Consider the following 56,422-nt stretch of genomic DNA (forward strand, 5'->3'; position numbering starts at 1 on the left):
CTGCGGCCCGTGACGCGCATGACTTCCAGGACCGGGTCGCGGCCCTCGTCCTGGGCGGCGCGGTAGACCTCGGCGACATGGCGCCGGCCCTCGGTGCCGCGCGGCCAGGACGGGCGGGCGCGGCGGCCCGGCGGCTCCTCGGGCGCGGCGGGGCAGGCGGGGCGCTCGTGCTGCTCGGCGAGTACCCGGCAGGCGTCCTCCAGGGGGCCCTCGATCCAGTCGGTGAGGGAGGCCAGGTCGTCGAGGGAGAGGGGCGGCTGGGAGCGGACGTCCTCGATGGCGACCCGGTCGTCCGTCACGACGGCGAGGACGTCGATGTTCCTGCCGTCGCCGAACATCAGGCGGACCTGGAACCACGGCGGCAGGACGTCCCCGCCCGGCGCCTCCTCGTCCCACGCCGCTGCCCCGGCGGTGCCGTGTCCCTGGATCTCCCACCGCGGCCACACTGGGACGTAACTATTCGGTTGAAGTTGATCAAAAACATCAGGAAATGAACTGTCCAGCACATGCGAACGGTATCCGTATGATCACGCATGGTCAGTTCACGGCACGCCGACAGCCCCTCCCCCCTGACCGCTCCCGGTGCCATGCTGAGGAACATCAGCGCGCCAGCGGAAGGAGCCGCCCGTGCCGCACATCGCCGTGGTCGGATCGGGGCCGAGCGGGGTCTACACCGCCCAGAGCCTGGTCCGGCAAGGCAGCCTCCCGGACGTCCGCGTCGATGTGCTCGACCGGCTGCCGTGCCCGTACGGCCTGGTGCGTTACGGCGTCGCGCCCGACCACGAGAAGATCAAGTCGCTGCAGAACAACCTGCGGACGGTGCTGCAGGACGACGGCGTCCGATTCCTCGGTGGCGTCGAGATCGGCCCCGCGCTGCCGCCCGCGAAGCTGCTGGAGCTGTACCACGCGGTCGTGTACTGCGTGGGAGCCGCAGCCGACCGGCGGCTCGGGATTCTTGGCGAGGACCTGCCCGGCAGCTGGTCGGCGACCGACTTCGTGGCCTGGTACAGCGCGCATCCGGACGCCCGCGACGACGGATTCGTGCGCGGCGCGCGCACGGCCGTGACGATCGGCGTCGGCAACGTGGCGGTCGACGTGACGCGCATGCTGGCCCGCGGCGCCGCCGAGCTCGCCCCCACCGACATGCCGCAGGCCGCCCTGGGGACGCTGGGCGCCAGCGAGGTGCGGGACGTGTACATGGTGGGCCGGCGCGGCCCGTCGCAGGCCCGCTTCACCACCAAGGAGCTGCGCGAGCTCGCCACCCTCCCGGAGACCGAGATCGTCCTGGACGAGGCGGAGTTGGCGCTCGATCCCGGCTACCGCGAGCCCGCCGCGCTGCCCGCCGCGGTCCGCCGCAACGTGGAGGTGCTGCGCGGCTGGGCCGCCCTGCCGCGCCGGGGCGCCGCCCGCCGGATCCATCTGCGGTTCTTCCTGCGGCCCGTCGAGATCACCGGGGACCGGGGGCGCGTCGCGGGGGTGCGGTTCGAGCGGACCCGGCCGGACGGACGCGGGGGCGTGACCGGCACGGGCGAGTACGAGGACATCGGGGCGCAGCTGGTGCTCCGGTCGGTGGGGTATCGCGGAGTGCCGCTGGAGGGACTGCCGTTCGACGCCGAGCGGGGAACCGTGCCGCACACCGCGGGGCGGGTGCTGCGCGGCGGCCTCGTCTCGCCCGGCGAGTACGTCGCGGGCTGGATCAAGCGCGGGCCGACCGGAGTCATCGGCACGAACCGGCCGTGCGCCAAGGAGACGGTGACGTCCCTGGTCGAGGACGCCCCCGCGTTCGTACGCAAGGACCTCGCAGGGGATCCGCTGGCCGGGCTGGTCGCCGCCGGCGCCCGGCCCGTGGAGTGGGACGGGTGGCGGGCGATCGAGCTGGCCGAGGCCGCGCTGGGGCGGTCGCTGGGGCGCGGGTCCGTGAAGATCCCGGACTGGGCGGGGCTGTTGAGCGCGGCGCGGGGCGCGCCCGGGGCCTGACACATCCCGGCAACAACCGCGAAATCAACAAACCGTTTAAGCCGATTACGGTCTCGTGCTGCCGCCTCCTCCCCACCCTGTCCCCGTGACGTTCCCGGTCTTGGAGCACGTATGAAGCATCCCGTCGATCAGGTCCCGCCCGCCCGCCAGTTGGTGGCGTTCGGACTGCAGCACGTTCTCGCGATGTACGCCGGCGCGGTCGCCGTGCCGTTGATCGTGGGCGGCGCGATGAAGCTGCCGCCCGCCGATCTCGCGTATCTGATCACCGCCGACTTGCTGGTGTGCGGGATCGCGACGCTCATCCAGTGCGTGGGCGTGTGGCGGTTCGGCATCCGGCTGCCGATCGTGCAGGGCTGCACGTTCGCGGCCGTCTCTCCGATGGTGCTCATCGGTACGACGGGCGGCGGACTGCCCGCGATCTACGGGGCGGTGATCGTCGCGGGGCTCGCGATGATGCTGCTCGCACCGGTCTTCGGACGCCTGCTGACGTTCTTCCCGCCGGTCGTGACCGGCACGGTCATCCTGATCATCGGCCTCTCGCTGCTGCCGACCGCGGGCACGTGGGCGGCGGGCGGTTCCGGTGCGGAGGACTTCGGGGAGCCGAAGAACATCGCGCTCGCGGCGCTCGTCCTGGTGATCGTCCTCGGCGTGCAGCGGTTCGCGCCGCCCGCCCTCAGCCGGATCGCGGTGCTGATCGGCATCGTGGCCGGTACGGCGGTGGCGATACCCACCGGGTTCACGGACTTCGGCGCGGTCGGGGACGCGAACTGGGTGGGCATCAGCACACCGTTCCACTTCGGGGCGCCGGAGTTCCACGGCGCGGCCATCGTCTCGATGCTCATCGTGGCCCTGGTGACCATGACCGAGACCACCGGCGACTTCATCGCGGTCGGCGAGATGACGGAGCGCCCGGTGGACCGGCGCGCGCTCGCCGACGGCCTGCGCGCCGACGGCTTCTCGACCGTCCTCGGCGGCGTCTTCAACACCTTCCCGTACACGGCGTTCGCGCAGAACGTCGGCCTGGTCGGCATGACGAAGGTGCGCAGCCGCTGGGTCGTCGCGGTGGCGGGCGGCATCCTCGTGCTGCTCGGGCTGCTGCCGAAGCTGGGCGCGGTGATCGCCGCGATCCCCTCGCCGGTGCTCGGCGGCGCGGGTCTGGTGATGTTCGGAACGGTCGCGGCGAGCGGCCTGAGGACCCTGTCCAAGGTGGAGTTCGAGGGCACGAGCAATCTGACCGTGGTCGCCGTCTCCGTCGCGCTCGGCATCATCCCCGTGGGCGTACCGACGATCTACGACAAGTTCCCCGACTGGTTCCAGACGGTGATGCACAGCGGGATCAGCGCGGGCTGCCTCACCGCGATCGTGCTGAACCTGCTCTTCAACCACCTTCCAGGGAAGGCGACTTCAGCCGACGGCGCCGTCGATCCGGTCGGCCTGCCGGGCAGCCGCGTCGAGAACACTGTCGAGCAGCCCGGGGAACAGCGCGTCTAGATCGGCCCGGCGCAGCCCGTTCAGCTTGGCGGTCCCACGGTAGACCTGCTCGATCACCCCGCTCTCGCGCAGCACCCGGAAGTGGTGCGTGGACGTGGACTTGGTGACGGGCAGGTCGAAGTGCGAACAGGGCAGCCCCTGCGGCTCGGCCGCCTCGGAGGCCCCCATCTCGCGGACCAGCGCGAGACGCATCGGATCGGACAGGGCGTGCAGCACCGATTCGAGGCGGATCTCCTCGCGGGCGGGGTGAGCGAGCGTGCGGCTGCCGGTGGCCTGCGGTGCTGCGGTCGTCATGGCGGCTCCCCTTGAAGTGCGTCGTCCCGGCGTCATTGTACGAGACCTCTCGTAGTTTGACAGGCGCCGTACTACGATGCCTATCGTACGAGGCAAGCTTCTGAGCACGTACGAATGGAGTCCGCCGTGAGCGCGCTGTTCGAGCCCTACACCCTGCGGTCGCTGACCGTCCCGAACCGGGTCTGGATGCCGCCGATGTGCCAGTACAGCGCCGCCCCGGAGGGCCCGCTGACCGGTGCCCCCACGGACTGGCACTTCCAGCACTACGGCGCGCGGGCGGCCGGCGGCACGGGCCTGATCATCGTCGAGGCGACGGGTGTCAGCCCCGAGGGCCGCATCTCACCGTACGACCTCGGCATCTGGAACGACACACAGGTGGAGGCGCTGCGCCGGATCACGACGTTCCTGAAGTCGCAGGGGACGGTGCCGGGGATCCAGCTCGGGCACGCGGGCCGCAAGGCCTCCACCGACCGCCCCTGGAAGGGCGGCGCGCCGCTCGGCCCCGAGGACCACGGGTGGCAGGCGGTCGCGCCGAGCGCGGTCGCCTTCGACGAGAAGCACGCGGTGCCGACCGAGCTGACCGCCGACGGCATCGCCGAGATCGTCCGGCAGTTCGCGGACGCGGCGCGGCGGGCGCTCGACGCCGGGTTCGAGGTCGCCGAGATCCACGGTGCGCACGGCTATCTGATCGGCCAGTTCCTCTCCCCGCACAGCAACCGGCGCACGGACGAGTACGGGGGCTCCTACGAGAACCGCATCCGGTTCGCGCTGGAGGTCGTCGACGCCGTCCGTGCGGTGTGGCCCGAGGAACTCCCCCTCTTCTTCCGGATCTCCGCGACGGACTGGCTCGACGAGGGCGGCTGGACGGCGGACGACACCGTCCGGTTCACCGCCGAGCTCCAGGCGCACGGCGTCGACCTGATCGACGTGTCGACCGGCGGCAACGCGGCAGGCGTCCGCATCCCCGTCGGGCCCGGCTACCAGGTGCCGTTCGCGGCGCGTGTCCGGGGTGAGGCAGGGGTGCCGACCGCCGCCGTCGGCCTGATCACGGAACCGCAGCAGGCCGAGAAGATCCTCGCGGACGGCGAGGCCGACGCGGTGCTGCTCGGCCGCGAGCTGCTGCGCGACCCCTCGTTCGCCCGGCACGCGGCGCGCGAGCTGGGCGGGGACGTGCACGTCCCGGACCAGTACCACCGGTCCGTCTGAGCCGTCCGCCCCGCAGCCGCCCCGGCCACCGTGCCGGGGCGGCTGCGGGCGCAGGGCCGTAGGACCCGAAGGTCGGGACCATCGGCGGGCCGCGGCGTGGGGGCCGGGGCGTGCAATGGAAGGCGACAGGTACGCCGACCGTCCCTCCGGAGGCTTCGGGTGATCGAGGAGAAGCGGGGTTTCTGCACGCTCTGCAAGTCGCGCTGCGGTGCCGTGTTCACCGTCGAGGACGGCCGGATCACCGGGGTCAGGCCCGACCCCGGGCATCCGACCGGCGCGGCGATGTGCCCGAAGGGCCGGGCCGCGGCCGAGATCGCGCACAGCAGTCGGCGGCTGACGACCCCGCTGCGCCGCACCCGGCCCAAGGACGACCCCGACCCGGGCTGGGAGCCGGTCTCCTGGGACGAGGCGCTGGACGAGATTGCGCGCCGGATGCGGGAGATCGCCGCCGAGAGCGGGCCGGAGGCGGTCGCGTTCGGGGTGGCCACGCCCAGCGGCACGATGATCTCCGACGCGACCGAGTGGATCGAGCGGTTCGTCCGCCGTTTCGGCAGCCCGAACACCGTGTACAGCGCCGAGATCTGCAACTGGCACAAGGACTTCGCCCACGCCTTCACGTTCGGCTGTCCGCTGCCGCCGCCGGACTACGCGCACGCCGGCCTCGCCCTGCTGTGGGGCTTCAACCCGGCCAAGACCTGGCTCGCACAGTCGGCAGCCCTGTCGGCGGCCCAGGCGCGCGGGATGCGGCTCGCCGTCGTCGATCCCCGGCGCTCCACCAGCGCGCTGCGCGCCGACCACTGGCTGCGGGTGCGTCCGGGCACCGACGCGGCGCTCGCCCTGGGCCTCGCCCATCTGCTGATCCGGCAGGACGCCTACGACGAGGAGTTCGTGCGGTCCTGGACCAACGGTCCGCTGCTGGTGCGCTGCGACGACGGGCGGTTCCTGTGCGCCGGCGACCTGGTGGCCGGTGCCGAGGGGTTCGTCGTGTGGGACGAGCGGACGGGCACGCCGGAGGCCTGTGACACGGAGCGGGCCGCCGTCGCGCCCGAGCGGTTCGCGCTGCGCGGGCGGCGCCGGGTCCGGCTGCGCACCGGCGCGACCGTGGACTGCGTGCCCGCGTTCGAGCGGTACGCCGAGGCGTGTGCGCGGTGGCCGGTGGAACGGGTGGCGGCCGAGACCTGGATCCCCGAGGCGGACATCCGGTCGCTGGCCGCGGAGATCGCGGCGGCGGACTCGGTGACGTACTACGGGTGGACCGGGGTCGGGCAGAGCGCGAACGCCGCGCAGACCGAACGGGCCCTGGCCACCCTGTACGCGCTCACCGGGTCCTTCGACCGGCGGGGCGGCAACCGGATCGCACCCCCGCCGCCCTACCGTCCGGCCTCCGGCTTCGGCGACTTCGACCCGGCGCAGCGGGCCAAGGCCCTCGGTCTCGACCGTCACCCGCTGGGGCCGCCCGCTTTCGGGTACGTCAATGCGGGCGACCTGTGCCGGGCGATCGAGGAACAACAGCCCTATGCGGTGCGGGCGTTGATCGGGTTCGGGGCGAATCTCGTGGTGGCGCAGCCGGGTTCGGACCGGACGGCGCGTGCGCTGCGGGCGCTGGACTTCCAGGTGCACCTCGATCTGTTCGAGTCGCCGACGAGCGCCAGTGCGGACATCGTGCTGCCGGTGAACAGCGCGTACGAGCACGAGGCGCTGCGATGCGGTTTCGAGATCGGGCACCGGGCGCAGGAGCAGGTGCAGCTGCGGCCGCGGATCGTGGAGCCGCTGCCCGGGACCCGCTCCGACACCGAGGTCGTCTTCGCGCTGGCCGAACGGCTCGGCATGGGCGGAGAGTTCTTCGGCGGGGACGTGACAGCCGCCTGGGACTGGCAGCTGGAACCGCTCGGGCTGAGCGTCGAGCGGCTGCGGGCGACGCCGGGCGGCATCCGGGTGCCGCGGCCGGAGACGGAGCGGCGCCACGCCGTCACCGACGACGCGGGGCGGGTGACCGGCTTCGGCACACCGACGCGGCGCGTGGAGCTGTATTCACAGCGCCTTCTCGACCACGGCTACCCGCCCGTTCCCGAGCATCTTGAGCCGCAGGCGCCGGACGACGCGTTCCCCCTGGTGCTGACGTGCGCCAAGCACGGCCATTTCGTGCACAGCCAGCACCGTTCCGTGTCCTCGCTCAGGCGGCGCGCGCCCGATCCGTGCCTGGACCTGCATCCGGACACCGCCGCCGGGAGCGGCATCGCGCAGGGGCAGTGGGTGGAGGTGGCCACGCGGCGCGGCGCGATCCGGCTGCTGGCCCGCTTCGACGAGTCGCTGCACCCGGGCGTGGTGGTCGGCGAGTACGGCTGGTGGCAGGGCGCGCCCGACCTGGCACTGCCCGGCGCCGACCCGCTGGACCCGGGCGGCAGCAACTACAACCGGCTCGTCGACCACACGACGACCGACCCGCTCAGCGGCTCCGCGCCGCTGCGCGCGCTCGCCTGCCGGGTCCGGCCGATCGCCGCGGACCACACCTGGCGCGGCACCCGCGCCTTCACCGTCGTGGGGCGGGGCGACGAGGGCCGGGACGTGCGCACCCTGCGTCTGGCGCCCGTCGACGGCGGCCCGCTGCCCGATCACGCCCCGGGACAGCATGTGACCCTGCGCGCCGCCGGTCCGGGCGGCCCGGACGCCACCCGCGCCTACTCGCTGACCGGACCGGCGACCGACCCGGCCCGCACCGCGTACACCCTGGCCGTGCGCCGGGTGCCCGCAGGCGCGCTGTCCCCGTACGTGCACGAGGCCCTGGCCGTCGGTGACCGGGTCGAACTGACGGCGCCCGGCGGCTCGTTCCGCATCCCGGCCGACACCGACCGTCCCGTGGTGCTGATCGCCGGGGGCATCGGCATCACCCCGTTCCTCGGCTACCTGGAGACCCTGGCGGCGGCCGGCGGCACGGTCCCCGAGGTCGTCCTGCACTACGGCACCACCGACGGCGACGATCACCCGTTCCGCGACCGGTTGCGTGAACTGGAGCGTCTCATCGGGACGTTGACGGTCATCACGCACTACGCGGCGCCGGGGCCGGGCGACCGCCCCGGTCACGGCCACGACCGGCAGGGCTTCATCACGGCGGCCGACGTCGATGCCCGGCTCGTCGGGCGCCGGGCCCGGTTCTATCTGTGCGGTCCCGAGCCGATGCTGTCCGGGCTGACCGAGGGACTGCGGGCGCGGGGCGTGCTGGCCTTCGAGATCTTCAGCGAGCGGTTCCGGGTCGCCCGCCGCGCCGTGGACGTGCCGGAGGGGGCCCGGCGCACCGTCCGGTTCGCCCGCTCGGGGCGGGAGGCGACCTGGACCGCGTCGGACGGCACCCTGCTCGAACTGGCCGAGCGGGAAGGGGTGACCCTGCCGAGCGGCTGCCGGGTGGGGCAGTGCGAGAGCTGCGCCTGCCGGGTGCTGGAAGGGCAGGTCGCGCATCTGGTCGAGCCGGGCGACGACCTGCCCGACGGCACCGCCCTGAGCTGTCAGTCGGTGCCGGCCTCGGACGTCACCCTCGACGCGTGACATCGGCCCGGAGCCACCGCAGGGCCGGGACACCCGGTCGCGCAGGCCTCCGCGGTCCGCCGCTCTTCACAGCCGGGCGGTCCAGGCGTGCCCGTCGCCGTAGGTCGTGGTGAGCGCGTCCGCGAGCCACCGGCGCTGTCCCGGCGTCAGGACGGGCAGCGCCGCCGCGAGGTCCGCCTCGTCCTTGGGGCGGGCGTTCTTCGCCTTGTAGTAGAGCTGCACCTCGGGGGCGAGGAACGGGGTGCCGTCGGCGGCGACGCGGCCCAGCGTGTCGAGCGGCCGGCGCACGCGCGTGTCCCGCCGCGAGTACCACTCGGCGCCCTCGGACTCGTCGAGCATGAGCTGGATGCGCCAGGGGGCGCCGGGCCCCGGACGGCACCAGATGTCGTGCACGCCGGGCGGCAGCGTCTCCCCCGGCGCCCACGGCCGCAGTACTCCTGGCGGATCAGCGGCCCACAACTCCCATCCGGGCAGCGCGTGCTGGACCACGTGCTGGTCCCGGCGCAGCAGCAGGACGTCGATGTCGCCGTGGTCCCGCAGCCGTCGCCCGACGGCCAGTTCGATCGCGATGCCCCCGGCCACCCACCATCGGGCGCCGGCCCCCGCGAACCGCGCCACGACCTCGGCCGTGGGAGCCGGCTCCCACCGTCCGTACGGCGCACGGATGCGTCTCATCCGCCCATTCTCGCGGTGCGGCGAACCTGAGCCGAGCTACAGCAGGGCGGCCCTGAGGTCCGGGCCGTCCCCGGCCTCGTACGCGTCCTCGTCGAAGGGGTACAGCGGACGCTCCACCCGGTGGTGGCCCAGGCGCAGCAGGTCCTGGTCGACTCCGCCGGGGGTGAGCGCGAGCAGCCAGTCGGCGGCCATGTCGTACAGCTCCGGCTCCAGGTAGCCGATCTTGACGACGACGAGGTCGTACGTGCGCGGGTCGATGCCGAGGCCGCCGTCGGCGGGGCCCGTGAAGTCGGCGAGCGTGTGGAACGGCTTGCGGCGCTCGACGAGGATCACGGTGAGGCCGCCGACGCGGACGGCCGCCATGTCGACACCGCGGTCGTAGGCGCCGCCCTCGGCGCGGTCCTTCTGGTCGGCGGCGCGCTGCAACGCCTCGACGGTGCCGGTGAGTTCGTACGGTCCGCCGTGGTGGGTGTCGACCTTGCCGCCGACGGAGAGGGTCACCTCGGCGCCGACACCGGCCGCGAAGCAGGCGGCGACCGCGGCCGGGTCGGTGATGCCCGGGTGGACGGCGGTGACCTCGCCGGTGCGGATCGCGTCGTGCGCCAGCAGCTTCTCCAGCATGTACGCGAGGTCGCCCGCGCCGCCCGCCGTGGGGTTGTCGCCGGAGTCACTGATGAGGAAGGGCCTCTTGGTGGAGGCGACGGCCTGGTCGATGCATTCCTCGGCGCTGCCGGTCGGGCCGACGAACACGAAGTCCTTGCGGGCGTCCCAGTAGCGGCGGGCCAGCGACTCGGCCTCGCGGGCGGCGAGTTCGGCGTCCTCGCCGGTGACGACGATGGCGGCCTTGCAGCGCGGCTCGTCGGCCCAGGCGTAGCCGACCCACATCGCGGCGTCGAGGATGCCGTCCTTCTTCTCGATGTCGGCGAGCGAGGCGTAGAGGGACCTGGCGGGTTCCAGGCGGGTGCTGGTCTTCTCGCCGGGCAGCAGGACCGGGACCTGGACCCAGGCGCGGTGCGGCCGGACTCCGTCCCGCAGGCAGCGCACCAGATTGCGGGCGGCGCGCTCGCGGGTGTCCCAGGCGTCCTCGTGCGGGGCGAGCCGGTGGGCGGTGAGCAGGTCGACCGGCTCCGCGAACCGGCGGGAGACGTTCCCGTGCAGGTCCATCGCGGTGGAGATCATAGGGCGGCTCCCGTCGGGGGTGCCGATGTGGTCGAGCGCGGCGCGGACCGCCTCGGTCAGGTCGCCCTCGGCGTCGGTGAGGCCGATGACGCTCATCGCGCCGTGGATGTCGTACACGAGTCCGTCGAGGGGGCCCGACTCCCTTATGCGGGTGACCAGCTCGTTCTTCAGGGTCAGGTACGACTCGGCTTCCACCGGGCCGCCGGGCAGCGATGTCGCGTGCAGCAGCGGCACCCACTCGACGCGTTCGGCGAGGTCGCTGTCGGGCCGGGTCCACGTGTAGCGGTCGAGGAGGTCCTGGCCGCGGGTCTGCCGGAAGTCGTCGGTGGTGGAGCGGTGCGGGCAGAACGTGGACGACTCGATGCCGATGCCGCCGATGCCGATGCGCAGGCGGCGGCCGTGGACCGGGGTGGTGCGGGTCATGCGGGGGCGCTCTCTTCCTGGGGTGCGGGGATGGCGTTCGAGAGGTTCTGGTGCAGCGCGGTCAGGCCCGCGCCGAGCAGACCGGCGTCGGGGCCCGCCGTCGTGGTGGTGATCTCCAGGTCCGCGGTGGCGAGCGGCAGGCACCGCTCGTAGAGGACACCGCGGACGGCGGCGACGAGCGGTTCGGCGGTGGCGAGGACACCGCCGAGGGCGACGGCCTGCGGGTTGAAGAAGTTCACGACGACCGACAGGACGGTGCCGATGTGGCGTCCCGCGGTGCGTACGAGGGTGGTGGCGACGGGGTCGCCGTCGGCGACGAGCCGCAGGAGTTCGTTCGTGTCCGCCACCTCGACGCCCTGCGCGGCGAGTTCGCGGATGAGGGCGGCGCCGCTGGCGACGGTCTCCAGGCAGCCGATGTTGCCGCAGCTGCACGGCCGGTCGCCCGCCGCCTCGACGCGTACGTGGCTGACGTCGCCGGCGCTGCCGGTGGCGCCGTCGTGCGGGCGGCCCGCGACGATGACACCGCTGCCGATGCCGCGGCCGGCCTTGACGACGACCATGTGGTCGAGATCGGGCCGGGTCGTGCGGTGCTCGCCGACGGCCATCATCGTGGCGTCGTTGGCGACGGTGACGGGCATGCCGAGCCGCTCGGCGAGGACCTCGCGCAGCGGGTAGCGGTGCCAGCCCGGCATCCGCGAGGGGCTCAGGACGCGGCCGTCGGCGGGTGCGACCGGGCCGGGAAAGGCCACGCCGAGGGCCCGCACCGTGCGTCCCGCCTCCCGCTGCGCGGCGGCGAGCCGGGTCACCTGCTCGCACAGCCAGTCGACGGCGGACTCGGGCCCCGCGGTGATGTCGTGCGGCAGGTCGAGGGCGTCGTGGACGGTGCCGCCGAGGTCGACGGCGCCGAGCCTGGCGTGGTGGCTGCCGAGGTCCGCGGCGAGCGCGACGCCGCCCTGCGCCGTCACCCGCAGCAGCCGTGGCCGTCGTCCGCCGCGCGAGGCGCCCTCGCCGGACTCGGTGAGCACACCGGCCGCGACCAGTTCCTGCACGCGCAGCGACACCGTGGAGGGGGCGAGGCCCAGTTCCCGTACGAGATCGGCCCGGGAGGAGGCGGCTCCGGAGGAGACGAGCCGGAGTATGTGCTGCGCCGAACCCGGCTCGCCGTCGTGCGATGTGTCGGCCATGCCGCCCCCTGGTCCACGTACTGTGCGCGTTCGGTCAGTTGATTCGACCGGTTCGTTCGATGACGAGCCGAACATTAACCAGAGTCGAACCAAGTTGACCAGGGCTCCCCGGACTTTGAACTACTTTCCGAATGAACCTATTGACTTGATTCGAACGGCCGCCTTAGCGTTCGGGCGCCGCCCTGTCGATCCGTGGCACGGGGCAGGCTCCTGTCCCCCTTGGAGGCCCTTCGGCATGCGTTCCCTCAGGTCAACGGCGTCCGCCGCGCTCGCCCTCGCGGCGACGCTGGTGGCGCTCACCGGCTGCACGCACGAGGGCGGCCGGATCGCGATGGGCCCGACCGGCGGCACTCCCGTCGAGGGCGGCACGGCCACGATGGCGCTGCCGCCCGCGGCCACCCCGAACTGGATCTTCCCGATCGGCGCGCCGGGTTACGGGGCCTCGTACAACTACGCCATCCAGACGCTGCTGTTCATGCCGGTGTACGACGCGGTGCAGGAGAAGGGCGAACTGACCACGCACGGGCCGAGCACGCTCGGTCTGGAGCCGAAGTACAGCGACGGCAACCGGACGGTCACCGTGCCGCTGCGCCAGGGCGTGACGTGGTCCGACGGGAAGCCGGTGACCGCCCGCGACCTGGAGTTCTGGTTCAACCTCGTCAAGGCGAACAAGGCCGACTGGGGCAGCTACTCGGTCGGCACGATGCCCGACAACGTGAAGAGGTTCGAGGTCGTCGACGCCCACACGGTGCGGCTGCACCTCGACCGCGCGTACAACCCGGACTGGTTCACGGCCAACCAGCTCACCCTCATGCGGGCCCTGCCGCAGCACGCCTGGGACGCCACGCAGGACGGCGGCGAGGTCGGTGACCAGGACCGGACGACGAAGGGCGCCAAGGCGGTCTTCGCCCGGCTCACCCGGCACGCGAAGAGTCTGGGCTCGTACGGCTCCGACCCGTTGTGGAGGACGGTCAACGGCCCGTGGAAGCTGGCGGGTTGGCGGGACAGCGGACAGGTGACCATCGTCCCGAACGAGAAGTACACCGGCCCGCAGTCCGAGCGGCCCCACCTCGACCGAGTGGTGTTCAAGCCGTTCACCACGGCCGACTCCGAGTACAACGTGCTGCGTTCGGGCGGTGTCGACTACGGCTACATCCCGCCGTCGGTGATGGCGCAGAAGGAGAAGTTCCAGGACAAGGGGTACCGCGTCGACCCGTGGGAGGGCTGGGCGGCCACCTACATCGTCTACAACTTCAACTCCACCCATGCCGGACCGCAGATGAGCCAGCTCTACATCCGTCAGGCGATGCAGCACCTCGTCGACCAGGACGCGATGAGCAAGGTCATCTGGCAGGGCAGCGCGACCGCGACGCTGGGCCCCGTACCGGTCACACCGAAGAGCCAGTACCTGTCACCGGCGATGGAACGGAACGCGTATCCGTTCTCCGTCGCGAAGGCCAGGTCCCTCTTGTCGGAGCATGGCTGGCGGACCGTCGACGGCACCGCGCGCTGCGTCCGGCCCGGCACCGGTGATGACGAGTGCGGCCCGGGTATCGGGCGGAACGACCCGCTGGAGCTGACCCTCCTGTCCCAGTCCGGCTCGACCGAGACGACGAACATGATGCAGGAGCTCAAGTCGTCGCTCAGCAGGGCCGGCATCGACCTGACCGTGCGCCAGCAGCCGCTGAACTCCGTGCTCGGCAACTCCGTCCCGTGCAAGAAGAAGGACCCCGGCTGCGACTGGGACATGTCGTTCTTCGGCACCGCCGGCAGCTGGTACTACCCGCTCAACCCGAGCGGCGAGCAGCTCTTCTCGACCGGCGCGTCCGCCAACTTCGGCAACTACAGCGACAAGAAGGCCGACCGGCTCATCCGCGCCGTGCAGTACGCGCCCGACATGAAGGCCGTCCACGAGTACGGCGAGTACCTCTCCGCGCAGCTCCCGGTGATGTGGATGCCGAACCCGGCCTACCAGGTCTCGGTGATCCGCAACGACCTGCGGGGCATCGAGCAGAACCCGACGGTCACCTTCGCGCCGCAGCACTGGTACTACGTCAAGAACGCCAAGAAGGAGTCCACGAAGTGACCGGCTTTCTGGTCAAGCGCTTCCTTCAGGCGCTCGTCGTCCTGTTCCTCGTCTCGATCATCGTCTTCACGCTGCTGCACCTGCTGCCGGGCGGCCCCGCCCGCGCCATCCTCGGCCCCAAGGGCACACCGCAGCAGATCGAGCACTTCAACCACCAGCAGGGATACGACCGTTCGCTGCCGACCCAGTACCTGATGTACCTGAAGCGGCTGGTCACCGGCGACCTCGGCGACTCGTACAAGCTGAACTCGCCGGTCTTCGAGCTGCTGAAGCAGCGGCTGCCGAAGACCCTGCTGCTCACTGTCCTGTCGACGGTGCTCGCCGTGGTCATCGCCGTCCCGCTCGGCCTGCTGCAGGCGGTGCGGCGCGGCAAGGCCTCGGACTACGCCCTCACCGGACTGGCGTTCCTGCTGTACGCGACCCCGGTGTTCTTCCTCGGCCTCATCATGATCATCCTGTTCGCGCAGGTCCTGCCGATCTTCCCGGCGGAGGCCCCGCAGGGCGAGACGATCGGTCAACTCCTCGGCGACTTCACGGGGTTGATCCTGCCGGTGGTGACGATGGCGTTCGGCATCGTGGCCATGTTCAGCCGCTACATGCGCTCGGCGGTCCTGGACAACCTCACCGAGGAGTACGTGCGCACGGCCATGGCGAAGGGCCAGTCGAACCGCCGGATCATGGTCAAGCACGTGCTGCGCAACGCCCTGATCCCGCTGGCCACCCTGCTCGGCCTGTATCTGCCGACGCTGTTCAGCGGCGCGCTCGTCGTCGAGTCGATGTTCAACTACCCGGGCATGGGGCTGCTGTTCTGGAACGCCGCGCAGGGCTCGGACTTCCCCGTACTGCTCGGTGTGACCCTCGTCGTCGGCATCGCGACCGTCCTCGGCTCGCTGCTCACCGACATCCTCTACGCCGTCCTCGACCCCCGGATCCGGAGCGTGGCATGACGACCGCTGTGACCCCCCTGATACCCGGGCACGAGGAGGCCGCGCAGGCCACTCCCTCACTGGCCCGCCGCACCCTGCGCGTGTTCACCGGCAACAAGCTGGCCCTGAGCGGCGTGGTCCTGCTCGTGCTGCTGCTCGCCTTCTGCTATCTGGGACCGCTGGTGCACCCCACCGAGCAGGTCCACACGAACCTGGCGCAGGCCAATCTGTCGCCGGGCACGGCCGGGCACCTGCTCGGCACCACCGACCTCGGCTACGACATGGTCGGCCGGCTGATGGTCGCCGGGCGGACCTCGCTGGAGATCGGCCTGGCGGCGGGGCTGCTGGCCACGCTGTTCGGGACCGTGTACGGGGCCGTCGCCGGGTACTTCGGCGGCTGGGTCGACGCGGCGATGATGCGTGTCACGGACGCGGCTCTCGCCATCCCCGCGATGTTCCTGCTCGTGGTCGTCGCCGCGATCATCACGCCCAGCAAGGGCGTCCTGATCCTCATCATCGCGGGCGTCGCCTGGCTCTCCCCCGCCCGCCTGGTGCGCGGCGAGGCGCTGTCGCTGCGCAACCGCGAGTACGTGCAGGCCATGCGAATGATGGGCGGGGGCGGGGCGCGGGCCGTCTTCAGGCACATCGTGCCCAACGCCATCGGCACGGTCATCGTCAACTGCACGTTCCAGATCGCCGACGCCATCCTCTACGTCAGCTATCTCGCCTTCCTCGGCCTGTCCATCCCGCCGCCGTCCGCCGACTGGGGCTCGATGCTCTCGGCCGGCATCACCTACACGCAGAACGGCTACTGGTGGCTGATCTTCCCGCCGGGCATCGCGATCGTCCTCGTCGTCGCCGCGTTCAACTTCATCGGCGACGGACTGCGGGACGCGTTCGAAGTGCGGCTGCGCAGGTAGCGGGCCCGTGGGACCAGTTGACGCAAGGGATCTAGGGAAGCTGACATGACCGAGCCTCTGCTCAGGATCGACGACCTGCGGGTCGACATCGCCACGCGCGACCGCACCGTCCACGCCCTCGACGGCGTCTCGCTCGACCTCGCGCCCGGCGAGGCGCTCGGCGTGGTCGGCGAGTCCGGCTGCGGCAAGACCATGACGGCGCTCAGCGTGCTGGGCCTGCTGCCGCCCGGCGGAGCGGTGACCGGCGGCCGCATCCTCTTCGACGGGCACGACCTGGCCGCCGCGCCCGCGCCCGTCCTCCAGGACGTCCGCGGCAACACCATCGGCATGGTCTTCCAGGACCCGCTGACCTCGCTGAATCCGACGATGACGATCGGCGCGCAGGTCGCCGAGCCGCTCCTGCTGCACCGCGGCGTCTCGAAGAAGGAGGCGTGGGCGCGGGCCGAGGAGACCCTGCGGCTGGTGGGCATGCCGCAGCCGGCCGAGCGGATGAAGGCGTACCCGCACCAGCTGTCCGGCGGCATGCGTCAGCGCGTCGCCATCGCCATGGCGCTGGTCTGCGAGCCGAAGCTGCTCATCGCGGACGAGCCGACGACCGCCCTGGACGTGACGACGCAGCACCAGATCCTGGAGCTGATCGACGACCTGCGCTCGCGCCTCGGCATGGCGATGATCCTGGTCACGCACGACCTCGGCGTGATCGCCAACCGGGTCGACCGGGTGGCGGTGATGTACGCGGGCCAGGTCGCCGAACAGGCCGATGTGCGGGGCCTGTTCGCCCGGCCGCGGCACCGCTACACCGAGGCGCTGTTCGCCGCGCTGCCCGAGCGCGCCGCCGACCACGACACCGAACTGCACACCATCGCGGGTCTGCCGCCGAGTCTGACGGTGCGCCCGACGGGCTGCCGCTTCGCGCCGCGCTGTCTGTTCGCGACGGACGAGTGCCGTACGCAGGAGCCGGCGCTCACCGACGACGACGTGAGCGGCGCAGGGCACCGGTTCGCCTGTTTCCATCCGGTACCCGACGCGCGGGATGCGGCGCCGGAGGACGTGGTGGCGCCCGCGCCGATCCCCGCGCAGGTGACGGCGTCCGATGCCGTACTCCTCGAACTCGACGCGCTGGTCAAGGAGTTCCCGCTCAAGGGGGGCCCGTTCTCCCGCAGCAAGGGCACGGTCAGCGCGGTCGGCGGGGTGTCCCTGACCGTCCGCAGGGGCGAGACGTTCGGCATGGTCGGCGAGTCCGGCTGCGGCAAGACGACCCTCGGGCGGATCGTGGCGGGCCTGGAGGAGCCGACGTCCGGCGCCGTCCGCTTCGAGGGCCGCGACCGCGCGGAGCTCTCGCGCGCCGAACGCCGGGCGCACCGCAGGCGCGTGCAGCTGATGTTCCAGGACTCGACAGCGGCGATGGACCCGCGCATGCGGGTCGGCGAGATCCTGCGCGAGCCGCTCGTCATCCAGGGCGTGGGCGGCCGCGCGGAGCAGGAGAAGCTGATCGGCGAACTCCTCGACGCGGTCGGTCTGCCGCGCGGCGCCGTGCACCGCTATCCGCACGAGTTCTCCGGCGGCCAGCGTCAACGCCTGGGCCTGGCAAGGGCGTTGACACTCTCACCGGACCTGGTCGTGGCGGACGAGCCGGTCTCCGCGCTCGACGTGTCGGTGCAGGCGCAGATCCTCAACCTGATGCGCGAGCTGCAGCGCGAGCGCGGGCTCACCTATCTGTTCATCTCGCACGACCTGGCCGTGGTCCGGTACCTCGCCGACACGGTCGGGGTCATGTATCTCGGCAAGCTGGTGGAGGTGGGTCCCGCCGAGCGGGTCTACGCCCGTCCGCTGCACCCCTACACCCGCGGTCTGCTCGACACGGTGAACGTCCCGGACCCGGAGGCGGCCGCCTCCGGGACGCCGCTGACGGGCGAGACCCCGTCGGCCGCGCGGCCCCCGTCGGGGTGCCGGTTCCGCACGCGGTGCCCGGTGGCCCAGGACGTCTGCGCGACGACCGAACCGCCGGTGTCGGCGCCCGACGGTCCGGAACACCAGGTGGCCTGCCACTTCCCGCTCCAGGCCGCGCTGCCCGTCGGCTGACCGCCCCCAGCGGGCACGAACCGCCCGCTGAGCTGCGGCGGAGCCGTCTGCGGCGGCCATTGTCAGTGGTGGGGTGCAGACTGGCGGATACCTGGAGACAACGACGTTTCGGAGGTGTTCGGCATGACCGATGTACTGCTGGCGGTGGGCACGCGCAAGGGGCTGTTCCTGGGGCGCAGGCGCGGTGGCGCGGCCTGGGAGTTCGACGAGAGCCCGTACTTCAACGCCCAGGCGATCTACTCCGTCGCCCTCGACACCAGGGGCGAGGCACCGCGGCTCCTCGTGGGCGGGGACAGCGCGCACTGGGGACCGTCCGTGTTCCACTCGGACGACCTCGGGCGCACCTGGACCGAGCCGTCCGCCCCCGCCGTCAAGTTCCCCAAGGACACCGGGACTTCACTGGAGCGGGTGTGGCAGCTGCACCCGGCCGCCGCCGAGCCGGACGTGGTGTACGCGGGCACGGAGCCCGCGGCCCTTTACCGCTCGGCGGACCGCGGCGAGACCTTCGAGCTCTGCCGTCCGCTGTGGGAGCACCCGACGCGGTCACGGTGGGTGCCGGGCGGCGGCGGGGAGGGCCTGCACACGATCCTGACGGACGCGCGGGACCCGCGGGCCCTCACGGTGGCGGTGTCGACGGCCGGGGTGTTCCGCTCGGCGGACGGCGGCGCGAGCTGGGCCCCGGCGAACTCCGGGGTGTCCGCGGTGTTCCTGCCCGATCCCGACCCTGAGTTCGGGCAGTGCGTGCACAAGGTGGCGCGGGACGCGGCCGACCCGGACCGGCTGTACCTGCAGAACCACTGGGGCGTGTACCGCAGTGACGACGGGGGCGGGAAGTGGACCGACATCGGGGCGGGCCTCCCGTCGACGTTCGGGTTCGGCGCGGCCGCGCATCCGCACCGCGGGAACACGGCGTACGTCTTCCCGATCACCGCGGACGCGGACCGGGTCCCGGCCGACCGCCGATGTCGCGTCTACCGGACCCAGGACGCGGGCGAGAGCTGGGAGGCGCTCAGCGCCGGTCTGCCCGAGGACGACCACTACGGCACGGTGCTGCGGGACGCGCTGTGCACGGACGACGCGGACCCGGCGGGCGTCTACTTCGGCAACCGGAACGGCGAGGTGTACGCGTCGGCCGACGACGGCGACAGCTGGCGGCAGCTCGCGTCCCATCTTCCGGATGTGCTGTGCGTGCGCGCGGCCGTCGTGGGGTGAGGCGACACCGGCCCCTGCGCAGGTCGGACCGCCCGCGGTTACGGCAGGCGCCAGTCCACGGGCTGCGCACCCTGCCGCGTGAGCAGTTCGTTGGCCCGGCTGAAAGGACGCGAGCCGAAGAAGCCCCGGTCCGCCGACATCGGCGAGGGATGCGCGGACTCGATCGCCGGCAGGTCCCCGAGCAGGGGCCGCAGATTGCGGGCGTCCCGCCCCCACAGAATGGAGACCAGCGGCCGGTTCCGGGCGGCCAGTGCCCGGATCGCCTGTTCGGTGACCTCTTCCCAGCCCTTGCCCCGGTGCGCGCCGGGAGAGCGCGGCGCCGTCGTCAGCGCCCTGTTGAGCAGCAGCACGCCCTGCCGTGTCCACGGGGTGAGGTCGCCGTTGGACGGCCGGGACAGCCCCAGGTCCGTGTGCATCTCCCGGAAGATGTTCTGCAGGCTGCCGGGCAGCGACCGCACCTCGGGCGACACCGCGAAGCTCAGTCCGATCGCCATCCCCGGTGTGGGGTAGGGATCCTGGCCGACGATCAGCACCCGCACCTCGTCGAAGGGCTGCTGGAAGGCCCGCAGGACGTTCGCCCCGGACGGGAGATAGGTACGGCCGGCGGCGATCTCGGACCGCAGGAAATCCCCCATGGTCGCGATGCGTTCGGCCACGGGCTCCAGGGCCTTCGCCCAGCCCGCTTCGACAAGTTCGTTCAAAGGTCGCGCTGCCACGACGCGTCACTCTACTGCCCCACCGCGGCCCCGTTCCCGACGGGGACGAAGCCCCCCGCACGCGCAAGCTCCTCGCGAAGCTACTGTTCCTCCTCGTCCGTTCCTCCCGGTCGAGGGAGAAGCGGTGGGGACAAGAGGGAAGAGGGGATCCGGGTGCACCCTGCGAACCAGTCGGCGACTGCCGTGACCGTGCCGGACACGGAGCGCCGGGTGCTCGGCGTCGACTCGGGCGGATCGGGGCTGCGGGTCGCGCTCGCCTTTGCCGACGATCCGGCGCGGGCCGCGACCCGGGTGTCCCGCGAGCCGGTACGGACCGTGGCGTCCGGTATCGACCCGGCCCACCTGCTGGAGCAACTCCTGCCCATGGCACGGGAACTGCTGGCCGAGGCCGGCGGTCCGGTGCCGGCCGCGGTCACCGTCGGCGCCGCCGGGATGGCGACCCTCGGCGACGGTCTGCGGGCCGAGCTGCCGGCCGCCCTGGAGCGCGAACTGGGCGTCGCACGGCTCGCGTTGGCCGGGGACGCCGTCACCGCGTACGCGGGCGCGCTCGGCCAGCGGCCCGGCGCGGTCGTCGCCGCGGGCACCGGCCTGATCGCCCTGGGCACGGACCTCGGCACCTGGCGGCGGGCCGACGGCTGGGGGCATCTGCTCGGCGACAGCGGCGGCGGCGCCTGGATCGGGCGGGCCGGGCTCGACGCGGCGATGCGCGCGTACGACGGACGGCGCGGCGGGAGCAAGGCGCTGCTCGCACTGGCCGAGGAGCGGTTCGGCCCGGCGGGCGAGCTGCCCGGCCGGATCTATCCGCGCACCGACCGGCCCGCGGCGCTGGCCTCGTTCGCCCCGGACGTGGCCCGGTGCGCAGCGGCCGATCCGGTCGCGGCCGGGATCCTGCGCGACGCCGCCCGGCACATCGCGGAAGCCGCGGCGGCGGTCTGTCCGGCGGGCGGTGGAGAGGTCGCTCTCACCGGCGGCCTGTTCAGGACGGGCGAGCCACTGCTCGCCCCGCTCCGCCAGGAACTCGCGGAACAGCTCCCCGACGCGACCGTGACCTCCGCGGCCGGCGACCCCCTGCACGGTGCCCTCGTGATCGCCGGCGCCCTCGCCGCGGAGGAGCTGCGCCTGCCGCTGGACGGGCGTCTGCTGTACGTCCCGTAGACCCGGCGCACCCACGCGGACCAGGACACTTGAACCATCCGTAACTGAACGGACAATCAAGGACGGATACCGCTCAGCTGCCCCCTGACCGAACAACGGAGCCCTTCGAGCCAGTAGCATGCGGCGCCATGAGCTCCCCCACTGGGCCCGCTTCCGGCCTGCCTGTACGAATGCCGCGACCTCGCCAGCCCGGACGTCACCGTCGTCCGGAACCCGTGGCCGCTCCCGAGGGCGCACCCGCCCTCGTTCTCGCGGTGCCCGGCACGCCCAGTGCCGCCACGCGCATGCTCGCCGACGAGGTCGTGAGCATCGCCCGGTCCGAGCTGCCCGGCCTGGACGCGAGGGTCGGCTTCGTCGACGGGGAGGCCACCGACTTCCCGGTGTCCGCCGAGTTCCCCTCTCTCACCTCCGTGCTCGCGCACGCCGCGAAGGAGCGCACGGCCCGCTACGAGCAGGCGGTCGCCGCCGGCGTCGAGGCCAAGGAGCCCGACGGCCCCGTCGGGGTCGTCGTGCCGCTGCTGGCCGGCCCGGACAGCGCGCTGCTGCGCCAGATCCGCCAGGCCATCGCCGACAGCCGGGTCGCCGCCGAGCTGACCGACGTGCTCGGCCCGCACCCGCTGCTGGCGGAGGGCCTGCACGTGCGGCTCTCGGAGGCCGGTCTGGCGCGCGCCGACCGGGCCCGCCTGTTCACCGTGGCGACGGCCGCGGACGGCATCATCCTCGCGACGGTGGGCGGTGACGAGGCGGTGCAGGCCGCCGGGATCACCGGGATGCTGCTCGCCGCGCGGCTCGCCGTGCCGGTGATCGCGGCCGCCCTGGACGAGGAGGGCGCCGTCGCGGCGACCGCCGAGCAGCTGCGCGGCTCCGGCTCGCAGCAGCTGGCGCTCGCGCCGTACCTGATCGGGCCGGAGCTGGACCCGAGCGTGCTGGAGGCTGCGGCCAAGGATGCGGCGTGTGCTGCCGCGGAGCCGCTGGGTGCCTATCCGGCGATGGGGAAGCTGGCGCTGGCCAAGTACACGGCGGCGTTGGGGATCACTCCCCAGCCGGTTGCCTCCGGCGGTTGAGCGGAGCGACTGCGGGCCCGGGACTTCGTGTCCCGGGCCCTTTGTCTTGGACGGGTGGCGGTGGTCTCGTGGGATCTTTCGGCTCGTCCTCGATCGCCGGACGGGCCTGATCAGCCGAACACCACGCAGGAGGCCGCCGGGACCTGTACCGATCCGCCGCGTACCGGGGTGCCCGTGGTGTCGTCCACGGTGAACCAGGTCACGTCGCCGGAGCGTTCGTTCGCCGCGTAGAGGAAGCGGGCGCTGGGGTGCAGGGCCAGGTCGCGGGGCCAGTGGCCGCCGCAGGGGGTCGTCGAGCGGAGTGTGGGGTGCTCGCCCGTCGCGTCCAGGGCGAGGAGGGACAGGACGTCCTCGCCGCGGGTCGCCGTCCACAGGAAGCGGCCGTCGGGCGAGACGACCAGCTCGGAGGGGTAGGCGTCGCCGCGCGGTGCCCCGGGCAGGAGCGCGACTTCCGTCAGCGGCTTGAGGGTGCCGGTCGTGGCGTCCCACCGGCAGACGGTGAGGGTGGGGGCGAGTTCGTTGAGGACGTACGCGTGGCGGCCGGACGGGTGGAAGGCCAGGTGGCGGGGGCCGGAGCCGGGGCGCAGGGCCGTCTCGTGGTGCGGGGTGAGGCGGCCGTCGGTGAGGGCGCAGACGCGGACCGAGTCGGTGCCGAGGTCGACGCTGACCACCCAGTGGCCGCTCGGGTCCGGCAGGACCTGGTGGGCGTGCGGGGCCTGCTGCCGCTGCGGGTGCGGGCCCGATCCGGTGTGGCGCAGGACGTCGCGGCCGGCCGCGTCCGGGGTGCCGTCGGCGCGCAGCGGCACCGCGGTGACGCTGCCGGAGCCGTAGTTGGCGGTGAACACGTGGCCGCCCCGGACGGACACGTGGGTGGGGCCGTCGCCGTCGACCCGTACGGGCGGGGCGGCCAGGGTGACCGGCGTCGTGTCCGTACGGAACGCGGCGACGGTACCGTCGGCCGTCTCGCTGACCGCGTGCAGCAGACCGTCCGCGACCGCCAGGTACGAGGGGTCGGGCAGGGCGTCGGTGGCGCCGAGGAGGCGCAGCGAGCCGTCCGCCGTGTCGACCGCGGCGGTGGCGATACCCCGGCCGCCCGCCGCGGTGAACGATCCGATGTAGGCCCGCCCTGGCTGACTGCCGGTCACTGCTTCCCCTTTCGGCGTGCGGGCCCTGTGCCCGTGCGCCGACGGTAGCAGCGGGTCTAGACCAGGTCGTGCCAGGGAGTCCGGTGCCGCGCCGCGGGCGGCCGCTCCTCGCCGCGGGCCCGCGCGTGGGCGTCGGGGTGGTGCACGAAGGCCGGGGTGCTCTCGGTGGTGTCGTAGGTGCGGTGGAAGACCGCGGTGGCGGAGCCGGAGATCGGCGGCACGATCCAGGACCAGTCGGCGCCGACGGTGCGGCCGCGGGACTCCTCGCGGGCGAGGTGGGTCAGGAAGCGGTCGGACTCGGTGTGGTGGTCGGTGACGGTGACGCCCGCCCGGTCGAAGGAGTGCAGGACCGAGCGGTTGAGCTCGACGAGCGTCCGGTCCTTCCAGAGGGAGCGGTCGCTGCTGGTGTCGAGGCCCAGGCGGTGGGCGAGGTGGGGCAGGAGGTTGTAGCGGTCGGTGTCGGCGAGGTTGCGGGCGCCTATCTCGGTGCCCATGTACCAGCCGTTGAAGGGGGCCGCGCCGTAGCAGACACCGCCGATCTCCAGGCACATGTTGGACAGCGCGGGAACCGCGTGCCAGCGCAGGCCGAGCTCGGACCACCAGCCGAACTCCGGGTGGTGGAGCGGGACTTCGAGGATCGCGTCCGGCGGCAGGTCGAACCAGCGGGGCGGCTCGTGCGGGACCCGCTGCACGATCAGCGGGAGCACGTCGAAGGACGTGCCCGCGCCGCCGCGCCAGCCGAGGCCCCGGGCGAACTCGGTCAGGCCCGCGCCGCGCGGGTCACCGACGACGTGCCCCTCGGGCTGGACGTATCCGGCGTAGCGGATGAGCTGTTCGTTCCAGATGCGCGGTCCCGGCCTGCCGGGGGCGTCCGGGGCGAAGACGGTGATCAGCGGCCGGATGCGGCCGTCGGGGGCGGCCTCGCGCAGATGGTCGGCGCAGGCCGCGGCGATCTCCTGCGCGTCGGTGAGACGGCGCAGGTCGCGGACGCGCAGGGAGCGCCAGTACAGGCGGCCGATGCAGCGGTTGGCGTTGCGCCAGGCGACGCGGGCGCCGTGGACGAGTTCCTGCGAGGTGTGCGTGTAGGTGCCCGTGGCGGCGAGTTCCGCCTCGATCTCGGCGAGCCGGGGGGCGGGGTCGCCGAGCTCCTCCTCCGCGTGGTGGCGCCGGACGAAGTCGGCCGCCGCACGGGCCACCTCCCTCGTCGCAACACCGCCCGACCGGGGGCGGACGCCGTCGGCGGGCCGGGGCCCGCGCTCGTGGCGGGGTACGTCGGGAGTGGCGGACAGCCAGCCCTCCACGTCCCGTGATCCGTTCCTGCGCAGGTCGCTTCGCATGACACACCCCAGCGGCTCGACAACGGCGCACGGCTCACTCCCGCGCGGCCGTGTGCCCAGGTGTCCAATGGCGCGGGGTTACCCCTCGGGCAGGCTGATCCACCCTGTACGCGCCCCGGGAAGTGCCTCACTCGGGGCCGAGTTGTCCACGCCGATGCGAGACAACCACAAGTCGGTCCCGGTCGGCGGCCGGGTCACGGACGTACGGGGAGCGCGGGGAACTACGCAGCGGCGCGCAGGCTTTCTCACGCGCCCAGGCTCGCGCGCCCGGCTCCGCGCAGTGGCACGGCGAGCTCGACGAGGGCCTGTTCCAGGGCGTGCAGATGGGCCAGGACGGGCTCGGCCTCGGCGGCTCCCGGTGCCGTGACCGTGCCGCGGGAGTAGGGGGCGGGCGCGGTGAGGGCCTCGACGGCTGTCTCCACGCGCCAGCAGGCGGCGGCGAGACGGGCGTCGTGCGAGGCCTCCGGGTCGGCGGCGACGGAGGCGAGCCCGCGCACCTCGCGCGCGCAGTCGTCGAGCAGCGCCAGCACCTGGCGGGCCCGTCCCTTGCGGGCCCGCAGCGGGCTGAGCGGGTGCACGAGCGGCGCGAGCGAGAGCCGTACGCGGCCGAGGAGGGACTCCAGTTCGCGGACGCGCGGGGCGGGGTCCGCCGCGGTGTCACCGGCGAGCCGGGCGGCGGCCTCGGCGGTGCACGCGTGGACACAGCGCAGGGCGCGCTCCACCCAGGCGTCGGTGACGGAGTGCGTGGTCACCGGGAGTACGAGGAGCACGGCGAGTACGGCGCCCAGCGCCCCGACGGCCGTCTCGCCCACGCGCAGGGCCAGCAGCGCCGGATCGAGCACGCCCAGCAGCCCGTACAGCATGCTCGCCATCACGGTCACCGCGAGCATCATCCAGGTGTAGGACACGGCGGCGGTGTAGAAGATGCCGAAGACGCCGGCGGCAATGACCACGGCGGCCGCGGCCGGTACGTCGTGCAGCGGTACGGCGATCAGGAATCCCAGCACGATGCCGAGCACCGTGCCCAGGAACCGCCGGAAGCCGCGCACCAGCGTCTCGCCGCGCGAGGTGGTGTTGACGAACACCCACCAGGTGGCGCCCACGGCCCAGTACCACCGCTGGTCGGACAGCAGCTGGCCGACGGCGAGGGCGAAGCCGGCGCCCGCGGTCGCCTGCACGGCCTGCCGCGTGGTGATCCGGGCCAGCCCGGTGCCGGTGCCCGGCGCGACCACGGCCGCCGGTGCCGGGATCCGCCGCTCGTAGCACCAGGCCCCGAACCGCACCGTCGACGCCGCGGCGAGCGACATCAGCACGGCCGCGTACAGCTCGGGCAGCTGTCCGGGAGCGGTGTGCAGGAACTGCGCCGCGAAGAAGGTCATGAAGGCGAACACGCCGAGCGAGTGCCCGCGTGGCCCCCAGCGCCGCGCGTACACGCCCGCCCCGACGACGGCCAGGAACGCCAGGTCACGGGCGAGGGGCAGGGTGTGCAGTACGGCCGCGAGCGCGAGCACCGGGAGCCCGACGACCGGCAGCAGCGCCGTGGTGACGGCCTGCCCGCGCACCGTCGTGTCGGTGACGGTGAACAGGGCGAGCAGCGCGGCCAGACCACCTGTGATGGCCGCCGCCAGCGAGTGCCCGGCGGCCGCGCATACCACCACGGCCAGCCCGATCCCGAGCACCGCACGGCTCGCGAACCGCAGCCGCATCCGTCCCGGATCCGGCGCCACGAACGCCCTCTTCAGCAAGTTGCCCCGCCCTTTCCGCTCACCGGGCGCACCGCGACACGGGCCCCGACATGAGTAAGGCGCCGCGGAGATCCCGGAGGGTCCGCAGCGCCATCGACATGCATATCTCAGCACCTATGTGGCTCATGGTTCAACAAGGGTCGAAAGCCCTGTACCAATGGCCCAGGACATGGCCGTCCCTGGTGGCCGACAGGGGGCCAACGGACCATTTCCGGTCGGGCCGGGTCACCCCGCACGGGCGACGTGCGCGGGGCTGCCGCAGCCGAAGGTTCCGGGCAGGATCCAGCCCCGTGCCACGAGAGGACCCGCCATGGCGATCGCCGGTGCCGTCTGGCCGTTGGTCGGCCGCATCGTCCAGCAACTCGTCCGCGTCACCATCCTGGACATGGCCACGCGACTCGCGGCGCAGGCGTTCCTGGCCGTGCTGCCGTTGCTCCTCGCCATCGCGTCGTTCTGCCCGCGGGCCGTCCGGGACGATCTCGTGCGCTCGGTGAGCCTGCTGCTCGGGACGGGCGGGGCGCTGGCGGCCGGGGTGAAGGAGCTGAGCGAGGGCGGCGACACCGCCGCGCACAGCTGGGGTGTGACGGGCCTCCTGGTGGCGCTGCTCTCCGCGACCGCGTTCACCCGCGCCCTGCAACGTCTGTGCGAGCGGTCCTGGGAGCTGCCGCGCTCCGGAATCCGGTTCGTGGCCTGGCGGTGGCCCGCCTGGCTGCTCGTGTGGACCGTGGCGCTGATCGTGCAGGGCACGCTGCACCGCACCGTCGACGCGGGACCGGCCGTCGCGTACCTGCTGCAGCTGACCGTCACGGTGCCCATGTGGTGGTGGACCCAGCACCTCCTGCTCGTCGGGCGGGTGCCGTGGCTGCCGCTGCTGCCGGGGGCCGTGCTGACCAGCGCGGGAGCCGTCGCGTTCTGCGCATTGTCGGGGCTGTGGCTGCCGCGCACCCTGCGCGTGAGCACGGAGCGCTACGGCGCCCTCGGCTCGGTGTTCACCCTGTTGTCCTGGCTCATCGTGCTCTTCACCATCGTCGTGTTCGGGGTGGCCGTCGGCCGGACGCTGGCGCAGGAGGAGTTCCTGCGCCGCCGCCTCGGTGTCGGGTCAGGCTGACATCGCGGACACCCGGCCCGTGCGGACCGCGGCGGCCAGCGCCTCGTGATCGCGCGCGTTCTGGTCGGCGTAGGCCTCCGCGAAGTCGGCGACGGCCCGGTCGAAGACGTCGGACCGGCCCAGATAGGCGGCGATGGCGATCCGGTCGCCGGAGCGCGCGTGCGCCCGGGCCAGCGTCGCCCCGCACAGCCTGCCGAACAGCCGCATCTCGTCCGGGGTCATCAGATCGGCCTGGGGTATCGCCTTCCAGTCCCGCAACTGGCGTACGTAGAAGTCGCGTTCGGCACCGTCCAGACCGTGGACCCGTTCCCAGCCGAGGAACATGTCGCTGGTCGCCTGCATCAACCGCTGTCCCGCGACGACGCGTTCGCCCTGATTGGTGTGGCGGCTGCGGCCCGCGAACTCGGCGAGCGCCGAGGTCTGTGCCTCCTTCGCCTGCAGCAGGAGGGGATCGCGGTCGTCGCGGCCGAGCAGCAGGACGATCCAGCAGCGCGTGCCCACGCTGCCCACACCGACCACCTTCCGGGCCATGTCGACCACCTGGTACTCGGCCAGGAGTGCCCGGCGGTCGGCGGGGAGGCTGCGGCCGTACCGCTCGATCAGGTCCCGCAGCCGCCCTTCGAGGTCCTTGCGCTCGACATCCGGCAGCAGGGTGTCGAGCGGTGTGATCAGGGGCGGGTCCGCGGTGAGCCGCAGCTCGCCGTCGACCACGTGCGCCAGTTTCTCCAGCGCCTGCAGATGGTCGCGGGTGCGGGCCTTGCCCAGGGCCCGGGACACCCGCCGTCGGGCGGGCGTGGCCAGCCGGCCCGACATCGTGCGGTACAGGTCGTCGGCGTCGATCCGGGCGTACCAGACGTCGATGGTCCGCATGCCGGCGAACCGGGCCATCCACCTCCGGTAGGCGCGGGCCGCCGACCGCACCACGCGGGCCCGCTCGGAGCGGCGGAAGCCGTTGGCGCGGCCGGCGATGACGAGGCTGGCGGCCAGCCGCTTCACGTCCCACTCCCACGGTCCGGGGAGCGTCTCGTCGAAGTCGTTGACGTCGAACATCAGGTGTCGCTCCGGGGAGGCGAGCAGCCGGAAGTTCAACATGTGCGCGTCCCCGCAGAGTTGGGCCCGCAGTCCGCTGGCCGGGGTGGCGGCCAGGTCGGCCGCCATCAGCCCGGCCGCGCCCCGGTAGAACCGGAACGGCGACTCGATCATGCGCCCGTAGCGGATCGGCACGAGGTCGGAGAGCCTGCTCGCCGACTGCCGTTCGATCACGTCCACCGGGTCGGGGCGGTCCGCGGCGGGCGCGAACTCGGCGTGGCTGGACCGCGGGACGCGGGTGCGGGCCGCACGGCCCCGGCTCGCCCGCTCCTGCGCGGTGTGGTGTCGGATCGTGGTCTCGGTCATGGCGTGCTCCCTCCAGGGGTGGGCACTGTGGTCCCGCGGCGGCCGCGCCCGCGTCACCCCGTCGGTGTGAGCTCGCCTGCCAGGGGTGAGGCCGGGCTCCCGGTGGCGTCCCAGACTGGCGGGCATGGAACCGACGATGCGTGGACAGCGGTGGCTGGCGCGTGCGTCCCTGGCCGCCGCCGCGGCCGCGGTCGTGGTGCTGGGAGTGTTCGCGGGGCTGCGTACGTTCGCTCTGCTCGCGGTGGGGATCGGCGGTCTGGCCATCACGGCGGCGGCGGTCTGGTGGGTTCTCAGCAGAAGGGGGGTGCTGAGGTTCCTCGCGCTGGTGCTGGCCGTGGCCGCTCCGGTGTGGGTCCTGGTGGCGTACGCCCGGCGGGACCTGCTGTGGGTGGTCCTCGTGTCGGGTGCGCTGTGGCTCGTCGCGGTCGGCGCCGGGCGAGCGGCGCTCGCGCCGGGCGCGGCCGCGGGCCCGATGCCCGAGCAGCCGGCGCCGCGGTTCCGCCACCCCGCCCTGATCATGAATCCGCGGTCGGGCGGAGGAAAGGTCCGCCGCTTCGAACTGAGGGAACTGGCTGCCGAGTTGGGGGCCGATGTGGTGCTCCTGGAGTGGCGGGAGGAGACCGATGTGGCGGCCCTGGCGCGCAAGTGCGCGGCCGAGGGGGCCGATCTCCTCGGGGTCGCAGGCGGCGACGGGACGCAGGCGCTGGTCGCCGAGGTCGCCGCCGCTCTCGACCTGCCCTTCCTGGTGATCCCGGCCGGCACCCGCAACCACTTCGCGCTCGATCTGGGCCTGGACCGCGACGACCCCGCCCGGGCCCTGGACGCGCTGCGCGACGGGGTGGAGCTGCGGGTGGATCTGGGCCGGGCCGGTGGGCGGCCGTTCGTCAACAACGTCTCGTTCGGCGCCTATGCGGAGGTGGTGCAGAGCCCGGCCTACCGGGACGACAAGACACGCACCACCCTCAGGCTGCTGCCCGATCTGCTCGTGGGGCACCAGGGCGCGAAGCTGACGGCGCGGGCCGGGGAGCAGGAATTCAGCGAGCCGCAGGCGCTGTTGGTCAGCAACAACCCCTACGGCGCGAACGACGTGGCCGGGCTGGGCCGGCGTACGCGCCTGGACGGCGGGGTCCTCGGCTGCGTCGGGGTGCGGGTCACGAGTGCCGCCCGGGCGGCGGGGCTGCTGCGCGGCGGGCGGTCGGCCGGGCTGACCACGGCGACGGCGACCTCGGTGGTCGTCGACGCCGACCAGGAGTGGATCCCGGCCGGGGTCGACGGTGAGGCGATGCGCCTGAGCGTCCCCGTGCGGTGCGAGGTGCGGCCCGGTGCCCTGCGGGTGATCGTGCCCCGGCGGCGTCCGGGCGCGTACCGCGCACGCGCACGGGTCGACTGGCGCCACATCGGGCGGCTCGGGCTGACCTTCCGGGGCTGAGCGGCGCGGTGTCCCGCCACTACATGGGAGCTCCGTAGACCTTGTGCGCCTCGCGGGTCCCGTACATGACCAGCGCCCAGATCACCGTGATGTCCAGGGCGATGATGATGGCCGACCAGATCGGGTAGTACGGCGTGAAGAAGAAGTTCTCCAGCGCGCTCAGGCCCATGACGACGATGCCGACGACGCGGGCCCAGGTGCGCCCGCTGAAGAGGTTGAAGGCCGCCGCGAGGATCACGACTCCGGTGATCAGCTGGATCCAGCCGCGGATGTTGGGGTCGAAGTCGAACGGATAGTCGTTCTGCGCCTGGTAGAAGTTGTCGCTGAGGATCCCGGAGAGTCCCGCGATCGCCTGGTAGAAGCCGACGATGGCCATCACGCACACGGCGAAGACGACTCCGCCGACGGCCACCGCACTCACACGCGGCTGCGGCTCGGGAGCGCCGGAGGGCGCCCGGCCCGCCGAGGTCTGCTCACTCATCTCGAATCCTCCTCCTCGGGGAGGCTGAAGCGTCTCCCCGTTCCCGCCCCCGGGGTTCACCCGCGTCGGATGAGCCCGGCTCCCCCGGCACCGTCACCCGCACGAGGTGATGTGGCCGGCCCGGGCCGCGCGAGAAGGTCGGCCGTGGACCGGTCTGTCGCACAGGAGGTGACGTCATGGGCGGGGCACAGGCGGGCTCGGGTCCCGAACCGGCCGGGACATCGCCGGGCGCCGACTTCGAGATCCGGGTGCGGGGCCGGATCGGCGAGGCCTTCAGGTCGGGCTTCAGCGAACTCACGATCGTGCTGCACCCCGCCGAGACGGTGCTGCTGGGAGCGGGCCTCGACCAGGCGGCCCTGTACGGGATCCTCGACCGCATCCAGGCGGTCGGCCTCGAACTCCTCGAGGTGCGCCGGCTGCCGGGCCCCCGCGACCGCAGAGCCTGAGGGCCGGTGCGCGGCGCCCCGTTCACGGCGGCCGGATCCGCCGTCGAAACAGGGCCGACAAGCCTCTTCCGGTGCCTCGGCTCCCCCGCCACGGTAGGGGCATGCCCTGCACATGGGGAGGTGAGGGGCATGCGCACAGGGGTGCTGAGCACGGGGCCCGACGGCTCCGTGCGGGGGCCCGGACGGGTGTCCGTCCTGCATCGGCGGCTGCGTTCGCTGAACCACGAGTCCACGGTGGTGGACGAGGCGGTGACGACCTGTCTGGTGTGGGTCGCCGGTGTCCTGGTGGAGATCGCGGGGGACGTCAGGAACCCGCGCGGCGCCAGTGAGCTGATGCACGAGGCGACGGCGGTACTGGCCTCGGTGCCCGGTCCGCGGCCGGACGCACCGGGGCCGCCGCTGACCGAACCGCTGACCAGTCGTCAGCTCGCGGTGCTGCACGAGCTGCAGCACGAGGTGCCGCTGCGGCAGATCGCGGACGGGATGTACGTGTCGTACAACACGGTCAAGAGCCATGCCCGCGCCGTCTACCGGAAACTGGGCGCGCGGTCGCGGGCCGAGGCGGTGGGCCGGGCCCGGGAGCTGGGTCTGATGTAGGGACCGGTGTCGTGCGCGGGGCGGGCCGGTCCCGGGCAGCGGGCGGTCCCCTGCCGGGGCCGGAGCGGGCCGGTCACAGCAGCTGCAGTTCGCGGGCCCGCCGGACGGCGGCCGAGCGCCGGGAGACGGCGAGCTTGCGGTAGACGCTCTTGAGATGGGTCTTCACGGTGTTCACCGAGAGGTACAGCTCCTCGGCGATCTCCTCGGTGGTCATCATCTGCGCGAGCCGGTCCAGCACATCGTGTTCCCGTGCGCTGAGCCGCTCGGCGGGGTGCTGCGGGACCGCTCCGCGCTCCGGCACGGCGGCGGTTTCCTCGGCCCGTGCCGGGCGTGCGGACGCGAGCAGCGCGGTGCATGTGGGGGCCACGGTGCGCAGTACCGGGCCGGGGAGCCGGGCGGCGGCCAGGACGGCGCCGACCGGTGCCGTGGTCGCGCCGCCGCGCTCCACCACCGTGGTCAGGCGTGCCACCAGCGCACCGACCTCGGAGAGGAACGCGTCGGGCAGGGTGCTCAACGCGGCCTCGCCGCGGGCGAGTTCGTGCCGGGCCCGGGCGGGGGCGCCGCGGGCCAGTTCGACCCAGGCGCGCACGAGGTGCAGGGTGGCGCGGGTGGGCTCGGCCGCGGTCCAGGCGGGCAGCGGCGGCTGGGCCGCCAAGGTGGTGAGTTCGTCGGCGGCCCGGAAGCGGCCGCGCAGCGCCTCGATGAGCGCCAGTTCGACCAGGCAGTCGCGGCGCAGCGGTCCGTTCCCCGCGGAGCCGGCCGCCTTGAGCCCGCCGGTGAGGGTCGTCTCGGCCGCCTTGAGGCTGCCGGCCCTGAGTTCGCCGCTGCCCCGGACGGTCAGTGTGAGGGCGGCGATCTCCGGGCGCTGTTGCAGCGCGGCATGCGGCAGGTGCGGCCGCGCGGACTCGGCGTCGGCCGCGGCGGCGCGGGCCGCCTGCGGGTCGCGTGAGCGCAGCCGCTCCATGCGGATCACGGCGTGGGCCAGCCGGCACCGCGCGGCGCGGTCCTCCTCCGGCGGCGCGACGTCGAGCAGCCGGGCGGCCTGTTCCAGCGCGCGGACGCAGGCCCGGTCGTCGTGGCGGGTCCGGGCGACGGCCGCGGCGAGCAGGGCGGATTCGGGCGCGTCGGGCGCGAGGTCGTCGAGGGGCTGCCGAGTCAGTTCCGCGGGCAGCCGGGCCGTGGACAGGCCGAGGACCTGGCCGATCGCCAGGTGGTGCACGATCAGCCGGGCCGCCCGGTCCCCGTCGCCGGCGGCCAGCAGGTGCCGTACGGCGTCGGCGAGCAGCCCGTGGTCGCCGAGCCAGGCGGCCGCGCGCCGGTGCAGCGGGGCGACGAGGCCGGGGGTCTCGTGGCGCAGGCACATCCGCAGCACGTCGGCGAACATCTGGTGGCAGCGGTACCAGCCCTGGCCCTCCGGCTGCAGGAAGGAGTTCTCCCGGACGAGGGCCGCGAAGTGCCGGCCCGCGTCCTCGCCGGAGAGCTCGGCGGCCAGTTCGGCGTTGACCCGGCCGAGCAGGCTCGTCGCGAGCAGCAGGCGGCGCATGCCGGGCGGCTGCAGATCGAGCACCTCCTCGACGAGGTAGCTGGCGATCGCCTCGTCGTCGCCCGCGAACTGCGCCACGAACCGGTCGGGGTCGTGGCGCTTCTCCATGGACATCGCGGCGAGCCGCAGCCCCGCGGCCCAGCCGTCCGTGCGGCGGCGCAGCGCGCTCACCGTGTGCTTCGGTACGTCGATGCCGTGCTGGGCGAGCAGTGCCGCCGTCTCCCGGTCGTCGAACGCGAGGTCGGCGGTGCGCAGTTCGGTGACATCACTGGTGAGCCGGCCGCGGTGCAGGTGCAGCGGCGGGTCGCGGCGGGCGAGGACCACCAGGCGCAGCAGGCCCGAGGTGTGGCGCAGGAGGCTGGTGACGCCCTCCGCGATCGGTGAGCTGGGGGCCGGCTGGAAGCCGTCCAGGACCAGCACCACCGGCTCGTCGCGCGCGTTCAGCCGGGCGGCGAGGGCCGCCACGAGGAAGGGCCCCTCCCCCGCGGTGGCCGACTCGGGCAGATCGACCCCGGCCCGGCGCAGCGCGTCGGTCACCCGGGGCCAGAACACCCCGGCCTCCTCGGCGCGTCCGTCGCAGGAGACCCAGGCGAGCGGTCCGGGCGGGTGACCGGTGTGCGCCCACTCCAGGGCGAGGGTCGTCTTGCCGGCGCCCACGGGGCCGACGACGACGGTCAGCGGGCCGAGGGCGCCCCGGGCGAGCCGGTCCGTGAGGTGCGGCCGGGGGACGAGCCAGGCGGGCAGCGCGGCGATCGTGCAGGGGGCCGTGTGCTGCGGGCCGTCGTCCCGTCCGGGCGGTGACCACGCGTCCATGGGGCACCTCGCTCTCGGGGCGCAGTGGCGCGGCACAGGCCAGTGTGGGCCCCGGCGGGCGGGAGGGAGCGCGACGGGCACCATCTCATCCGGGTGAAGTTCCGGCGTGCGACGGCGCGTTGCGGGGCGCCCGGTGCGGGTGCCCCGCCGCTCGGGTCAGCTGCCCTGCAGGGCGGCGACCAGCTCCTCCTCCTTGTCCTTGGTGAGGGACGTGCGCAGCACGGTGGGCTGGAAGGGACGCAGGGCGTCACGCACGCGGTCGGGGGTGGAGCGCCGTACGAGGGCGAAGACGGCGGCGTGGCCCGGTTCGAGGGTGGCCGCGACCTCCTTCACGAAGCCGTCGTGGACACCGATGTCGGTGAGCTTCCCGGCCAGCGCGCCGGTGGCGGCCCCCACCGCGGCACCGAACACCGGCATCAGGAAGAGCAGCCCGAACAGCGAACCCCACAGGGCGCCGCCGGCCGCGCCGGCGGCGGTGGTGCTGAACGTCTGCTGCACGTGGATCTTGCCGTCGGCGGTCCGCCAGGCGAGCGCCGCGTCCTCCAGGTCGAGCAGTTCCTGCTTGGAGAGGTCCCGGCTGAGGCGCAGGACCGCTTCCGCCTTCTCCTTGTCCGTGAAACCGAGCACGACGAGATCGGCCATCAGGTCCTCCTGCGGTGGTTGCGGGTCGTCGACTTGTCGGGTTTTGATCGGGGCTCGACCGGCTCTCCCAGGCGCTCCGCGGCGGCGAGGAGCTCGGCGGCGACGGGTTCGAGTGCCTCCACGGTGAGGAAGCCCTCCGCGACGGGCACGCCGCCGACGTCGCGGATGGCCGCGCGCAGGTACTTCGCCCACACGTGCTCCAGCAGGACGAAGGCCGCCGAGCCGCCCGGGTCCATGGACTCGGCCATCTCCCGGATCTCGATCAGGGACAGGCCGAAGGCATTTCCCTCGGCGAGGCTCGGGTACTCCTCCTGGGCCGCCTTGATCCGCTCCTTGGAGACACCGAGCAGGGCGGCGACCGTCTCGCCCATCCCCTCGGCCTGGAAGTCGAGGGTGAACAGGTCCCCGCTGAATTCCTTGCGGACGAAGAGCATGTCGAGGACACGGATCTGCCCGTTCGCCTCGAGGATCCCGAGCTCCTCGGCGATCCGCCCCTCGACCTTGGCTTCGGGGCCGAACTCGACCACGAGGAGTTGTACCGGTCCGATCCCTGTCATGGTTCCTCCTTCGACGCGACGGGCCTTCTCCGTCACGGCAGCCATGACAGCGGCGACGGGCCCGGGGCGCGTCACCCGCCGCAGGTGAGCAAGGCCCGGGCCGGCCCGGGGACGCTGGCCGGCGGAGGTGCGACGCCCATGAGCGATGAACGGACACCGCGGCAAGGCGACGGTGCCCCGGCCCCGGACAGCCCCGATGAATCCGAACTGGTACGTCTGCGCGCGGAGGTCGAGCGGCTGCGCGACCGGGCCGGCGCCGAGCGGCGCCGGCAGACCCGGATCCTGTCGGTCCGCCGCGCCGTCGCGGCGGTGCTGATCGCACTCGTCGCCGTGCTCTCGGTCACCTCGGTGATCGGACTGTGGGGGTCGCGGACGACGCTCGACACGGACCGCTGGGTCGCGGCGGTGGGTCCGCTGCCCGAGGACCCCGACGTGAACGCCGCCGTGTCCACGTACCTGACGAACGAGATCTTCGTCGAACTGGACGTCAGGCAGCGGCTGTCCGAGGCGCTGCCGCCCCGGGCGTCCTTCCTGGCGGCGCCGGTCACCGGGGCCGTGCACGACTATCTGCAGAAGTCGATCTCCAAGCTCATCGCCACCGACCGGTTCGAGGACCTGTGGCGCGCGACGAACCGGTTCGCGCACGCGCAGATCGTCGCGGTGCTGGAGAAGAAGAACGAGAACGTGCGGGTGAGCGGCGACACGGTCACCCTGAACCTGCTGCCGATGGTCAACAACCTGCTGGGCTCGATCGAGGATCAACTGCCCACGCTGTTCGGCAAGAAGCTCGATCTGCCGCCGCTGTCCTCCGGCGAGGTTCCGCCCGGACTGCACCAGCGGATCGAGAAGGCGCTCGGGGTGTCGCTGCCGGCGGACTTCGCGCAGATCCGCCTCTACAACCGGCACGAGCTGGGGCAGCTCCAGGAAATGGTGCTGTTGTTCAAGCGCGCGGTGGTGGGGCTGCTGATCGCCGTGCCGGTGCTGCTCGCGCTCGCCCTGTGGGCGTCGCCGAACCGTCGGCGCACCCTGCTGCAGCTCGGCCTGTGGCTGGTCGTGACGGTCACCGTGCTGTCGAGCGTGCTGCGGGCCGTGCGGGACCAGCTGATCGGCCAGGTGCAGCCCGGTGTCTACCGCGACGGCGTAGCGGCCGCGCTGCACACGGTGTTCACCACCCTGCGCGATCGGGGCGACCAGTTGCTGTGGCTCGGCATCGTCATCGCGCTCGTGGCGTACCTGGCCGGACCGGGACGGCTGCCGGTGGCGCTGCGTCAGCACACGGCGCAGGGCGCCCGGGCCACGGGCCGCTTCCTGGCGCGGGCCGGTGAACGGGCCGCCGGGAGGTCGCCGGTGCGGACGTGGCTCGTGCGGCACGCCGATGTCCTGCGGGTGGCCGGGGTGGTCGTCGCGGTCCTGGTCGCGCTGGCGCTGTCGTCGTGGACCGGCCTGCTCGTGGTGGCGCTCGTGCTGGCCGCGTACGAGATCGCGCTCACGCTCCTCGCGCGGGCCGGAGCCTCACCCCCGGCAGGTGAAGCCGCTGCGGGGGCACCCGCCAAGACTGGCGCATCCAGCTGACCGAGGGCAGGAGAGAGCGGATGAAGACGCAGCGGCACGCCGGTCGGGTCGGCCCGGTCGGCGACGACAGCGGACGGTCGCGCCTGTGGGGCCCGTACCTGAGCGAACGTCAGTGGGGCACGGTCCGCGAGGACTACAGCGCCGGGGGCGACGCATGGTCCTACTTCCCGCACGATCACGCCCGTTCGCGTGCCTACCGCTGGGGCGAGGACGGGCTCGGCGGCATCTGCGACGAGCAGCAGCGGCTGTGCCTGGCCCTCGCCCTGTGGAACGGGTCCGACCCGATCCTCAAGGAGCGCGCCTTCGGTCTCACCAACGGCGAGGGCAATCACGGCGAGGACGTCAAGGAGTACTACTTCTACCTCGACAGCACCCCGAGCCACTCCTATCTGCGGTACCTGTACAAGTACCCGCAGGCCCCGTACCCGTACAACGATCTCGTGGCGGTCAACCGGGCCCGCACCCGCCAGGAGTTCGAGTACGAGCTGCTGGACACCGGGGTGTTCGACGACGACCGGTACTTCGACGTGACGGTGGAGTACGCCAAGGCCGAGCACGACGACATCCTGATGCGGATCACCGTCGACAACCGCGGTCCGGACGAGGCGACGCTGCACGTGCTGCCGACGCTGTGGTTCCGCAACACCTGGTCCTGGGGCGAGCGGCCGGACGACGCCGTCCGGCCGCGGCTGCGGTCGGTCGAGGGGCCGCGCTCGACCGTCACCGTCCGGGCCGACCATCCCGAGCTCGGCAGTTACGACCTGCGGTGCGAGGGGCAGGCGGCGCTGCTGTTCACGGAGAACGAGACCAATCACGAGCGGCTGTTCGGCTCGGCCAACGCGTCCCCGTACGTGAAGGACGGCATCGGCCGGTACGTCGTCGACGGCGACGAGGCCGCGGTCAACCCGGGGCGGGAGGGCACCAAGGCCGCCGCGCTCCACACGCTGACCGTGCCCGCCGGCGGGTCCGAGACGGTACGGCTGCGGCTGGGGCCCGCCGGTGCCCAGCTGTCGCTGGCCCGCGGCTTCGACACGGTGTTCAAGGACCGGATCACCGAAGCGGACGACTTCTACCGGAAGTTGACGCCCCGCGGGGCGAGCGAGGACGAGGCGCGGGTACTGCGCCAGGCGCTCGCCGGGATGCTGTGGTCGAAGCAGTACTACGCGTTCGACCTGGAGACATGGCTGGCCGAGCACGATCTGACGCCGTGGAGCCCGCCGCGCGACGGGGTACGCAACCGCGAGTGGTTCCACATGGTCAGCGGCGACATCGTGTCGATGCCCGACAAGTGGGAGTACCCGTGGTTCGCCGCCTGGGACCTCGCGTTCCACGCCGTGGCCTTTTCGGTCGTCGACATCGGCTTCGCCAAGTCCCAGCTCGAACTCCTGCTGCAGGACCGCTTCCTGCACCCCAACGGCCAGATCCCCGCCTACGAGTGGAACTTCGGGGACGTGAATCCGCCGGTGCACGCCTGGGCCGCGTACTTCGTGTACACGGTGGAGCGGGCCACGACCGGGCGGGCCGACCACGCCTTCCTGGAGCGCACGTTCCAGAAGCTGCTCACGAACTTCACGTGGTGGGTCAACCGCAAGGACCCCGGCGGCCGCAACGTCTTCCAGGGCGGCTTCCTCGGCCTCGACAACATCGGTGTCTTCGACCGCAGCGCTCCCCTGCCCACCGGGGGCACCCTGGAGCAGGCGGACGGCACCGCCTGGATGGCCCTGTACTGCCAGTCGATGCTGCAGCTCGCGCTGGAGCTGGTCGAGCACAATCCCTCGTACGGGGACCTGGTCGTGAAGTTCGTCGAGCACTATCTGTGGATCGCCGCCTCGATGGACCGGCTCGGGGACCTCGGGGACGAGCTCTGGGACGAGGAGGACGGGTTCTTCTACGACGTGCTGCGGCTGCCCGACGGGCGGGCGGACCGGCTGAAGGTCCGCTCCATGGTGGGGCTGCTGCCCCTGTGCGCGTCGACCGTGTTCCAGCCGGAGCAGCTGGCCCAGCTGTCCGGTCTCGGCGAGCGGTTGCAGCGGTTCGCCGACCGTCATCCCTCGCTGTCGGTGACGATGTCGTCGGCGACGGCCGGCACGACGGGCGGGCCGCGGCTGCTGTCCGTCATGGACGAGAAGAAGCTGGTACGGGTGCTCGCCCGCGTCCTGTCGGAGGACGAGTTCCTGAGCCCGTACGGGATCCGGGCGCTCTCCCGCCACCACGCCGAACACCCGTACACGTTCCGGGTGCACGGCGAGGAGTACAAGGTCTCCTATCTGCCCGCCGAGTCGGACACGGGCATGTTCGGCGGCAACTCCAACTGGCGCGGGCCGGTCTGGCTGCCGATGAACGCCCTCGTGGTGCGGGCACTGCTCAATCTGTACGGCTTCTACGGCGACGACCTCACCGTCGAGTGCCCGACCGGCTCGGGCGTGCACAAGAACCTGTACGAGGTGGCCCAGGACATCAGCGCCCGGCTCACCCGCATCTTCCTGCGCGGCGAGGACGGCGGACGGCCGGTGTACGGCGGCCAGCCCAAGTTCCGTGACGACCCGCACTGGCGGGACCTGGTCTCCTTCTACGAGTACTTCCACGGCGACAACGGCGCCGGTATCGGCGCCTCCCACCAGACCGGCTGGACGGGCCTGGTCGCCGCCCTGATGAAGATCTTCGGCACGCTCGGTCCCGAGGACTTCCGTCCCGGCCACAAGAGGAGGCAGTCCCGATGACCTCATTGCCCGCTCAGCCCGTCGTGTACGAGGTCAACACCCGGGTGTGGCTGCGTGAGACCGCGCTGCGCACCGGCCGCGCGACCGGGCTCGGGGACGTGCCGAAGGACGTCTGGGACGAGATCACGCCGGCCGGGACCGACGCCGTCTGGCTCATGGGCGTGTGGGAGCGCAGCCCTCGCGGGCGGGCCATCGCCCTGGAGAACCCGGCGCTGCGCGCGGCGTTCAGCGAGGCCGTCGGGGACATCGGCGAGGAGGACATCGCCGGCTCGCCGTACTGCATCCGCCGCTACGAGGTCGACGCGGCGCTCGGCGGCGCCGCGGGGCTGGCCGCCGCGCGGGCCGAACTCGACCACCGGGGCGTCGGGTTGCTGCTCGACTACGTGCCCAACCACGTGGCCCCGGACAGCCCGTGGGTGGGCGAGCACCCCGAGTACTTCGTGCAGGGGGACGGCCAGGACGCGGTACGGGATCCGGCGGCGTTCCTCGACACGGGGCGGGCCGTCCTCGCGCGGGGCCGCGACCCGTACTTCGCGCCCTGGCCGGACGTGGTGCAGCTGAACGCCTTCAGCCCCGAGCTGCGGCAGGCGACCGGCGAGGTGCTCGGCCACATCGGGGTGATCTGCGACGGCGTGCGCTGCGACATGGCGATGCTGCTCATGAACGACGTGTTCACGCGGACGTGGGGCGAGCGGGTGGGCGCACCGCCCGCGGCGGACTTCTGGCCCGAGGTGCTGACCGCCGTCCGGCGCCGCCACCCGGGAATGGTCTTCGCGGCGGAGGCGTACTGGGATCTCGAATGGGCGCTGCAGCAGCAGGGGTTCGACTTCTGCTACGACAAGCGCCTCTACGACCGGCTGCTGCACGAGAGCGCCGAGTCCGTCCGGGGGCATCTGCGGGCCGACGAGGAGTACCAGCGCCGGCTCGTCCGGTTCCTGGAGAACCACGACGAGCCCCGGGCCGCGCGGACGCTCGCCCCGGACAAGGAGCGGGCCGCGGCCGTGCTGATCGCGACGCTGCCCGGCGCGACGCTGTGGCACGAGGGCCAGTTCACGGGACGCCGGATCCATCTGCCGGTCTTCCTCGACCGGCGCCCGGCCGAGAGCGCGGACACGTCCCTGCGGGCCTTCCACGAACGGCTGTTGTCGGGTGTGCACCGCAGCGGTATGCGCACCGGCCGGTGGCAGCTGCTCGACTGCACCGGCTGGCCCGACAACGACTCGGGCCGTGATCTGATCGCCTCCTGCTGGACCGGCCCCGCGGGCCGGTTCCTGACCGTGGTGAACCTCTCCGGCCATCCGGCACAGGCCAGGATCCGGCTCCCGTGGACCGAACTCGGCACCGATTCCTGGGAGTTGACCGAGCTCCTCGACAACGACCGGTACGGGCGCTCGGGCCAGGAACTGCTGGAGAGCGGCCTGTACGTCGACGTGCCGCCGTGGGGCACGCATCTGCTGTCCGTCGTGGCGAACGGGGCGGCCCCGGTCGGCTAGCCGCCGCTCCAGTGGGCGCCGCCGTGTGACCGGAAGGCCGCGACGGCGCTCTCCACTGTCGGGAAGAAGCGCTCCGGGTCGAAGGTGCGGTCGAGGCCGTAGTGGTCGATCTTGCGCCGCACGGGATCCTTGAGTTCGGCGAAGACCAGGAGCACGCCCCGCTCCTGGAGGGTCTCGTCCAGTTCCACGAGGATGTCGGCCGCGGTCGTGTCGACGTCCGTGACCGGCTCGGCCGCGAGCAGCACGCAGCGCGGCGGCGGTTCGGCGCGGGTGGCCCGCAGGATCTCGTCGCGGAACGTCTTGGCGTTGGCGAAGAAGAGGGGCGCGTCGAAGCGCAGGATCACCAGGCCCGGCAGCTGCTCGGCGCCCGGGTGGGAGCGTACGTCGTGGTATCCCTCCAGGCCGGGTGCGCGCCCGAGCACCGTGCTGTAGGGCCACCACGCGCGCCGGAAGACGTTCAGGATGGACAGGCCCACCGCGACCGCGATGCCGGGCAGCACACCGAGCAGGGCCACGCCGAGGAACGCCGCGATGCACAGCCAGAACTCGGCCTTGCGCTGCCGCCACAGCCGCCGGGTCCCGGGCAGGTCGGCCAGCGACACCGAGGCCGTGATGACCACGGCGGCCAGCGCGGGCTGCGGCAGGTCGCGGAAGAGCCCGGGCAGCAGGACGAGCATGAGAAGGATCAGGACGGCACCGACCACGCCGGTGAGCTGCGTCCTGGCTCCGGCGCGCTCGGCCACAGCCGTCCGCGAGCCGCTGGTGCTCATCGGGAATCCCTGGAAGAGCCCGGCGGCCACGTTGGCCGAGCCGATCGCGATCATCTCGCCGTTGCCGCTGACCTCCTGGCCGGTGCGGACCGCGAAGGCCGACGCGTTGGAGATGGTGTCGGCGAGGGACACCAGGGCGATGCCGAACGCCCCGGCCAGCAGCGGTCCGAGGTCGTCCCAGCGGATGTCGGGGATCGTGAACGGCGGCAGTCCCTCGGGCAGCCGGCCGACGAGGCGTACGCCGTGCTCCCCCAGGTCGAAGGCGACCGACGCACCGATGGCGAGCACCACCATGACGAGGACGGCCGGCACTTTCGGCAGCAGCCGCTGCAGGAGCAGGATGAGGGCGATGCCCGAGGCGCCCACGGCGATGGCGGCCGGCACGGTCTCCCCCTCGGCCGCCCCTCGCACGAAGGCGCCGAGTTCGGCGATCAGCCCGTCGGCCTCCGTGGAGAAGCCGAACAGCTTCGGCAGCTGGCTGACGAGGATGGTCAGGGCCAGGCCGTTCAGGTAACCGATCATGGTGGGCCTGGAGATGAGGTCGGCGACGAAGCCGAGACGTGCCACCCCTGCCAGGAGCGTGATCACTCCGACCAGGAGGGCCAGGGCCGAGGCGAGCGCCACGGCGCGGGCGCTGTCGCCGTCGGCCACGACCAGCGGCAGGACGGTCGCGGCGATCATCGGGCCGAGCGAGGAGTCGGGGCCGAGGACGAGGATGCGCGACGGTCCTGCCACGGCATAGGCGAGCAGGCAGAGCACGGACGTGTACAGCCCGGTGATCGGCGGCAGCCCCGCCAGTTCCGCGTACGCCATGCCCTGCGGGACGAGGAGCGTGGTCAGGACGGTCCCGGCGACGAGGTCCTTGACCAGCCAGGCACGGCGGTACTCCCGCAGCGTCCTGAGGCCGGGCGGCAACGCGGGCACCGCCCCCTCACCGCCGTCCGGCACCCGCGGGCGTCCGGCGCCGACGGGCCACCAGCTTGCCCAGCTCCCACAGCGCGAGCAGTGCGAGGGGCGGCAGCAGGGCCCAGCCGAACTGGCCGATGCGCAGCGGTACGGTGCCGAGGATCCGGTTGAAGGCGTCCGTCTGCGTCACCAGGACGGCGAGGACGAACTCGGCGAGGATCGTCCAGTTCAGCTGCTTGCTGTCGAACGTCTCCGTGGTCAGCACGGATCCTGTCTGGCTGCGGCATTCCAGGGCGGCCACGATCAGGCACAGCGCGAACGAGGTGAACGCGATGGAGTTGCCGATGCGCACGCTGTCGTAGCGCGCCGCCCCCAGCGCGATCAGGCCGAGCAGTCCCACGGTGATCGCCGTCCCGGCCAGTGCGACCGTCAGCATCAGAGCGGGTGTCATCACCGGTTCGCCGCGCGGCCTGGGGCGCCGGGCCATCAGTCCGGGGCTGACCCGGTCGAAGCCGAGGGAGAAGCCGAAGGCCGCGTTGACGACGAAGTGGATCCACAGCACCTGCGCGGGCGTGAACGGTTCGCCGTCCGCGATGTCGAGCAGGGCGGCCCCGAGGAACGTCAGCACGAACACGACCAGCAGCACCAGCACGAAGCGGATGTACTTGGTGAGGTTGTCGTAGATCTTGCGGCCCTGTTCCACCGCGTGGAGGATCGTCGCGAAGTTGTCGTCGGAGAGGATCATCCGGCCGGCGTTCTTGGCCACGTCGGTGCCGGACCCCATGGCGATGCCGATGTCGGCCGCCTTGATGGCGGGGGCGTCGTTGACGCCGTCGCCGGTCATGGCGACCACGTCGCCCTTCTTCTTCAGGGTCTCGGCGAGCAGCACCTTGTGCTCCGGGGCGACCCGGCCGACCACGCCGATGCCGTCGATCCGGGCGAGCCGCTCCTCCTCCGGCAGGGCCGCGAACTCGGCGCCGAGGATCGCCTCTCCGCCGATCCCGACCTGTCGGGCGACCGCGGCGCCGGTGGTGACGTCGTCCCCGGTGACCATCCGTACGCGAATGTGGGCGGCCTGCGCTGCAGCCACGGCGTCCCGGGATTCGTCGCGCGGCGGATCGACCATGCCGACGAGGCTGGTGACCCGCAACTCCGTGACCAGGGCGAGCAGATCGCCGTCCGGCGCGAACCGTGCGGGGTCGAGGTCGCGAGTGGCGGCGGCCATCACACGGCGGCCCGCGCGCTCCATCCGCTCGACCTCGCGCAGCGCCCCCTCGCGCAGCGCGGCGTCGAACGGGATGCCCGCACCGTCCGACAGGGCCGTGGTGGTGCGGGCCAGCACGGCCGGCGCCGCTCCCTTGACGAAGCAGCGCACGACCGGCCGCCCCGCCGCGTCCGCGGCCGGGTGGAAGGTCGCCATCAGTTTGTAGGTCGGGTCGAAGGGCAGCGTGGCGAGCCGAGGCAGTCCCGCACGGGTGGCCGCCACGTCGAGACCCGCCTTGTGGCCGAGCACGAGCAGCGCGCCCTCGGTGGGATCCCCGACCACCTGCCCGTCGACCAGCGTGGCGTCGGCGGCGACGAGGTAGGGCAGGATCGCCTCGTCGATGCGGGGCGTGCTGCCCACCGCGTGGTGGATGCGGCCGTCGAGGCCGTAGCCGGTCCCCGAGACCGTGTACCGGTCGAAGGCGTCCACCACTTCGACCACGGTCATCTGATTGACCGTCAGCGTGCCGGTCTTGTCGGTGTTCACGGCCGAGGTGAAGCCGAGCGTCTCCACCGACGGCAGGTCCTTGACGATCGCGTGCCGGCGGGCGAGGTCGAGGCCGCCCCGCGACAGGATCGTCTGCGTCACCGTCGGCAGCGCCTCGGGCACAGCGGCGATGGCCAGCGACACCGCGCTGACGAACAGCACTTCCCACGGCGCGCCCCGGGCACGTCCCAGCGTGAACATCACGACCATGGTGATTCCGGCCGCCCCGACGATCCACAGCGTCAGCCGGTTCAGCTCCCGGGTGAGCGGCGACTGCTCCTGCGGCGTGGCCGTCAACATTCCCGAGATGCGGCCCAGTTCGGTCGCGGCGCCGGTGGCCGTGACGACGAGGAGGCCGCTGCCGTGGGTGACCGGGGTGTTCATGAACGCCATGTCCGTCTGGTCCGCCGGGCCGAGCCCGTCGCCCTTCACCACGGCGCAGTCCTTCGCGACGGGGACGCTCTCGCCGGTGAGGGCGGATTCGTCGATCTGCAGGGCGCTCGCCGCCACGAGCCGCCCGTCCGCCGGCACTTCCTCCCCCGCGGCGAGCAGCACGACGTCCCCGACGACCACCTCCGTGGCGGGGATCTCGGTCTCCCGGCCCTCGCGCCGAACCCGCGCCGTGGCTTTCGTCATGGCCTTCAGGGCGTTCATGGCGCTCTCCGCCTTGCCCTCCTGCCGCAGCCCGATGACCGCGTTCACCACGGTCAGGGCCAGCAGCACCACCGCGGTGCCCCACTCCTGCACGGCGAGCGACACCAGCGCGGAGACGACGAGGATGACCTGCATGTACGAGGTGTACTGCGCGAGGAACCGGAGGAGGCCCGGCACCGGCCGCTCCTCCGGCAGGGCGTTCGGCCCGTCCTGGGCGCGCCGCGCGGCCACCCGCGCGGCGTCGAGGCCCACGGCCGGGTCGACGCCGAGTTCACCGGCCACCGCCTCGGCCGAGCGGGCGTACCAGGCCGGCGTGTGCGCGACGGGGGCTTTCCCTCCCGGCGCCTGTGCCGTCATCGCCGCCTCCGATCTCCACCGTGCCCCTGGTGTCCACGGCGCTTGACGGCGTACGGATCGGCCGCCGCGCCGGCCGGCGCCTCCTTCTTCAACTGCCGCTTCTCCAGATCCAGTTCATGGCGACTGCGGTCGTCGATCGCCGGATAGTGCGGGTCGATCTCGATGAGGGTCCGGGCGAGGACGGCGGCCGCGCAGATCCGCGCGTACCACTTGTGATCGGCGGGCACGACGTGCCATGGGGCCCAGGGCGTGCTGGTGGCGGACAGCATGTCGGAGAAGGCCGCCTGGTAGTCGTCCCACCGGGCCCGTTCCCGTACGTCGGACGCGGAGAACTTCCAGTTCCGCTCCGGGACGTCGATCCGTTTGAGGAAGCGGACGCGCTGCTCCTCCTTGGACAGGTTCAGGAACACCTTGACGACCCGGAATCCGTTGTCCGTCAGGTACCTCTCCCACGCGTTGATCTCCCGGAAGCGTCGGCGCCAGAGCGCCTTCCTGCTCTTGGGCCGACCGGGCAGCCGCTGCCGGTCGAGGAGTTCGGGGTGCACCCGCACCACCAGCACCTCCTCGTAGTGCGACCGGTTGAAGATGCCGATCTCCCCGCGGCGCGGCAGTTCGCGGGTGTAGCGCCAGAGGTAGTCGTGGGCCAGTTCCCCGGCGGAGGGCACCCTGAAGCCGGCCACGCGCACGCCCTGCGGGTTCACCCCGCTCATGACGTGACGGATGGTGCCGTCCTTGCCCCCGGCGTCCAGCGCCTGCAGGCACAGCAGCACCCCGTGGCTCCCGTCGGCGGCGAGTCTGCGCTGGTAGTCGGCGAGCAGGGCGACGCCGCTGCGCAGGATCTCCCGGCCCTCCTTCTTGTTCTTGATGCCCACCGTGCGCGCGGGGTCGAAGTCCTTGGACAGGTTCACCTTGGAACCCGGTTCGACGCGCAGACGATCGACGAATCCGGCGATCCGCTCGGCCTGCGCGTCCGTCGTACGCGCCCGTCCGTTCTTCATGGAGCACCTCGGCTAGGACAGCGGGTCGCGTTGCACGACACAAAGCCCCCAGATGATGAAGCCGTCCAGCGCGATCAGCGTGAGGGACCACAAGGGGTAGTAGGGCAGCGAAAGGAAGTTCGCGATCATCATCAGGCCGGCGATGACGATGCCGAGGATCCGCGCCCACTTCATGGCCGTGAACAGTCCGATGCTGACGATCACCGCGACGGCCCCGCAGACGAGATGGACCCAGCCCCAACTCGTCAGGTCGAACTCGTAGACGTAGTTCGGTGTCGTGAGAAACACCTTGTCCTCCAGTACGGCCGAGAGGCCGCGGAAGAAGCTCAGCGCTCCGGAGATGAACAGCATCACCGCCGCGAAGATCGTCAGTCCGCCGGCGGCCGCCGCCTTCGCGCTGCCCGGACTGTGGTGCGACGTCGTCGAGGTGACCATGACAGGACCCCCAGGTTCGAGGAGGGTGCCCACTGCACCGCTCTGCCGCCGAGTGTCACGGCCGCGTCACCGCCGGGCGTCACCCTCCGGGGGTGACGCCCGGCGGTGCACCTGTCAGGAGGCTGACGACGTCCGGTCCGTGCGGCTCGTGAGCGAAGGCGAAGTGATGACCGTGGTGTCCACCCCCGATGCGGCAGACGCCCGACGGCACAGCCGCAGCCGGCGGCGCCGGGTGCTGGCGCCGCTCGCCCTGGCCCAGTTCATCTGCAGTTTCGCCGGGTCGAACATGACCGTGATGATCAAGGACATCAGCACGGACCTGGACACCACGGTGCAGGGGGTGCAGATCGCGATCACCGCCTTCCTGCTGGTGATGGCCGCGTTGATGATCCCGGGCGGCATCCTCACCGAACGCTACGGCCGCAAACGCTGTCTCATCGTCGGCCTGACCGTGTACGGGATCGGAGCCCTGCTCAGCGCGGCGGCGCCCGGCCTGGGCGTCCTCATCCTCGGCAACTCGATCCTCGAGGGCGCCGGCACCGCGCTGCTCATCCCGCCCGTCTACATCCTCACCACACTGCTGTTCACGGAGGTGACGGAGCGGGCCCGGGCCTTCGGGACCATCATGGCCATGGCCGGTGTCGGTGCCGCCGCCGGACCGCTGCTCGGCGGGCTCATCACCACGGCGCTGAGCTGGCGGGCGGCCTTCCTCTTCCAGGCCCTGGTGGTCGCGGTGATCGTGCTGCTGAGCCGCCGGCTGGACGACCCGCTGCCGCCGGACCCGCACCGTCCCTTCGACACCGGCGGGGCGGTCCTGTCGGCCGGCGGCCTGGTCCTCGTCGTCCTCGGGATCCTCGCGGCGGACGACAACCTCTGGCTGTCGGTCGGGCTGCTGCTGGCCGGCGTCCTCGTCCTGGTGGGGTTCTTCCGCTGGGTGCGCGCGAGGGAGCGGGCCGGGGTCGACGCGCTGCTGCCGACCGCGCTGTTCCGCAACCGCACCTCCGATCTCGGCCTGATCACCCAGCACGTGCAGTGGCTGCTGCTGATGGGGCTGTCCTTCGTGGTCGCCACCTACCTCCAGGTCGTACGGGGATACTCCGCGATCGCCACCGGAGTGATCTTCACCGCGTCGACGGTCGGCCTGCTCGTCAGCTCGCTCGGCGCCGAGCGCTTCGCCAAGCGGCGCGCACAGCGCACGCTGATCATGGCCGGATTCGCCGTGACCATCTGCGGCATCGGCGTGCTCATCGCCCTGGCCCACGGCGCACCGAAGGCCTGGAGCTTCACCCCCGGGCTGCTCCTGATCGGACTGGGGCTCGGGCTGATGCTGACGCCGTCGGTCAACGTGGTGCAGTCGAGCTTCTCCGAGGACATGCAGGGCGAGATCTCCGGCCTGTCCCGCTGTGTGTCCAACCTCGGGTCGTCGCTGGGCACCGCGATCGCGGGCACCATCCTGGTGGCCGATCCGGCCGTCGGTCCGTATGCCGTCGCGCTCGTGGTCCTCGCCGTCATCGGGCTCGGCGGGCTGGGCGCCGCCGCGAAGCTTCCTCGGACCCCGGCCCCCACCCGCCACGGGTGAGGCCCGGAGGGACCGGGTCACGGCCGGTCGTAGGACACGACGCTGGCCACCACCAGATCCTGCACCGCCGCGCGGCGCCTGCTCAGCGGGATCCAGCACAGGCCCAGCGGGAACGTCACGCACAGGACCGCGCGCGCCAGCGCGCGCGGCAGCCCCAGCGGGCGGCCCGAGCGGTCGGTGACGCGCAGCCCCATCAGCCGGCCGCCCGGCGTCCAGCCGACCGCGTGCCACGCACCGCCGAGGTAGACGACGGCCACGGTCCAGCTGACGGATCCGGTGAGCCAGCCGGGGAGTTGGGGAAACCGGAACGGGGGCCCGGTGACGAGCAGCAGGGCGCAGCCGGCGCCCACGTGGACGACGAGGCCCATCAGCGCCAGGATCAACGCGTCGATGACCGCCCCGACACCGCGCGAGACGATCCCCGCCGCCTCGCCACCGGTCCGGGGTCTGCCGTCCGGCGCGGTCACGGGGTCCGCCGCGCAGGCGGTGCGGCGGCGTCGTCCGGCGGGGGCGGGGGCGATGGGGACCTGCCGAGCAAGCGGTCGGCGAACCGGTTGACGCCGCGGTCGCCGCGCTGCCCCAGGAGCCGGAACGCCTCGACGGTCTCCACGGTCATCCCGCCCCCGGTGTCGCGGACGATCCGTCCGAGGTCGATCTCGCGCAGCACGTCGCGGGTGAGTCCGACCAGGTCGATCCGGTCGATCACCGCGTCGACGTCGACGCGGTCGGCGATCCGGTTCACGTCCACGCGCTCGGCGATCCGGTTCACCGCGACCCGGGCGGCGATCCGTTCGACGTCCACCCGGTCGGCGATCCGGTTCACGTCGACCCGGGCCACCACGGCGTCCAGGTCGAGACGGTCGAGCACGGCCGAGACCAGCGGACGCGCCAGCGCCCCCGTCACGTCCGCCAGGGTGTCCAGCGTCCACCGCGCCCACCGCGCGACGGGACCCGCATGTGCGCCCACCATGGTCCGAGCCAAGCAGGGTCCGGCAGGCCGGGGCATCCTCCGCGGCGGGTGAGCCGCCTCGTCAGGGGACGTGCGGTCCGCCGAGGTAGGTGCCCTCGCGGTCGAACGGCCAGGCGTTCGCGGTGCAGCCGTGGAGGCCCTTGATCTGCTGCATCATCGCGGGGGCGGGCCGGCCCGGCCCCGGACACGTCTCGTGGCCGTGGCCGATGCGGTGTCCCACCTCATGGTTGATGATCAGCGCCCGGTACTCGCCGATCGGCCCGTCGAACTCCGGTGAACCGCCCGCCCAGCGGCGGAGGTTGACGACCACCGTGCGCCCGATGCTGCAGTTCACCTCGCCGCCGGTGTCCAGACCGGCCGATCCGCAGAGGCAGTCCACCGTGTGCGGGGTGGCGATCTTGACGATGAAGTCCCGTGGTCCCGAGCCGACGAGCTGGAAGGCGTCGACGCCGTCGCGGCTCCAGCCGCGCGGGTCGGCCAGGATGCCCGCTATCTCGTGCGCGGCGTCGTCGGCGTGCAGGCCGGTGCCGTCCTCCACCTGCACCTTGTAGCGCCGCAGGTGCCCTGTGCCGACCCGGGTCCCGTCCCCTTGAGCGGTGGTGAACGTGCCCGGCCCGACCACGGGCACGACGCCCGGCACGGCGCCCATCGTGGATCCGGTCGGCGCGTGCCCGGCCCGTACGCAGCGGGCGATGGCGAGCGTCTTGGTGTGCTGCCAGTACGCGTACGCGGCGCCGCCCGCGACGAGCACGGAGGCGATCACCGCGCTCGGCAGCAGTATGCGCGCCAGGCGTCTTCGTATCCTCCCGGCACGGCGCGCGGCATGACGTCGTCGGTTCACCATGGCCCCCCCTGGATCGTGAACCCCTTGATCCTGCCACTTGGTTCGGACCTGCGTTCGGCCGACCCGGCGGTTCGTGGTGCGACGACGAGGTCACCGGCGGGTCAAAGGCGCCCCGCCACCGCCCGGTTCACGGCTACCGTGCGGGTCGTGACCGCGGCGGCGACAGGCGGGTACGCGCTGGGGGCCGGGGGCGGCCGGATCGATCCGGCCGGTCTGGTCCTCGCGCTCGCCGGGATGCTCGCGTTCGCGGCGTACGGCTTTCTCTACCGGCGGCGACTGGGCGATCTGCCGCCGTCGGCCGCGCTGCTCGGCGCGGCGACGGTGATGCTGCTGCCGTTCGCCGCGGCCGCGCGCGCGGGGCGACGCTCGCGCAGTGGGGCGGCATCGTGCTGCTGGGCGGCGCCGTGTACGCGCCCGCGTATCTCGTCCAGCACCGGCTGATCCTGCTGCGGGGCCCGGTGTTCACGGCGGCCGTGCAGCTCGCGGTGCCGTTCACGGTCCGGCTCGGGTCCTGGGCGCTGGGCACCGACGGGCCACCATCGGTGCCCGAACTGGCCCTGCTGGCCTGCGCGTTGTCCGGGATCGGCCTGGTCGCGCCGCGGCCCCGGCCCGCCGCCGCGTAGCCGGGGCGGTCATGGCGTCGCGCCGATCGCCGCCTTCAGCACGTCGCGCATCGGCGTCGGCGCGTGCCCCACGAGGGACGCGAGCGCGGGGTCGACCGCGGCGAACTCCCCCTTGCGGCCGGCCTCGAAGAGGCCCACGAGCAGGTCGGCCTGTGCCGTCGGGACCCCGTGGGCGACGAGTCCCGCGCGGTACTCCTCGTCCGGGACGACGATCCGCTCGACGGGGCGCCCCGAGATGTCGGAGGCGAGCGCCGCGATGTCGGCGAGGTCGAGGGACTCGGCGCCGGTCAGCGCCGGGGTCGGACCGTCGAAGCGGCCCTCGTCGGCCAGTACGGTCGCGGCCGCCTCGGCGAGGTCGGCATGGGCGGTCCAGGAGACCGGGCCGTCCTGCGGGGCGATCAGCCGCCCGGTGCGGACGGCGTCGCCGAGCATCATGACGGCCGACGTCGCGTAGAAGCCGTTGCGCAGGGACGTCCAGGGGACGCCCGCCTCCCGCAGGGCCCGTTCCGTGGCGGCGTGGTCGGGCATGGGCGCGAAGGGCGAGGCCGGGCTCGCGCCCATGTGGCTCGTGTACAGGATCCGGCGGGCGCCCGCGGTGACGGCGGCCGTGATCGCGGCACGGTGTCCGTCGACCGCCTGCGTGCCGGTGGAGTCGGTCGAGACGATCAGGACCTGCTCGGCCCCCTCGAAGGCGTGGACCAGGCTGGCGGGCTCGGTGAAGTCGCCGCGGCGGACCCGTATGCCGCGCTCGCGCAGGTCCTGTGCCGTGTCGGGGGTGCGGACGCTGACGGCGATCCGGTCGGCGGGGACCCGGTCGAGCAGCCGCTCGACGGTCTGCCGCCCGAGCAGGCCGGTGGCACCGGTGACGATGATCATGACGACTCCAGGCGTGGGGAGGAACGAGAGAAGCCAGCAGCCGTGAGCGGCGCTAACACTTTTGAGGTTAGCACCGATAAAATATCGCCGCTAACAGCATCCTGTTACCGTTGCCACATGAGCGTCGAGGAGATCACCGCCCAGGACGGCCCCCGCGAGCGGATCCTCGCGGCCACCGCCAAGCTGCTGTCCGAGGGCGGCCAGGAGGCGGTGTCGACACGCGCGGTCGGGGCCGCGGCCGGGGTGCAGGCCCCGACGATCTACCGGCTCTTCGGCGACAAGCAGGGTCTGCTCGACGCGGCGGCGGCCGAGGGCTTCGCGGCGTACCTCAGCGACAAGACCGGGCTCGAGCCGACCGGCGACCCCATCGAGGACCTGCGCGCGGGCTGGGACCTGCACCTCGGCTTCGGTCTCGCCAACCCGGCGCTGTATCTGCTCATGTACGGCCGTCAGCGGCCCGGCGCCACCCCTCCCCCGGCCGCCGTGGCGGGCACCGAGATCCTCGCCGCGCACATCCGCCGGATCGCCGAGGCGGGCCGGCTGCGGGTCACCGAGGAGCGTGCCGCGCAGCTGGTGCACGCCGCGGGCAGCGGCACGACCGTCACGCTCATCGGCCAGCCCGAGGGACAGCGCGACCTGGAGCTCTCGATGCTGGCGCGCGAGGCGGTCATCGCGGCGATCACCACCGGGGCGCCCGCGGCCGAGACCCCGGGCCCGGTCGGAGCGGCGGTCGCGTTGCGCGCGGCCCTTCCCGGGACCGAGGCGCTGACGGAGGCGGAGCAGGCGCTGCTGCGCGAGTGGCTGGACCGGATCGCCCGGAGCCAGTGAAGATCAGCGCGGACCCGGACGGGCCCGCGCTGATCGCCAAGGTGGTGCTCGTACGTCAGTTGCGCTCGGCCAGTACCTTCAGGATGTCGTCCGTCGGGCCGGTCTCGCCCAGGCGCGGAAAGATCCGCTCGACGCTGGAGCGGTGCGCCTCGGCGTCCACGTCGGTCATGGCGTCCGTGGCGAGGGTGACGTGATAGCCGTGCTCGTGGGCGGCGCGGGCCGTGGACTCGACGCCGATGCTCGTGGCGACGCCGGTCAGGACGACCTGGGTGACGCCGCGCCGGCGCAGGTGGAGATCGAGGTCGGTGCCGTAGAACGCGGACCAGTTCCGCTTGGTGACGACGATGTCCTCGGGGTGGCCGGCGAGCGCGTCGACGACCTCGTCCCAGCCGGCCGGCGGGGTCGCGGTGCGGCGGGGTGTGTCGGTGCGGCCGGGCGTCGCGTCGGCGCCGTCGGCGGCGTGGGAGACGCGGACGAGGACGACCGGCAGACCCTGGGCGCGGAACGCGTCGGCGAGCCGCACCGTGCGCTCCAGGACCTCGGCCGTGGTGTGGGGCGCGCCGGGCACGCCCATGACGCCGTTCTGCAGGTCGACGACGACAAGTGCGGTGCGGGGGTCGACAGTGGTGACGGGCATGAGGGAACCACCTTTCCAGCAAGGGGAGTTGAGTGCGCTACGTGTCGCGGCCGACGCGGCTCAGCGAGCGGTCGGCGAGGCACAGGAGCAGGAACGAACCGGCGACGGCGATCAGGAGCCACGCCAGGCCGTGCAGTCCGGCACCGGTGGCGCCGTCCTGGAAGAAGGCGGCGGTCGCCGCGGAGGCGAGCAGCGCGCCGAGATAGGAGAACGTGCGCAGCAGCCCGGCCGACGAGCCCATCCGGGCCGGGTCGGCCTGCGCGTACAGGGTGTTCTGGTTGGCGAGACCGATCAGCCCCTGGGGCACACCGAAGAGCGCGCCGATGACGACCAGGAGCCAGACCGGGCTGGCGGACCCGAGGAACAGCAGGGCGGCGCAGCCCAGGAGCTGGGTGATCGCGCCGACGGCGAGCTTGGCCCGGACCCGCGGGTCGCGCCCGGTCAGCGCCGTGACGACGAGGGCCGCCGCCGACATCGGCAGCAGGAGCAGCCCGGCGTGCGAGGCGCTGAGCCCACGGCCCTCCTGGAGCCACTGGCTGTAGCCGTACAGGAAGGCGTAGGACGTGGTGTACGCGAGGAGCTGACGCCCGAACGTGGCCAGCAGCGGCGCGTTCCCGCCCAGCACGCGCAGGTCGATGAACGGGTCGTCGGAGCCGAGCTCGCGGCGGGCGAACACGGTGCCCGCGGCCAGGCCGATCACCGGCAGGTACCAGTGGGCGGCGCCCGGGTCCATCAGGAAGAGCATGAACGCGGTCAGCGCCCCGGCGAACAGGACCATTCCGGTCACGTCGGTGTGCACGTCGGACCGGCGCGTCGCGGTCCGCGGCAGCCGCCGGGCGCCGAGCACCAGACAGGCCGCCGACAGCGGCACGTTGATCGCGAAGATCAGGTGCCAGCCGCCCGCGCCGATCAGCAGTCCGCCGAGCGTCGGTCCGACGACGGCGATGACCTGGTTGGAGACGGAGAGCGAGGCGAGGATGCCGCTGGGGCTCTTCATGCCGGTGCGGTCGGACTCGGTGCGCAGCAGCGACATGGACGCCGGGTACGCGGCCGAGGTGCCGAAGCCGAGCAGGACCCGGGAGGCGACGAGGACCCAGAGGTTCGGCGCGAGGGCTCCGAGCAGTCCGGCGACGCCGACCAGCGCGGTGCCCGCGAGATAGAGCCGCCGCGGTCCGAACGCGTCGACGAGCCGGCCGATGACCGGCTGGCCGACGGCCGTGGCGAGATAGAGGCCCGACACGAGCCAGGCGGTCTGCGAGGGCGGTGCGCCGAAGGCCCGGCCGATGGGGATCAGCGCCACGGCGAGCATCGAGGAGTTGATCGGGTTCAGGACCGAGCCGAGGATCATCGGCGCGATCAGGCGGCGGTCGAACCCGCCGGGGCCGGCCGTGCGCGCGCCACGTATGCGCTCGGCGAGCCGGATCACGCCTGCGCCACCTCGTCGAGCAGCTTCATGGCCGTGATGACGGCCCGCACCTCTTCCTCGGTGCCGTGCTCCTGCAGGGCCCGCGCGAGCCACGCCTGGCGGGCCAGCCGGTCGCCCTGGCGGCGCTCGCGGCCCCGCTCGGTGAGGGCGACGACCTGGCGGCGTCCGTCGTGCGGGTCCTGGCTGCGCTCGACGAGCCCGTCCCGCTCCAGCGAGATGACGGTCCTGGCCATGGACTGCGGCCGAACGCCCTCGGCGGCCGCGAGCTCGCTCGCGGACGCGGGGCCGGTCTTGGCGATACGGGTGAGGACGGAGGCCTGCGCCGGGGAGAGCTCCGCCTCCCCCTCGTGCCCCTTGACCTCTTCGAGGTTCTCCAGGGCCTTCAGCTTGCGGCGCAGCCGACCGAACACCACCCACAGGTCGCCGGCCGCCCGGAGGGCGTCGGCGGAAACGGGTTCTTCTTTCTCGGTCATGCCTCCACCGTAGATCGACAGCCCAGACTGCGCAACTCAGGGTGCGCAGCCTGGACTGCCGATCTCGCCTCGGCGGCCCGGGTCAGTGGAGCGGCTCCTGGAGTTCGGTCACCCAGTCCTCGCGGTTCTCGGGGCACTCCAGGTTGATCTCCCGGGGGTATCCCGCCGAGCGGTGGCCGTGCGCGTCGATCCAGCGGGCCAACGTCTGGACCGACGGCAGGACGGCCTCCATCGGGCCGCGGTGCACGAGGGTCGCGGCGCGCTCCACGGGCGGCAGGTCGAGCACCCACAGCCCGTCGCCGGTGCCGTCGCGCGGCGCGACGGCCACCTCGACGCCCGCGTGGACGAGGACGCCGCCGCCCGGCGCGTCCTCGTAGCGGGCGACGCCGGGCCCGGTCGGCGTGACACCGGCCGCACCCAGGCGCCGGAACAACTCCCCGTACAGGGGCTGGATGACCGGCCCGATCGAGTCGAAGTCGGGTGCAATGGAGGTGAGTTCGGCCACGCGCAGGCTCGGCAGGTGTTTGATGACGACGTCGTCGGCGGGCATGTGCCCCTCGCTCTCGATGGACCGGAGCCGCGCCTCGACCTGGGTCAGCCGGGCCGCCGCCGCGGCCATCTCCGCCGCCAGGTCCGCGCGACGCAGCCGCAGCATGCCGCGGAGCTGCCCGACGTCGGCCTTCTCGTCGAGGATCTCTCCGACCTGCTGAAGAGTGAAGCCGAGGTCCTTGAGGGCGATGATGCGGTTGAGCCGCGCGAGCTGGGCGGCGGTGTAGCGGCGGTAGCCGGTGGCAGGGTCGACCTCGGCCGGGTGCAACAGTCCCGTCGCGTCGTAGTGACGCAGCATGCGGACCGAGACACGGCCGTGCCGGGCGAAGTCTCCGATGGTGAACATGACGTCTCCCACTGCACAGGCTCACACGGTGTCAGGGTCAACCCCATCACACCGGCGCGACCACGGAAGGACTGGACGAAACGGTGCCCCCGGCCGTCCGGCCGGGGGCACCGTCAGGTCGCATCGGGCTCTCAGGCGCGGCGGAACACCGCGACGGTCCGGCCGGGCACGCTGAACGTCCCCGAACCCTTCGCGTACGAAGCCGACTTGACGACGTCGTCCGAACCGTCGGCCTGCGTCGGGTGCAG

Annotated in this window: 49 protein-coding genes (2 of these 49 only partly in view); 22 read left to right on the forward strand and 27 right to left on the reverse strand. The window is 72.8% G+C overall.

The window, feature by feature from the left end; translation table 11 throughout:
* Positions 1-446, reverse strand: the 5' portion of a protein-coding gene (locus ACVHNB_RS24685) for a DUF6214 family protein (RefSeq protein ID WP_456225900.1). Its footprint begins 76 nt before the window's first position; 446 of the gene's 522 nt are visible here — the first part of the coding sequence; the start codon lies at positions 444-446; its stop codon lies beyond the left edge, outside the window.
* Between the two features lie 181 nt (positions 447-627).
* On the opposite strand from ACVHNB_RS24685, the gene ACVHNB_RS24690 reads away from it, so the two are divergent.
* Entirely contained in the window at positions 628-1,977 is a 1,350-nt protein-coding gene (locus ACVHNB_RS24690; protein WP_456225901.1) for an NADP oxidoreductase, read from the forward strand.
* 111 nt (positions 1,978-2,088) lie between these two features.
* Complete coding sequence (locus tag ACVHNB_RS24695; RefSeq protein WP_456225902.1) at positions 2,089-3,468, forward strand: nucleobase:cation symporter-2 family protein; 1,380 nt, start codon at positions 2,089-2,091, stop codon at positions 3,466-3,468.
* Here the strand turns inward: ACVHNB_RS24695 and ACVHNB_RS24700 are convergent.
* Positions 3,382-3,762 carry an ArsR/SmtB family transcription factor gene (locus tag ACVHNB_RS24700; RefSeq protein ID WP_456225903.1) on the reverse strand — a complete coding sequence of 127 codons (381 nt, stop codon included), beginning with the start codon at positions 3,760-3,762 and terminating at the stop codon, positions 3,382-3,384. The two genes, ACVHNB_RS24695 and ACVHNB_RS24700, sit on opposite strands and share 87 nt — an antisense overlap.
* Positions 3,763-3,888: 126 nt before the next feature.
* Here ACVHNB_RS24700 and ACVHNB_RS24705 point away from each other — a divergent pair, with 126 nt between their 5' ends.
* Together ACVHNB_RS24705 and ACVHNB_RS24710 are read left to right on the forward strand one after the other, a co-directional pair.
* Positions 3,889-4,968 (forward strand): NADH:flavin oxidoreductase/NADH oxidase, encoded by a 1,080-nt coding sequence (locus ACVHNB_RS24705; protein WP_456225904.1) that lies wholly within the window; start codon positions 3,889-3,891, stop codon positions 4,966-4,968.
* A gap of 159 nt (positions 4,969-5,127) precedes the next feature.
* Entirely contained in the window at positions 5,128-8,508 is a 3,381-nt protein-coding gene (locus ACVHNB_RS24710) for a molybdopterin-dependent oxidoreductase (RefSeq protein WP_456225905.1), read from the forward strand.
* 66 nt (positions 8,509-8,574) lie between these two features.
* Here the strand turns inward: ACVHNB_RS24710 and ACVHNB_RS24715 are convergent, their stop codons facing one another.
* The 3 genes from ACVHNB_RS24715 to ACVHNB_RS24725 are packed head-to-tail and all read right to left on the reverse strand — an operon-like array spanning position 8,575 to position 11,969.
* Positions 8,575-9,183, reverse strand: a complete 609-nt coding sequence (locus ACVHNB_RS24715; protein WP_456225906.1) for a nucleotidyltransferase domain-containing protein — start codon at positions 9,181-9,183, stop codon at positions 8,575-8,577.
* A 36-nt stretch (positions 9,184-9,219) separates the two neighbouring features.
* Positions 9,220-10,785 (reverse strand): M81 family metallopeptidase, encoded by a 1,566-nt coding sequence (locus ACVHNB_RS24720; protein ID WP_456225907.1) that lies wholly within the window; start codon positions 10,783-10,785, stop codon positions 9,220-9,222.
* Positions 10,782-11,969 carry an ROK family protein gene (locus tag ACVHNB_RS24725; protein WP_428956481.1) on the reverse strand — a complete coding sequence of 396 codons (1,188 nt, stop codon included), beginning with the start codon at positions 11,967-11,969 and terminating at the stop codon, positions 10,782-10,784. Before ACVHNB_RS24725 ends, ACVHNB_RS24720 begins: the two co-directional genes overlap by 4 nt.
* A gap of 235 nt (positions 11,970-12,204) precedes the next feature.
* Between ACVHNB_RS24725 and ACVHNB_RS24730 the strand changes: the two genes are divergently transcribed.
* From ACVHNB_RS24730 to ACVHNB_RS24750, 5 genes are all read left to right on the forward strand, one after another.
* Complete coding sequence (locus tag ACVHNB_RS24730) at positions 12,205-14,055, forward strand: peptide ABC transporter substrate-binding protein (RefSeq protein ID WP_428956480.1); 1,851 nt, start codon at positions 12,205-12,207, stop codon at positions 14,053-14,055.
* A complete protein-coding gene (locus ACVHNB_RS24735) occupies positions 14,052-15,002 on the forward strand; it encodes an ABC transporter permease (protein ID WP_428956479.1) in 951 nt (316 codons plus the stop codon). Before ACVHNB_RS24730 ends, ACVHNB_RS24735 begins: the two co-directional genes overlap by 4 nt.
* The gene (locus tag ACVHNB_RS24740; protein WP_428956478.1) at positions 14,999-15,901 is read left to right on the forward strand and encodes an ABC transporter permease; all 903 of its coding nucleotides are present in this window, start codon (positions 14,999-15,001) and stop codon (positions 15,899-15,901) included. Before ACVHNB_RS24735 ends, ACVHNB_RS24740 begins: the two co-directional genes overlap by 4 nt.
* A 45-nt stretch (positions 15,902-15,946) precedes the next feature.
* On the forward strand, positions 15,947-17,983 hold the full coding sequence (locus ACVHNB_RS24745; protein ID WP_456225908.1) for an ABC transporter ATP-binding protein: 2,037 nt from the start codon (positions 15,947-15,949) through the stop codon (positions 17,981-17,983).
* A 123-nt stretch (positions 17,984-18,106) separates the two neighbouring features.
* Positions 18,107-19,195 (forward strand): WD40/YVTN/BNR-like repeat-containing protein, encoded by a 1,089-nt coding sequence (locus ACVHNB_RS24750; RefSeq protein WP_428956476.1) that lies wholly within the window; start codon positions 18,107-18,109, stop codon positions 19,193-19,195.
* Positions 19,196-19,233: 38 nt separating this feature from the next.
* Here the strand turns inward: ACVHNB_RS24750 and ACVHNB_RS24755 are convergent, their stop codons facing one another.
* Entirely contained in the window at positions 19,234-19,911 is a 678-nt protein-coding gene (locus tag ACVHNB_RS24755; RefSeq protein ID WP_428956475.1) for a uracil-DNA glycosylase, read from the reverse strand.
* 153 nt (positions 19,912-20,064) lie between these two features.
* Here ACVHNB_RS24755 and ACVHNB_RS24760 point away from each other — a divergent pair, with 153 nt between their 5' ends.
* Both ACVHNB_RS24760 and ACVHNB_RS24765 read left to right on the forward strand, forming a co-directional pair.
* Positions 20,065-21,066, forward strand: a complete 1,002-nt coding sequence (locus ACVHNB_RS24760; protein WP_456225909.1) for an N-acetylglucosamine kinase — start codon at positions 20,065-20,067, stop codon at positions 21,064-21,066.
* A 128-nt stretch (positions 21,067-21,194) separates the two neighbouring features.
* The gene (locus ACVHNB_RS24765) at positions 21,195-22,130 is read left to right on the forward strand and encodes a sirohydrochlorin chelatase (protein WP_456225910.1); all 936 of its coding nucleotides are present in this window, start codon (positions 21,195-21,197) and stop codon (positions 22,128-22,130) included.
* A gap of 110 nt (positions 22,131-22,240) precedes the next feature.
* Here ACVHNB_RS24765 and ACVHNB_RS24770 read toward each other — a convergent pair whose 3' ends face one another.
* From ACVHNB_RS24770 to ACVHNB_RS24780, 3 genes are all read right to left on the reverse strand, one after another.
* The gene (locus ACVHNB_RS24770; RefSeq protein WP_428956472.1) at positions 22,241-23,275 is read right to left on the reverse strand and encodes a lactonase family protein; all 1,035 of its coding nucleotides are present in this window, start codon (positions 23,273-23,275) and stop codon (positions 22,241-22,243) included.
* Between the two features lie 56 nt (positions 23,276-23,331).
* Entirely contained in the window at positions 23,332-24,612 is a 1,281-nt protein-coding gene (locus ACVHNB_RS24775; RefSeq protein WP_428956471.1) for a nitric oxide synthase oxygenase, read from the reverse strand.
* Between the two features lie 245 nt (positions 24,613-24,857).
* A complete protein-coding gene (locus ACVHNB_RS24780; protein WP_456225911.1) occupies positions 24,858-26,357 on the reverse strand; it encodes an FUSC family protein in 1,500 nt (499 codons plus the stop codon).
* Positions 26,358-26,667: 310 nt separating this feature from the next.
* On the opposite strand from ACVHNB_RS24780, the gene ACVHNB_RS24785 reads away from it, so the two are divergent.
* Entirely contained in the window at positions 26,668-27,465 is a 798-nt protein-coding gene (locus tag ACVHNB_RS24785; RefSeq protein WP_428956469.1) for a YhjD/YihY/BrkB family envelope integrity protein, read from the forward strand.
* On the opposite strand, the gene ACVHNB_RS24790 is transcribed toward ACVHNB_RS24785, so the two are convergent.
* On the reverse strand, positions 27,457-28,860 hold the full coding sequence (locus ACVHNB_RS24790) for a DUF2252 domain-containing protein (protein WP_456225912.1): 1,404 nt from the start codon (positions 28,858-28,860) through the stop codon (positions 27,457-27,459). The genes ACVHNB_RS24785 and ACVHNB_RS24790 overlap by 9 nt on opposite strands.
* Before the next feature lie 124 nt (positions 28,861-28,984).
* On the opposite strand from ACVHNB_RS24790, the gene ACVHNB_RS24795 reads away from it, so the two are divergent.
* Positions 28,985-30,289, forward strand: coding sequence for a diacylglycerol/lipid kinase family protein (locus ACVHNB_RS24795; protein ID WP_428956467.1), 1,305 nt, complete (start codon positions 28,985-28,987; stop codon positions 30,287-30,289).
* A 19-nt stretch (positions 30,290-30,308) separates the two neighbouring features.
* Here ACVHNB_RS24795 and ACVHNB_RS24800 read toward each other — a convergent pair whose 3' ends face one another.
* A complete protein-coding gene (locus tag ACVHNB_RS24800; protein ID WP_428956466.1) occupies positions 30,309-30,770 on the reverse strand; it encodes a DUF7144 family membrane protein in 462 nt (153 codons plus the stop codon).
* Between the two features lie 176 nt (positions 30,771-30,946).
* On the opposite strand from ACVHNB_RS24800, the gene ACVHNB_RS24805 reads away from it, so the two are divergent.
* Positions 30,947-31,216 (forward strand): hypothetical protein, encoded by a 270-nt coding sequence (locus ACVHNB_RS24805; RefSeq protein WP_428956465.1) that lies wholly within the window; start codon positions 30,947-30,949, stop codon positions 31,214-31,216.
* A 129-nt stretch (positions 31,217-31,345) separates the two neighbouring features.
* Positions 31,346-31,813 (forward strand): helix-turn-helix transcriptional regulator, encoded by a 468-nt coding sequence (locus tag ACVHNB_RS24810; protein ID WP_428956464.1) that lies wholly within the window; start codon positions 31,346-31,348, stop codon positions 31,811-31,813.
* A gap of 73 nt (positions 31,814-31,886) precedes the next feature.
* On the opposite strand, the gene ACVHNB_RS24815 is transcribed toward ACVHNB_RS24810, so the two are convergent.
* From ACVHNB_RS24815 to ACVHNB_RS24825, 3 genes are all read right to left on the reverse strand, one after another.
* Positions 31,887-34,169 (reverse strand): LuxR C-terminal-related transcriptional regulator, encoded by a 2,283-nt coding sequence (locus tag ACVHNB_RS24815; protein ID WP_456225913.1) that lies wholly within the window; start codon positions 34,167-34,169, stop codon positions 31,887-31,889.
* Positions 34,170-34,325: 156 nt separating this feature from the next.
* Positions 34,326-34,811, reverse strand: a complete 486-nt coding sequence (locus ACVHNB_RS24820) for a DUF1269 domain-containing protein (protein WP_428956462.1) — start codon at positions 34,809-34,811, stop codon at positions 34,326-34,328.
* Complete coding sequence (locus ACVHNB_RS24825; protein WP_428956461.1) at positions 34,811-35,368, reverse strand: DUF1269 domain-containing protein; 558 nt, start codon at positions 35,366-35,368, stop codon at positions 34,811-34,813. The genes ACVHNB_RS24820 and ACVHNB_RS24825 overlap by 1 nt, the downstream gene beginning before the upstream one ends.
* A 138-nt stretch (positions 35,369-35,506) precedes the next feature.
* Here ACVHNB_RS24825 and ACVHNB_RS24830 point away from each other — a divergent pair, with 138 nt between their 5' ends.
* Genes ACVHNB_RS24830 through ACVHNB_RS24840 form a run of 3 tightly spaced genes read left to right on the forward strand, consistent with a single transcriptional unit; the run spans position 35,507 to position 41,153 of the window.
* Positions 35,507-36,940 (forward strand): hypothetical protein, encoded by a 1,434-nt coding sequence (locus ACVHNB_RS24830; protein WP_428956460.1) that lies wholly within the window; start codon positions 35,507-35,509, stop codon positions 36,938-36,940.
* Positions 36,941-36,960: 20 nt separating this feature from the next.
* The gene (locus ACVHNB_RS24835) at positions 36,961-39,660 is read left to right on the forward strand and encodes an MGH1-like glycoside hydrolase domain-containing protein (RefSeq protein WP_456225914.1); all 2,700 of its coding nucleotides are present in this window, start codon (positions 36,961-36,963) and stop codon (positions 39,658-39,660) included.
* Positions 39,657-41,153: an alpha-amylase gene (locus tag ACVHNB_RS24840; protein WP_456225915.1), complete on the forward strand. Its 1,497-nt coding sequence runs from the start codon at positions 39,657-39,659 to the stop codon at positions 41,151-41,153. Before ACVHNB_RS24835 ends, ACVHNB_RS24840 begins: the two co-directional genes overlap by 4 nt.
* On the opposite strand, the gene ACVHNB_RS24845 is transcribed toward ACVHNB_RS24840, so the two are convergent.
* From ACVHNB_RS24845 to ACVHNB_RS24860, 4 genes are read right to left on the reverse strand one after another with little or no spacing between them, the layout of a single operon-like run.
* Complete coding sequence (locus tag ACVHNB_RS24845; protein ID WP_456225916.1) at positions 41,150-42,847, reverse strand: SulP family inorganic anion transporter; 1,698 nt, start codon at positions 42,845-42,847, stop codon at positions 41,150-41,152. The genes ACVHNB_RS24840 and ACVHNB_RS24845 overlap by 4 nt on opposite strands.
* A gap of 7 nt (positions 42,848-42,854) precedes the next feature.
* The gene (locus tag ACVHNB_RS24850) at positions 42,855-45,590 is read right to left on the reverse strand and encodes a cation-translocating P-type ATPase (RefSeq protein WP_456225917.1); all 2,736 of its coding nucleotides are present in this window, start codon (positions 45,588-45,590) and stop codon (positions 42,855-42,857) included.
* The gene (locus ACVHNB_RS24855; protein WP_456225918.1) at positions 45,587-46,588 is read right to left on the reverse strand and encodes a polyphosphate kinase 2 family protein; all 1,002 of its coding nucleotides are present in this window, start codon (positions 46,586-46,588) and stop codon (positions 45,587-45,589) included. Before ACVHNB_RS24855 ends, ACVHNB_RS24850 begins: the two co-directional genes overlap by 4 nt.
* Positions 46,589-46,600: 12 nt before the next feature.
* Positions 46,601-47,023 (reverse strand): DUF7144 family membrane protein, encoded by a 423-nt coding sequence (locus ACVHNB_RS24860; RefSeq protein ID WP_428956454.1) that lies wholly within the window; start codon positions 47,021-47,023, stop codon positions 46,601-46,603.
* A gap of 166 nt (positions 47,024-47,189) precedes the next feature.
* Between ACVHNB_RS24860 and ACVHNB_RS24865 the strand changes: the two genes are divergently transcribed.
* Positions 47,190-48,602: an MFS transporter gene (locus ACVHNB_RS24865; RefSeq protein ID WP_428957742.1), complete on the forward strand. Its 1,413-nt coding sequence runs from the start codon at positions 47,190-47,192 to the stop codon at positions 48,600-48,602.
* Positions 48,603-48,619: 17 nt separating this feature from the next.
* Here ACVHNB_RS24865 and ACVHNB_RS24870 read toward each other — a convergent pair whose 3' ends face one another.
* The 3 genes from ACVHNB_RS24870 to ACVHNB_RS24880 all read right to left on the reverse strand — a co-directional run bounded on the left by ACVHNB_RS24870 (position 48,620) and on the right by ACVHNB_RS24880 (position 50,416).
* A complete protein-coding gene (locus ACVHNB_RS24870) occupies positions 48,620-49,069 on the reverse strand; it encodes an RDD family protein (protein ID WP_428956453.1) in 450 nt (149 codons plus the stop codon).
* Positions 49,066-49,572: a hypothetical protein gene (locus ACVHNB_RS24875; protein WP_428956452.1), complete on the reverse strand. Its 507-nt coding sequence runs from the start codon at positions 49,570-49,572 to the stop codon at positions 49,066-49,068. The genes ACVHNB_RS24870 and ACVHNB_RS24875 overlap by 4 nt, the downstream gene beginning before the upstream one ends.
* A gap of 61 nt (positions 49,573-49,633) precedes the next feature.
* Entirely contained in the window at positions 49,634-50,416 is a 783-nt protein-coding gene (locus tag ACVHNB_RS24880; RefSeq protein ID WP_428956451.1) for a DUF3152 domain-containing protein, read from the reverse strand.
* Between the two features lie 138 nt (positions 50,417-50,554).
* Between ACVHNB_RS24880 and ACVHNB_RS24885 the strand changes: the two genes are divergently transcribed.
* The gene (locus ACVHNB_RS24885) at positions 50,555-50,857 is read left to right on the forward strand and encodes a hypothetical protein (protein ID WP_456225919.1); all 303 of its coding nucleotides are present in this window, start codon (positions 50,555-50,557) and stop codon (positions 50,855-50,857) included.
* Positions 50,821-51,039 carry a hypothetical protein gene (locus ACVHNB_RS24890; protein WP_456225920.1) on the forward strand — a complete coding sequence of 73 codons (219 nt, stop codon included), beginning with the start codon at positions 50,821-50,823 and terminating at the stop codon, positions 51,037-51,039. The genes ACVHNB_RS24885 and ACVHNB_RS24890 overlap by 37 nt, the downstream gene beginning before the upstream one ends.
* A 9-nt stretch (positions 51,040-51,048) precedes the next feature.
* Here ACVHNB_RS24890 and ACVHNB_RS24895 read toward each other — a convergent pair whose 3' ends face one another.
* On the reverse strand, positions 51,049-51,915 hold the full coding sequence (locus ACVHNB_RS24895; RefSeq protein WP_428956449.1) for an SDR family oxidoreductase: 867 nt from the start codon (positions 51,913-51,915) through the stop codon (positions 51,049-51,051).
* 117 nt (positions 51,916-52,032) lie between these two features.
* On the opposite strand from ACVHNB_RS24895, the gene ACVHNB_RS24900 reads away from it, so the two are divergent.
* On the forward strand, positions 52,033-52,743 hold the full coding sequence (locus ACVHNB_RS24900) for a TetR/AcrR family transcriptional regulator (protein WP_456225921.1): 711 nt from the start codon (positions 52,033-52,035) through the stop codon (positions 52,741-52,743).
* A gap of 55 nt (positions 52,744-52,798) precedes the next feature.
* Here the strand turns inward: ACVHNB_RS24900 and ACVHNB_RS24905 are convergent, their stop codons facing one another.
* The 5 genes from ACVHNB_RS24905 to pulA form a co-directional block, all read right to left on the reverse strand.
* Positions 52,799-53,380, reverse strand: coding sequence for a hydrolase (locus tag ACVHNB_RS24905; protein ID WP_456225922.1), 582 nt, complete (start codon positions 53,378-53,380; stop codon positions 52,799-52,801).
* Positions 53,381-53,417: 37 nt separating this feature from the next.
* Entirely contained in the window at positions 53,418-54,806 is a 1,389-nt protein-coding gene (locus ACVHNB_RS24910) for an MFS transporter (protein WP_428956446.1), read from the reverse strand.
* A complete protein-coding gene (locus ACVHNB_RS24915) occupies positions 54,803-55,279 on the reverse strand; it encodes a MarR family winged helix-turn-helix transcriptional regulator (protein ID WP_428956445.1) in 477 nt (158 codons plus the stop codon). Before ACVHNB_RS24915 ends, ACVHNB_RS24910 begins: the two co-directional genes overlap by 4 nt.
* An 82-nt stretch (positions 55,280-55,361) precedes the next feature.
* Complete coding sequence (locus tag ACVHNB_RS24920) at positions 55,362-56,174, reverse strand: MerR family transcriptional regulator (RefSeq protein WP_428956444.1); 813 nt, start codon at positions 56,172-56,174, stop codon at positions 55,362-55,364.
* A gap of 131 nt (positions 56,175-56,305) precedes the next feature.
* Positions 56,306-56,422, reverse strand: partial view of a pullulanase-type alpha-1,6-glucosidase gene (gene pulA, locus ACVHNB_RS24925; protein WP_456225923.1) — the final stretch only. It continues 5,196 nt past the right edge of the window; 117 of the gene's 5,313 nt are visible here — the last part of the coding sequence; its start codon lies off the right edge, out of view — the gene reads right to left on this strand; it ends in the stop codon at positions 56,306-56,308.

Source organism: Streptomyces sp. YJ-C3 (assembly GCF_053891275.1).

What these genes read in the sequence shown, in the direction of transcription:
- ACVHNB_RS24695 (WP_456225902.1), top strand. Translation starts at nt 2,089, where the DNA reads ATGAAGCATCCCGTCGATCAGGTCCCGCCCGCCCGCCAGTTGGTGGCG.
- ACVHNB_RS24700 (WP_456225903.1), bottom strand. Translation starts at nt 3,762, where the DNA reads ATGACGACCGCAGCACCGCAGGCCACCGGCAGCCGCACGCTCGCTCAC.
- ACVHNB_RS24715 (WP_456225906.1), bottom strand. Translation starts at nt 9,183, where the DNA reads ATGAGACGCATCCGTGCGCCGTACGGACGGTGGGAGCCGGCTCCCACG.
- ACVHNB_RS24720 (WP_456225907.1), bottom strand. Translation starts at nt 10,785, where the DNA reads ATGACCCGCACCACCCCGGTCCACGGCCGCCGCCTGCGCATCGGCATC.
- ACVHNB_RS24725 (WP_428956481.1), bottom strand. Translation starts at nt 11,969, where the DNA reads ATGGCCGACACATCGCACGACGGCGAGCCGGGTTCGGCGCAGCACATA.
- ACVHNB_RS24730 (WP_428956480.1), top strand. Translation starts at nt 12,205, where the DNA reads ATGCGTTCCCTCAGGTCAACGGCGTCCGCCGCGCTCGCCCTCGCGGCG.
- ACVHNB_RS24740 (WP_428956478.1), top strand. Translation starts at nt 14,999, where the DNA reads ATGACGACCGCTGTGACCCCCCTGATACCCGGGCACGAGGAGGCCGCG.
- ACVHNB_RS24745 (WP_456225908.1), top strand. Translation starts at nt 15,947, where the DNA reads ATGACCGAGCCTCTGCTCAGGATCGACGACCTGCGGGTCGACATCGCC.
- ACVHNB_RS24750 (WP_428956476.1), top strand. Translation starts at nt 18,107, where the DNA reads ATGACCGATGTACTGCTGGCGGTGGGCACGCGCAAGGGGCTGTTCCTG.
- ACVHNB_RS24765 (WP_456225910.1), top strand. Translation starts at nt 21,195, where the DNA reads ATGAGCTCCCCCACTGGGCCCGCTTCCGGCCTGCCTGTACGAATGCCG.
- ACVHNB_RS24775 (WP_428956471.1), bottom strand. Translation starts at nt 24,612, where the DNA reads ATGCGAAGCGACCTGCGCAGGAACGGATCACGGGACGTGGAGGGCTGG.
- ACVHNB_RS24785 (WP_428956469.1), top strand. Translation starts at nt 26,668, where the DNA reads ATGGCGATCGCCGGTGCCGTCTGGCCGTTGGTCGGCCGCATCGTCCAG.
- ACVHNB_RS24790 (WP_456225912.1), bottom strand. Translation starts at nt 28,860, where the DNA reads ATGACCGAGACCACGATCCGACACCACACCGCGCAGGAGCGGGCGAGC.
- ACVHNB_RS24795 (WP_428956467.1), top strand. Translation starts at nt 28,985, where the DNA reads ATGGAACCGACGATGCGTGGACAGCGGTGGCTGGCGCGTGCGTCCCTG.
- ACVHNB_RS24800 (WP_428956466.1), bottom strand. Translation starts at nt 30,770, where the DNA reads ATGAGTGAGCAGACCTCGGCGGGCCGGGCGCCCTCCGGCGCTCCCGAG.
- ACVHNB_RS24805 (WP_428956465.1), top strand. Translation starts at nt 30,947, where the DNA reads ATGGGCGGGGCACAGGCGGGCTCGGGTCCCGAACCGGCCGGGACATCG.
- ACVHNB_RS24810 (WP_428956464.1), top strand. Translation starts at nt 31,346, where the DNA reads ATGCGCACAGGGGTGCTGAGCACGGGGCCCGACGGCTCCGTGCGGGGG.
- ACVHNB_RS24815 (WP_456225913.1), bottom strand. Translation starts at nt 34,169, where the DNA reads ATGGACGCGTGGTCACCGCCCGGACGGGACGACGGCCCGCAGCACACG.
- ACVHNB_RS24820 (WP_428956462.1), bottom strand. Translation starts at nt 34,811, where the DNA reads ATGGCCGATCTCGTCGTGCTCGGTTTCACGGACAAGGAGAAGGCGGAA.
- ACVHNB_RS24825 (WP_428956461.1), bottom strand. Translation starts at nt 35,368, where the DNA reads ATGACAGGGATCGGACCGGTACAACTCCTCGTGGTCGAGTTCGGCCCC.
- ACVHNB_RS24830 (WP_428956460.1), top strand. Translation starts at nt 35,507, where the DNA reads ATGAGCGATGAACGGACACCGCGGCAAGGCGACGGTGCCCCGGCCCCG.
- ACVHNB_RS24835 (WP_456225914.1), top strand. Translation starts at nt 36,961, where the DNA reads ATGAAGACGCAGCGGCACGCCGGTCGGGTCGGCCCGGTCGGCGACGAC.
- ACVHNB_RS24840 (WP_456225915.1), top strand. Translation starts at nt 39,657, where the DNA reads ATGACCTCATTGCCCGCTCAGCCCGTCGTGTACGAGGTCAACACCCGG.
- ACVHNB_RS24850 (WP_456225917.1), bottom strand. Translation starts at nt 45,590, where the DNA reads ATGACGGCACAGGCGCCGGGAGGGAAAGCCCCCGTCGCGCACACGCCG.
- ACVHNB_RS24855 (WP_456225918.1), bottom strand. Translation starts at nt 46,588, where the DNA reads ATGAAGAACGGACGGGCGCGTACGACGGACGCGCAGGCCGAGCGGATC.
- ACVHNB_RS24860 (WP_428956454.1), bottom strand. Translation starts at nt 47,023, where the DNA reads ATGGTCACCTCGACGACGTCGCACCACAGTCCGGGCAGCGCGAAGGCG.
- ACVHNB_RS24865 (WP_428957742.1), top strand. Translation starts at nt 47,190, where the DNA reads ATGACCGTGGTGTCCACCCCCGATGCGGCAGACGCCCGACGGCACAGC.
- ACVHNB_RS24875 (WP_428956452.1), bottom strand. Translation starts at nt 49,572, where the DNA reads ATGGTGGGCGCACATGCGGGTCCCGTCGCGCGGTGGGCGCGGTGGACG.
- ACVHNB_RS24880 (WP_428956451.1), bottom strand. Translation starts at nt 50,416, where the DNA reads ATGGTGAACCGACGACGTCATGCCGCGCGCCGTGCCGGGAGGATACGA.
- ACVHNB_RS24895 (WP_428956449.1), bottom strand. Translation starts at nt 51,915, where the DNA reads ATGATCATCGTCACCGGTGCCACCGGCCTGCTCGGGCGGCAGACCGTC.
- ACVHNB_RS24900 (WP_456225921.1), top strand. Translation starts at nt 52,033, where the DNA reads ATGAGCGTCGAGGAGATCACCGCCCAGGACGGCCCCCGCGAGCGGATC.
- ACVHNB_RS24905 (WP_456225922.1), bottom strand. Translation starts at nt 53,380, where the DNA reads ATGCCCGTCACCACTGTCGACCCCCGCACCGCACTTGTCGTCGTCGAC.
- ACVHNB_RS24915 (WP_428956445.1), bottom strand. Translation starts at nt 55,279, where the DNA reads ATGACCGAGAAAGAAGAACCCGTTTCCGCCGACGCCCTCCGGGCGGCC.
- ACVHNB_RS24920 (WP_428956444.1), bottom strand. Translation starts at nt 56,174, where the DNA reads ATGTTCACCATCGGAGACTTCGCCCGGCACGGCCGTGTCTCGGTCCGC.